The 47449-nt window shown below is 38.2% G+C and carries 79 protein-coding genes; 11 read left to right on the top strand and 68 right to left on the bottom strand.

The genetic code is table 11. From position 1 onward, the window contains the following. Nucleotides 1-410 precede the first annotated feature (410 nt). Both ACO6HM_RS10270 and ACO6HM_RS10265 read left to right on the top strand, forming a co-directional pair. On the top strand, nucleotides 411-533 hold the full coding sequence (locus ACO6HM_RS10270; RefSeq protein WP_485390955.1) for a hypothetical protein: 123 nt from the start codon (nucleotides 411-413) through the stop codon (nucleotides 531-533). Between the two features lie 72 nt (nucleotides 534-605). Then, entirely contained in the window at nucleotides 606-800 is a 195-nt protein-coding gene (locus tag ACO6HM_RS10265) for a hypothetical protein (protein ID WP_485390954.1), read from the top strand. 102 nt (nucleotides 801-902) lie between these two features. On the opposite strand, the gene ACO6HM_RS10260 is transcribed toward ACO6HM_RS10265, so the two are convergent. From ACO6HM_RS10260 to ACO6HM_RS10250, 3 genes are read right to left on the bottom strand one after another with little or no spacing between them, the layout of a single operon-like run. Next, nucleotides 903-1097, bottom strand: coding sequence for a type II toxin-antitoxin system HicA family toxin (locus tag ACO6HM_RS10260; RefSeq protein WP_485390953.1), 195 nt, complete (start codon nucleotides 1095-1097; stop codon nucleotides 903-905). Further along, nucleotides 1097-1315, bottom strand: coding sequence for a DUF1902 domain-containing protein (locus ACO6HM_RS10255; RefSeq protein WP_485390952.1), 219 nt, complete (start codon nucleotides 1313-1315; stop codon nucleotides 1097-1099). The genes ACO6HM_RS10260 and ACO6HM_RS10255 overlap by 1 nt, the downstream gene beginning before the upstream one ends. A 1-nt stretch (nucleotide 1316) precedes the next feature. Further along, a complete protein-coding gene (locus ACO6HM_RS10250; protein ID WP_485390951.1) occupies nucleotides 1317-1505 on the bottom strand; it encodes an antitoxin in 189 nt (62 codons plus the stop codon). 199 nt (nucleotides 1506-1704) lie between these two features. Here ACO6HM_RS10250 and ACO6HM_RS10245 point away from each other — a divergent pair, with 199 nt between their 5' ends. Continuing rightward, nucleotides 1705-2091 (top strand): hypothetical protein, encoded by a 387-nt coding sequence (locus ACO6HM_RS10245; protein ID WP_485390949.1) that lies wholly within the window; start codon nucleotides 1705-1707, stop codon nucleotides 2089-2091. A gap of 70 nt (nucleotides 2092-2161) precedes the next feature. On the opposite strand, the gene ACO6HM_RS10240 is transcribed toward ACO6HM_RS10245, so the two are convergent. Continuing rightward, entirely contained in the window at nucleotides 2162-2368 is a 207-nt protein-coding gene (locus ACO6HM_RS10240) for a helix-turn-helix domain-containing protein (protein WP_485390950.1), read from the bottom strand. 192 nt (nucleotides 2369-2560) lie between these two features. Between ACO6HM_RS10240 and ACO6HM_RS10235 the strand changes: the two genes are divergently transcribed. Next, complete coding sequence (locus ACO6HM_RS10235) at nucleotides 2561-2947, top strand: hypothetical protein (protein ID WP_485390949.1); 387 nt, start codon at nucleotides 2561-2563, stop codon at nucleotides 2945-2947. A gap of 146 nt (nucleotides 2948-3093) precedes the next feature. After that, nucleotides 3094-3498 (top strand): hypothetical protein, encoded by a 405-nt coding sequence (locus tag ACO6HM_RS10230; RefSeq protein WP_485390948.1) that lies wholly within the window; start codon nucleotides 3094-3096, stop codon nucleotides 3496-3498. Between the two features lie 11 nt (nucleotides 3499-3509). On the opposite strand, the gene ACO6HM_RS10225 is transcribed toward ACO6HM_RS10230, so the two are convergent. From ACO6HM_RS10225 to ACO6HM_RS10115, 23 genes are all read right to left on the bottom strand, one after another. After that, on the bottom strand, nucleotides 3510-4001 hold the full coding sequence (locus ACO6HM_RS10225) for a hypothetical protein (protein WP_485390947.1): 492 nt from the start codon (nucleotides 3999-4001) through the stop codon (nucleotides 3510-3512). A 247-nt stretch (nucleotides 4002-4248) separates the two neighbouring features. Continuing rightward, a complete protein-coding gene (locus ACO6HM_RS10220; protein WP_485390946.1) occupies nucleotides 4249-4665 on the bottom strand; it encodes a single-stranded DNA-binding protein in 417 nt (138 codons plus the stop codon). A gap of 35 nt (nucleotides 4666-4700) precedes the next feature. Beyond that, nucleotides 4701-5081: a hypothetical protein gene (locus ACO6HM_RS10215; protein ID WP_485390945.1), complete on the bottom strand. Its 381-nt coding sequence runs from the start codon at nucleotides 5079-5081 to the stop codon at nucleotides 4701-4703. Further along, nucleotides 5065-5226, bottom strand: a complete 162-nt coding sequence (locus tag ACO6HM_RS10210; RefSeq protein ID WP_485390944.1) for a hypothetical protein — start codon at nucleotides 5224-5226, stop codon at nucleotides 5065-5067. The genes ACO6HM_RS10215 and ACO6HM_RS10210 overlap by 17 nt, the downstream gene beginning before the upstream one ends. Next, nucleotides 5223-5594 carry a beta barrel domain-containing protein gene (locus ACO6HM_RS10205; RefSeq protein ID WP_485390943.1) on the bottom strand — a complete coding sequence of 124 codons (372 nt, stop codon included), beginning with the start codon at nucleotides 5592-5594 and terminating at the stop codon, nucleotides 5223-5225. Before ACO6HM_RS10205 ends, ACO6HM_RS10210 begins: the two co-directional genes overlap by 4 nt. Next, nucleotides 5584-6591: a DNA-methyltransferase gene (locus tag ACO6HM_RS10200; protein WP_485390942.1), complete on the bottom strand. Its 1008-nt coding sequence runs from the start codon at nucleotides 6589-6591 to the stop codon at nucleotides 5584-5586. The genes ACO6HM_RS10205 and ACO6HM_RS10200 overlap by 11 nt, the downstream gene beginning before the upstream one ends. Further along, entirely contained in the window at nucleotides 6584-6805 is a 222-nt protein-coding gene (locus ACO6HM_RS10195; RefSeq protein WP_485390941.1) for a hypothetical protein, read from the bottom strand. The genes ACO6HM_RS10200 and ACO6HM_RS10195 overlap by 8 nt, the downstream gene beginning before the upstream one ends. A 61-nt stretch (nucleotides 6806-6866) precedes the next feature. Beyond that, nucleotides 6867-7673 (bottom strand): hypothetical protein, encoded by an 807-nt coding sequence (locus ACO6HM_RS10190; protein WP_485390940.1) that lies wholly within the window; start codon nucleotides 7671-7673, stop codon nucleotides 6867-6869. A 1-nt stretch (nucleotide 7674) separates the two neighbouring features. Then, a complete protein-coding gene (locus ACO6HM_RS10185) occupies nucleotides 7675-8136 on the bottom strand; it encodes a hypothetical protein (RefSeq protein WP_485390939.1) in 462 nt (153 codons plus the stop codon). Then, a complete protein-coding gene (locus tag ACO6HM_RS10180) occupies nucleotides 8129-9316 on the bottom strand; it encodes a DNA cytosine methyltransferase (RefSeq protein WP_485390938.1) in 1188 nt (395 codons plus the stop codon). The genes ACO6HM_RS10185 and ACO6HM_RS10180 overlap by 8 nt, the downstream gene beginning before the upstream one ends. Before the next feature lie 46 nt (nucleotides 9317-9362). Further along, complete coding sequence (locus tag ACO6HM_RS10175) at nucleotides 9363-10706, bottom strand: ParB/RepB/Spo0J family partition protein (protein WP_485390937.1); 1344 nt, start codon at nucleotides 10704-10706, stop codon at nucleotides 9363-9365. A 27-nt stretch (nucleotides 10707-10733) separates the two neighbouring features. Next, complete coding sequence (locus tag ACO6HM_RS10170; RefSeq protein ID WP_485390936.1) at nucleotides 10734-11093, bottom strand: hypothetical protein; 360 nt, start codon at nucleotides 11091-11093, stop codon at nucleotides 10734-10736. A 15-nt stretch (nucleotides 11094-11108) separates the two neighbouring features. Continuing rightward, entirely contained in the window at nucleotides 11109-11363 is a 255-nt protein-coding gene (locus tag ACO6HM_RS10165) for a hypothetical protein (protein WP_485390935.1), read from the bottom strand. A gap of 14 nt (nucleotides 11364-11377) precedes the next feature. Then, the gene (locus tag ACO6HM_RS10160) at nucleotides 11378-11587 is read right to left on the bottom strand and encodes a hypothetical protein (RefSeq protein WP_485390934.1); all 210 of its coding nucleotides are present in this window, start codon (nucleotides 11585-11587) and stop codon (nucleotides 11378-11380) included. A 2-nt stretch (nucleotides 11588-11589) separates the two neighbouring features. Continuing rightward, complete coding sequence (locus tag ACO6HM_RS10155; protein ID WP_485390933.1) at nucleotides 11590-11793, bottom strand: hypothetical protein; 204 nt, start codon at nucleotides 11791-11793, stop codon at nucleotides 11590-11592. A 14-nt stretch (nucleotides 11794-11807) separates the two neighbouring features. Continuing rightward, entirely contained in the window at nucleotides 11808-12125 is a 318-nt protein-coding gene (locus tag ACO6HM_RS10150; RefSeq protein WP_485390932.1) for a DUF7768 domain-containing protein, read from the bottom strand. A gap of 9 nt (nucleotides 12126-12134) precedes the next feature. Further along, entirely contained in the window at nucleotides 12135-12491 is a 357-nt protein-coding gene (locus tag ACO6HM_RS10145) for a hypothetical protein (RefSeq protein WP_485390931.1), read from the bottom strand. Then, nucleotides 12478-12873, bottom strand: coding sequence for an RNase H family protein (locus tag ACO6HM_RS10140; protein ID WP_485390930.1), 396 nt, complete (start codon nucleotides 12871-12873; stop codon nucleotides 12478-12480). Before ACO6HM_RS10140 ends, ACO6HM_RS10145 begins: the two co-directional genes overlap by 14 nt. Beyond that, nucleotides 12870-13463 carry a transglycosylase SLT domain-containing protein gene (locus ACO6HM_RS10135; protein WP_485390929.1) on the bottom strand — a complete coding sequence of 198 codons (594 nt, stop codon included), beginning with the start codon at nucleotides 13461-13463 and terminating at the stop codon, nucleotides 12870-12872. Before ACO6HM_RS10135 ends, ACO6HM_RS10140 begins: the two co-directional genes overlap by 4 nt. A 457-nt stretch (nucleotides 13464-13920) precedes the next feature. Next, complete coding sequence (locus ACO6HM_RS10130) at nucleotides 13921-14664, bottom strand: rolling circle replication-associated protein (RefSeq protein ID WP_485390928.1); 744 nt, start codon at nucleotides 14662-14664, stop codon at nucleotides 13921-13923. Nucleotides 14665-14871: 207 nt separating this feature from the next. Further along, on the bottom strand, nucleotides 14872-15054 hold the full coding sequence (locus ACO6HM_RS10125) for a hypothetical protein (RefSeq protein WP_485390927.1): 183 nt from the start codon (nucleotides 15052-15054) through the stop codon (nucleotides 14872-14874). Nucleotides 15055-15073: 19 nt separating this feature from the next. After that, the gene (locus tag ACO6HM_RS10120) at nucleotides 15074-15484 is read right to left on the bottom strand and encodes a hypothetical protein (RefSeq protein ID WP_485390926.1); all 411 of its coding nucleotides are present in this window, start codon (nucleotides 15482-15484) and stop codon (nucleotides 15074-15076) included. A 150-nt stretch (nucleotides 15485-15634) separates the two neighbouring features. After that, nucleotides 15635-15796 (bottom strand): hypothetical protein, encoded by a 162-nt coding sequence (locus ACO6HM_RS10115; protein WP_485390925.1) that lies wholly within the window; start codon nucleotides 15794-15796, stop codon nucleotides 15635-15637. Between the two features lie 73 nt (nucleotides 15797-15869). Here ACO6HM_RS10115 and ACO6HM_RS10110 point away from each other — a divergent pair, with 73 nt between their 5' ends. Beyond that, nucleotides 15870-16103: a hypothetical protein gene (locus tag ACO6HM_RS10110; RefSeq protein ID WP_485390924.1), complete on the top strand. Its 234-nt coding sequence runs from the start codon at nucleotides 15870-15872 to the stop codon at nucleotides 16101-16103. Here the strand turns inward: ACO6HM_RS10110 and ACO6HM_RS10105 are convergent. The 4 genes from ACO6HM_RS10105 to ACO6HM_RS10090 all read right to left on the bottom strand — a co-directional run bounded on the left by ACO6HM_RS10105 (nucleotide 16100) and on the right by ACO6HM_RS10090 (nucleotide 17523). After that, nucleotides 16100-16300 (bottom strand): hypothetical protein, encoded by a 201-nt coding sequence (locus tag ACO6HM_RS10105; protein WP_485390923.1) that lies wholly within the window; start codon nucleotides 16298-16300, stop codon nucleotides 16100-16102. The genes ACO6HM_RS10110 and ACO6HM_RS10105 overlap by 4 nt on opposite strands. 284 nt (nucleotides 16301-16584) lie before the next feature. Next, complete coding sequence (locus ACO6HM_RS10100; RefSeq protein ID WP_485390922.1) at nucleotides 16585-16770, bottom strand: hypothetical protein; 186 nt, start codon at nucleotides 16768-16770, stop codon at nucleotides 16585-16587. A 230-nt stretch (nucleotides 16771-17000) separates the two neighbouring features. Then, nucleotides 17001-17297 (bottom strand): hypothetical protein, encoded by a 297-nt coding sequence (locus ACO6HM_RS10095; protein WP_485390921.1) that lies wholly within the window; start codon nucleotides 17295-17297, stop codon nucleotides 17001-17003. Between the two features lie 61 nt (nucleotides 17298-17358). Beyond that, a complete protein-coding gene (locus ACO6HM_RS10090) occupies nucleotides 17359-17523 on the bottom strand; it encodes a coiled-coil domain-containing protein (protein ID WP_485390920.1) in 165 nt (54 codons plus the stop codon). Nucleotides 17524-17596: 73 nt separating this feature from the next. On the opposite strand from ACO6HM_RS10090, the gene ACO6HM_RS10085 reads away from it, so the two are divergent. Then, on the top strand, nucleotides 17597-17962 hold the full coding sequence (locus tag ACO6HM_RS10085; RefSeq protein ID WP_485390919.1) for a DUF2513 domain-containing protein: 366 nt from the start codon (nucleotides 17597-17599) through the stop codon (nucleotides 17960-17962). Here ACO6HM_RS10085 and ACO6HM_RS10080 read toward each other — a convergent pair. Both ACO6HM_RS10080 and ACO6HM_RS10075 read right to left on the bottom strand, forming a co-directional pair. Further along, nucleotides 17937-18173, bottom strand: a complete 237-nt coding sequence (locus tag ACO6HM_RS10080) for a hypothetical protein (RefSeq protein ID WP_485390918.1) — start codon at nucleotides 18171-18173, stop codon at nucleotides 17937-17939. The two genes, ACO6HM_RS10085 and ACO6HM_RS10080, sit on opposite strands and share 26 nt — an antisense overlap. Nucleotides 18174-18198: 25 nt before the next feature. Continuing rightward, on the bottom strand, nucleotides 18199-18381 hold the full coding sequence (locus ACO6HM_RS10075; protein ID WP_485390917.1) for a helix-turn-helix transcriptional regulator: 183 nt from the start codon (nucleotides 18379-18381) through the stop codon (nucleotides 18199-18201). A gap of 101 nt (nucleotides 18382-18482) precedes the next feature. Here ACO6HM_RS10075 and ACO6HM_RS10070 point away from each other — a divergent pair, with 101 nt between their 5' ends. Then, complete coding sequence (locus ACO6HM_RS10070; RefSeq protein ID WP_485390916.1) at nucleotides 18483-18797, top strand: hypothetical protein; 315 nt, start codon at nucleotides 18483-18485, stop codon at nucleotides 18795-18797. Here ACO6HM_RS10070 and ACO6HM_RS10065 read toward each other — a convergent pair. Both ACO6HM_RS10065 and ACO6HM_RS10060 read right to left on the bottom strand, forming a co-directional pair. Further along, on the bottom strand, nucleotides 18787-19098 hold the full coding sequence (locus tag ACO6HM_RS10065) for a hypothetical protein (protein ID WP_485390915.1): 312 nt from the start codon (nucleotides 19096-19098) through the stop codon (nucleotides 18787-18789). The two genes, ACO6HM_RS10070 and ACO6HM_RS10065, sit on opposite strands and share 11 nt — an antisense overlap. 13 nt (nucleotides 19099-19111) lie before the next feature. Further along, nucleotides 19112-19282 (bottom strand): hypothetical protein, encoded by a 171-nt coding sequence (locus tag ACO6HM_RS10060; protein ID WP_485390914.1) that lies wholly within the window; start codon nucleotides 19280-19282, stop codon nucleotides 19112-19114. Between the two features lie 154 nt (nucleotides 19283-19436). On the opposite strand from ACO6HM_RS10060, the gene ACO6HM_RS10055 reads away from it, so the two are divergent. The 3 genes from ACO6HM_RS10055 to ACO6HM_RS10045 all read left to right on the top strand — a co-directional run bounded on the left by ACO6HM_RS10055 (nucleotide 19437) and on the right by ACO6HM_RS10045 (nucleotide 22566). Beyond that, the gene (locus ACO6HM_RS10055; RefSeq protein WP_485390913.1) at nucleotides 19437-19823 is read left to right on the top strand and encodes a helix-turn-helix domain-containing protein; all 387 of its coding nucleotides are present in this window, start codon (nucleotides 19437-19439) and stop codon (nucleotides 19821-19823) included. Between the two features lie 210 nt (nucleotides 19824-20033). Then, nucleotides 20034-20759: a hypothetical protein gene (locus ACO6HM_RS10050; protein WP_485390912.1), complete on the top strand. Its 726-nt coding sequence runs from the start codon at nucleotides 20034-20036 to the stop codon at nucleotides 20757-20759. 724 nt (nucleotides 20760-21483) lie between these two features. Further along, nucleotides 21484-22566 carry a tyrosine-type recombinase/integrase gene (locus tag ACO6HM_RS10045; RefSeq protein WP_485390911.1) on the top strand — a complete coding sequence of 361 codons (1083 nt, stop codon included), beginning with the start codon at nucleotides 21484-21486 and terminating at the stop codon, nucleotides 22564-22566. 370 nt (nucleotides 22567-22936) lie between these two features. Here ACO6HM_RS10045 and ACO6HM_RS10040 read toward each other — a convergent pair whose 3' ends face one another. The 33 genes from ACO6HM_RS10040 to ACO6HM_RS09880 form a co-directional block, all read right to left on the bottom strand. Next, nucleotides 22937-23626 carry an endolysin-like domain-containing protein gene (locus ACO6HM_RS10040; protein ID WP_485390910.1) on the bottom strand — a complete coding sequence of 230 codons (690 nt, stop codon included), beginning with the start codon at nucleotides 23624-23626 and terminating at the stop codon, nucleotides 22937-22939. Beyond that, nucleotides 23627-23839 carry a hypothetical protein gene (locus ACO6HM_RS10035; protein WP_485390909.1) on the bottom strand — a complete coding sequence of 71 codons (213 nt, stop codon included), beginning with the start codon at nucleotides 23837-23839 and terminating at the stop codon, nucleotides 23627-23629. Further along, the gene (locus tag ACO6HM_RS10030; protein WP_485390908.1) at nucleotides 23832-24065 is read right to left on the bottom strand and encodes a hypothetical protein; all 234 of its coding nucleotides are present in this window, start codon (nucleotides 24063-24065) and stop codon (nucleotides 23832-23834) included. Before ACO6HM_RS10030 ends, ACO6HM_RS10035 begins: the two co-directional genes overlap by 8 nt. Continuing rightward, nucleotides 24062-24388: a hypothetical protein gene (locus ACO6HM_RS10025; protein WP_485390907.1), complete on the bottom strand. Its 327-nt coding sequence runs from the start codon at nucleotides 24386-24388 to the stop codon at nucleotides 24062-24064. The genes ACO6HM_RS10030 and ACO6HM_RS10025 overlap by 4 nt, the downstream gene beginning before the upstream one ends. 2 nt (nucleotides 24389-24390) lie before the next feature. Then, a complete protein-coding gene (locus tag ACO6HM_RS10020; protein ID WP_485390906.1) occupies nucleotides 24391-24543 on the bottom strand; it encodes a hypothetical protein in 153 nt (50 codons plus the stop codon). 1 nt (nucleotide 24544) lies between these two features. Further along, entirely contained in the window at nucleotides 24545-24874 is a 330-nt protein-coding gene (locus ACO6HM_RS10015) for a hypothetical protein (protein ID WP_485390905.1), read from the bottom strand. Then, nucleotides 24871-25935: a hypothetical protein gene (locus ACO6HM_RS10010; protein ID WP_485390904.1), complete on the bottom strand. Its 1065-nt coding sequence runs from the start codon at nucleotides 25933-25935 to the stop codon at nucleotides 24871-24873. The genes ACO6HM_RS10015 and ACO6HM_RS10010 overlap by 4 nt, the downstream gene beginning before the upstream one ends. Nucleotide 25936: 1 nt before the next feature. Continuing rightward, entirely contained in the window at nucleotides 25937-26737 is an 801-nt protein-coding gene (locus ACO6HM_RS10005; protein WP_485390903.1) for a hypothetical protein, read from the bottom strand. A gap of 14 nt (nucleotides 26738-26751) precedes the next feature. Beyond that, complete coding sequence (locus tag ACO6HM_RS10000; RefSeq protein ID WP_485390902.1) at nucleotides 26752-27306, bottom strand: phage tail protein; 555 nt, start codon at nucleotides 27304-27306, stop codon at nucleotides 26752-26754. Beyond that, on the bottom strand, nucleotides 27299-28441 hold the full coding sequence (locus ACO6HM_RS09995) for a baseplate assembly protein (RefSeq protein ID WP_485390901.1): 1143 nt from the start codon (nucleotides 28439-28441) through the stop codon (nucleotides 27299-27301). The genes ACO6HM_RS10000 and ACO6HM_RS09995 overlap by 8 nt, the downstream gene beginning before the upstream one ends. Next, a complete protein-coding gene (locus tag ACO6HM_RS09990; RefSeq protein ID WP_485390900.1) occupies nucleotides 28428-28748 on the bottom strand; it encodes a GPW/gp25 family protein in 321 nt (106 codons plus the stop codon). The genes ACO6HM_RS09995 and ACO6HM_RS09990 overlap by 14 nt, the downstream gene beginning before the upstream one ends. An 8-nt stretch (nucleotides 28749-28756) precedes the next feature. Next, nucleotides 28757-29155, bottom strand: a complete 399-nt coding sequence (locus tag ACO6HM_RS09985) for a phage tail protein (protein ID WP_485390899.1) — start codon at nucleotides 29153-29155, stop codon at nucleotides 28757-28759. 10 nt (nucleotides 29156-29165) lie between these two features. Further along, the gene (locus ACO6HM_RS09980) at nucleotides 29166-29591 is read right to left on the bottom strand and encodes a hypothetical protein (RefSeq protein WP_485390898.1); all 426 of its coding nucleotides are present in this window, start codon (nucleotides 29589-29591) and stop codon (nucleotides 29166-29168) included. A gap of 121 nt (nucleotides 29592-29712) precedes the next feature. Next, a complete protein-coding gene (locus ACO6HM_RS09975; protein ID WP_485390897.1) occupies nucleotides 29713-31071 on the bottom strand; it encodes a LysM peptidoglycan-binding domain-containing protein in 1359 nt (452 codons plus the stop codon). Next, nucleotides 31071-31280 (bottom strand): tail protein X, encoded by a 210-nt coding sequence (locus tag ACO6HM_RS09970; protein WP_485390896.1) that lies wholly within the window; start codon nucleotides 31278-31280, stop codon nucleotides 31071-31073. Before ACO6HM_RS09970 ends, ACO6HM_RS09975 begins: the two co-directional genes overlap by 1 nt. A gap of 2 nt (nucleotides 31281-31282) precedes the next feature. Next, the gene (locus tag ACO6HM_RS09965) at nucleotides 31283-34702 is read right to left on the bottom strand and encodes a phage tail tape measure protein (RefSeq protein ID WP_485390895.1); all 3420 of its coding nucleotides are present in this window, start codon (nucleotides 34700-34702) and stop codon (nucleotides 31283-31285) included. A gap of 138 nt (nucleotides 34703-34840) precedes the next feature. Next, entirely contained in the window at nucleotides 34841-35188 is a 348-nt protein-coding gene (locus ACO6HM_RS09960; protein ID WP_485390894.1) for a phage tail assembly protein, read from the bottom strand. Next, a complete protein-coding gene (locus ACO6HM_RS09955; protein ID WP_485390893.1) occupies nucleotides 35188-35715 on the bottom strand; it encodes a phage major tail tube protein in 528 nt (175 codons plus the stop codon). Before ACO6HM_RS09955 ends, ACO6HM_RS09960 begins: the two co-directional genes overlap by 1 nt. Beyond that, the gene (locus ACO6HM_RS09950; RefSeq protein ID WP_485390892.1) at nucleotides 35715-37139 is read right to left on the bottom strand and encodes a phage tail sheath family protein; all 1425 of its coding nucleotides are present in this window, start codon (nucleotides 37137-37139) and stop codon (nucleotides 35715-35717) included. The genes ACO6HM_RS09955 and ACO6HM_RS09950 overlap by 1 nt, the downstream gene beginning before the upstream one ends. Nucleotide 37140: 1 nt before the next feature. Continuing rightward, entirely contained in the window at nucleotides 37141-37464 is a 324-nt protein-coding gene (locus ACO6HM_RS09945; RefSeq protein WP_485390891.1) for a hypothetical protein, read from the bottom strand. Then, nucleotides 37461-37925 (bottom strand): hypothetical protein, encoded by a 465-nt coding sequence (locus ACO6HM_RS09940; RefSeq protein ID WP_485390890.1) that lies wholly within the window; start codon nucleotides 37923-37925, stop codon nucleotides 37461-37463. The genes ACO6HM_RS09945 and ACO6HM_RS09940 overlap by 4 nt, the downstream gene beginning before the upstream one ends. Then, a complete protein-coding gene (locus ACO6HM_RS09935) occupies nucleotides 37922-38545 on the bottom strand; it encodes a hypothetical protein (protein ID WP_485390889.1) in 624 nt (207 codons plus the stop codon). The genes ACO6HM_RS09940 and ACO6HM_RS09935 overlap by 4 nt, the downstream gene beginning before the upstream one ends. Then, nucleotides 38542-38877 (bottom strand): hypothetical protein, encoded by a 336-nt coding sequence (locus ACO6HM_RS09930; RefSeq protein ID WP_485390888.1) that lies wholly within the window; start codon nucleotides 38875-38877, stop codon nucleotides 38542-38544. Before ACO6HM_RS09930 ends, ACO6HM_RS09935 begins: the two co-directional genes overlap by 4 nt. 10 nt (nucleotides 38878-38887) lie before the next feature. Further along, entirely contained in the window at nucleotides 38888-39214 is a 327-nt protein-coding gene (locus ACO6HM_RS09925; protein WP_485390887.1) for a hypothetical protein, read from the bottom strand. A gap of 9 nt (nucleotides 39215-39223) precedes the next feature. Further along, nucleotides 39224-39550, bottom strand: a complete 327-nt coding sequence (locus ACO6HM_RS09920) for a capsid cement protein (protein ID WP_485390886.1) — start codon at nucleotides 39548-39550, stop codon at nucleotides 39224-39226. A gap of 12 nt (nucleotides 39551-39562) precedes the next feature. After that, the gene (locus ACO6HM_RS09915) at nucleotides 39563-41059 is read right to left on the bottom strand and encodes a phage major capsid protein (protein ID WP_485390885.1); all 1497 of its coding nucleotides are present in this window, start codon (nucleotides 41057-41059) and stop codon (nucleotides 39563-39565) included. Further along, nucleotides 41059-41667, bottom strand: a complete 609-nt coding sequence (locus ACO6HM_RS09910; RefSeq protein WP_485390884.1) for an HK97 family phage prohead protease — start codon at nucleotides 41665-41667, stop codon at nucleotides 41059-41061. Before ACO6HM_RS09910 ends, ACO6HM_RS09915 begins: the two co-directional genes overlap by 1 nt. Further along, nucleotides 41657-43135, bottom strand: coding sequence for a phage portal protein (locus tag ACO6HM_RS09905; RefSeq protein WP_485390883.1), 1479 nt, complete (start codon nucleotides 43133-43135; stop codon nucleotides 41657-41659). The genes ACO6HM_RS09910 and ACO6HM_RS09905 overlap by 11 nt, the downstream gene beginning before the upstream one ends. 3 nt (nucleotides 43136-43138) lie before the next feature. After that, nucleotides 43139-43411, bottom strand: coding sequence for a peptidylprolyl isomerase (locus ACO6HM_RS09900; RefSeq protein ID WP_485390882.1), 273 nt, complete (start codon nucleotides 43409-43411; stop codon nucleotides 43139-43141). A gap of 187 nt (nucleotides 43412-43598) precedes the next feature. Continuing rightward, complete coding sequence (locus tag ACO6HM_RS09895) at nucleotides 43599-45542, bottom strand: phage terminase large subunit family protein (protein ID WP_485390881.1); 1944 nt, start codon at nucleotides 45540-45542, stop codon at nucleotides 43599-43601. After that, on the bottom strand, nucleotides 45502-46047 hold the full coding sequence (locus ACO6HM_RS09890) for a hypothetical protein (RefSeq protein ID WP_485390880.1): 546 nt from the start codon (nucleotides 46045-46047) through the stop codon (nucleotides 45502-45504). The genes ACO6HM_RS09895 and ACO6HM_RS09890 overlap by 41 nt, the downstream gene beginning before the upstream one ends. 54 nt (nucleotides 46048-46101) lie before the next feature. Next, the gene (locus ACO6HM_RS09885) at nucleotides 46102-46851 is read right to left on the bottom strand and encodes a phage antirepressor KilAC domain-containing protein (protein WP_485390879.1); all 750 of its coding nucleotides are present in this window, start codon (nucleotides 46849-46851) and stop codon (nucleotides 46102-46104) included. Between the two features lie 16 nt (nucleotides 46852-46867). Then, nucleotides 46868-47161 carry a Rha family transcriptional regulator gene (locus tag ACO6HM_RS09880; protein WP_485390878.1) on the bottom strand — a complete coding sequence of 98 codons (294 nt, stop codon included), beginning with the start codon at nucleotides 47159-47161 and terminating at the stop codon, nucleotides 46868-46870. Nucleotides 47162-47449 lie beyond the last annotated feature (288 nt).

The raw sequence follows: 47449 nt of genomic DNA, 5'->3' as shown, positions 1-47449 counted from the left end.
TGCCGCGCATTCCGCGGCCCGCAACCCCGCACAGGTGTTCGGAGTACCTAGAACATATGTTTGACTAACCTTGTTGATTTGGTTACAGAATATCATTTTATGTTCATTTAGCTGTGGTATCTGTCGATATATCCTTTATTTAATTTACTCTTGCTAAACCTATTAGCACTCAATGTTGTTAACTGCTGATAACAAACTTGTTTAGATTATTTTTTTGATGCCAACTAATTTAATAACTATGCTGAATTTCTTAAGATTACAATATCAGATATCACTGTAGATCATACATGGGCCGCACTGCAGAGCAAAGTAAGATAAAATTTATTTTGCCAATTGACATATTGCGTAATATGTGGTATTATATAATTGTAAGCAGATAGCAGGCAGCCCAAAAGAAAGGAATAAAAAATATGGGGCTTGTGATTATCGAAATAGTAATAGTTGTAACAATAGTCTATGATATAATTAAAGGCATAAAAAACAGGGTTGACAGCGAGCAAACCGACAACCCTGATAGTAAAGATATTAGCTAATTAACCAACCGCCTTCTATCTGCTTATATTATATCATAGAAAAATCAAAAATCAATAGTGGAGGTTTAGAAGATGGCTGAGAATAAAAAAGAATTTAATCAGATTGAATATCAGAATAAATATATTAAAGAAAAATATGACAGGGTGGGGCTGACTATGCCCAAAGGAAAGAAGGAAATAATAAAAGCAAGAGCCCTTGAGGAAGGCATGAGTATAAATGAGTATATAAACGCTCTTATTGATAAAGACATACAATCGAGACAGTAAGACAATCCCCCATTATTATAATGGGGGATTTGCTTTTTCAGCCTATTACATATTAGATATTAGATATTAATTGGCTGTAAGTTTATATTTCACGCTCCTATATCAAAAACGGTAGTTTATACCGCTCTGTTTAAGTATTGCGTTAGCAGTATGCCTTGATTTGATTCTACCATCTACTACAACATTTTGGCTATTAATGGGGCTGTGCCATATATCGTGGTCGCCTTTCCCATGCCTTATAAAATAACAGCCATAACTTTTTAATATTTCTCTTACCTTCTTTTCATATTCAGCCATTACGCATATACCTCTTCAAGTCGTTCAGATTTGAACAGGATTTTAGCGTGTTCAATAGGCTGGTGGTTTAACTCTAAAAGTTCGGGGGCAATTCTGCGCACACGCTCAATTAATGCGTCCAGTGAACCGCTTTCAAGTACAAGCCCTATTATATCATCGCTGGTAGCAACCCATACATCAGATTCACTATCCCATAACAGATTAACCGTATAATTCATTTTATACCTCTCTTTCTATTCTTTCCTCTATCGCCTTGTTTATGAATGTATTAAGGCTTTCGCCTAGGCTCTCAGCTATTGATTTTAACTCTTCTCTTTTCCCTTTTTTAACCATCAACGCAACTCTATCATAAGCTTTTGCATTGTATTTATTATTTGCTCTTGTTCTTGCCGTACCCTTTGTTTCCATAATACTATTGCACCTCCTGTCTTATTATCTTCCATTATACAATAAATATTTACATTGCACAATTGTATAAACTGCACAATTCTTTCTGTACTTGTGCAATGATATTTTGTGAAACATTCCATCTTGATTATGTACTTGCACAATGGTATGATATAACCATAACAAAACAAAAAAACAAACCACAAAGGAGATAAACATTATGAAAGAGTATTACGCAAAGTACAGAGTGATTACAGAGAATGGAAAAGAACTTGTCAGATACGATACATATTACGCTTGTAAGAGCTTCTGGAACGACCTACACGGAGTGTGGGAAGACGAAGACGGCAATGAAGTTAGTATCTATATTGATGAATTCGACAACTACATTTCTGGCGCAATAGAAGCAGAGAAGCTTTACTCGGATAACTATTATTATATAGACAGCCCTTATAAACTTAAAGGCAGAGGAATAAAGGAACTCGGAGCCTACTGGGCTAAAGGTAGTTATAAAGATGTTGAAAATTATTTGCCATATAGAGTGACAGAGCAAGCCTTCATAAAGCTAAAAGCACAATACGATGTTATTTATAAAAAGGTAGCCTAATATAAAACATCCCCTCTCTCATAAAGAGGGAGGGGAGAAATAAATAATCAGGAGAATACAGGCATGGCAATCAATACACTTTACCGCCTGCCCTGTCAACGAATTTAACATCACATTCTAGGGCATTGGCAATATCAATAATACTTTTACCGCTCAAATTATCCCTTGACAGCTTGACCGATAACACTTTAGCGTCAATATTAAGGCGGTTAGCTAGTTCGGATATTTTGATGTTCTTGTCCAACATAACCATTTTTATATTTTTAGATAATCCCATTTTGGAAACCTCCCATAGTTTTTAATAAGATTATATAGAAAAAATGTGTTATTGTCAATTTCTATAAAAATATTATCAAAAAATATAAGAAAAATATTGACAAAGATAATATCATAATATATAATAGAATTATCAAAAACGATAACAAATGACTTAAAACGCAAATCTAAAACAAATAGGAGGTACAAATTTATGAAAGAGTATTACGCAAAGTACAGAGTGATTACAGAGAATGGAAAAGAACTTGTCAGATACGATACATATTACGCTTGTAAGAGCTTCTGGAACGACCTACACGGAGTGTGGGAAGACGAAGACGGCAATGAAGTTAGTATCTATATTGATGAATTCGACAACTACATTTCTGGCGCAATAGAAGCAGAGAAGCTTTACTCGGATAACTATTATTATATAGACAGCCCTTATAAACTTAAAGGCAGAGGAATAAAGGAACTCGGAGCCTACTGGGCTAAAGGTAGTTATAAAGATGTTGAAAATTATTTGCCATATAGAGTGACAGAGCAAGCCTTCATAAAGCTAAAAGCACAATACGATGTTATTTATAAAAAGGTAGCCTAATATAAAACATCCCCTCTCTCATAAAGAGGGAGGGGAGAAATAAATAATCAGGAGAATACAGGCATGGCAATCAATACACTTTACCGCCTGCCCTGTCAATGTATAAATAAATTATTAAATAAAATCGAATTCAGGAGGACAAAGACATGACAAATTACAATTACAAGGAAGCTGTTAAAAAGTATATTATTGATTATATTGATAATAATATTAACTTCGGAGATTACGAAGATCTTTATGAATTAGAATGTTTCTTAAATGATACATTATGTTGTGACGGCATTGTTCCCGCCAACGGTTTAGAGGCTTGTACACTGCTGGCTGAATGCATTGATGAAATCCTTGATGAAATAGATGTAATGCCTATGCACTTTTCTTTTACAAACGGCCATAATCCTTATTTATATTACGGTACGCCTGCCGGATGTAAAAAAGAACTGAAACGGTTGGGCAGATTATGGGATATCGTGCACCTGCATGATGATTATTATGAATTAAAAGAGAAACATATAATAATAAGCCTTTTTAACAAACTAAAAGCCCTCGTATAGGGGGCTTTAATTTAGTATTTATTCCTGTTTCCACTTATAATTTGGCGGATTTTTGGAAATTCCAGAAGGCTGTATAAGGCTTTCCGCCAAATATATACAAGGGTTGTTTTGCTCCTATGCTCCATTTTTTCTATCTCCCACCATTTCAAAGAATCAATATACCTGTATTCTAATATGATCCGTCCTTCTTCATTCAATTCTAAAAACTCTAAAACTTCATTTAATTTGATATATTCCTTTTTTGCGTCCTCGATCTTTTCCTTTATGCGCATGTCAATCTCATCTAACTGTAAAGGCAGGACCGCGCTCCCTTCTCCTGTTATTCCCTTACTTCTCGGCATTCCATCAAATTTTATGTTTTTTAACGGCGACTGAAAATCAAGAAGTATCTGCCGCCTCCTGTCTTCTAACACCTTTTTTCTGCGTTTACATCTGTTGTAGCTTTGCAAATATGCATCAAGTTTTTTTGCATCGCTTGACAGCCTTATTTTATGCCTTTCCACTGGTACCACCTTCTTCCTTAGTCCTTGCAATTACCTTAAACAGTCTTTTAACTATTTCACTTTCCATTTCCCCCCTTTTCCTTCCTCTTTCCCTTTTAGGGCTTTGATTATATCCACGCCATTGTCCTCTTGGTCGGTGTCGCTACAGAACATATTCAACATTGAGCACCACAATTCTTTATGATCTACTTCTCTCATTTCCCCGTTCCTCTTTTCGACTTATCAAATTTGATGAGTCGAACCTTTTTTAATTAAAAGGCAACTCACTCTCTATACCATCAGGGATATTCATAAAGCCATCACCCGGAATAGAATCATTGTTTTGCACCCCTTGTCCTGCTGCCTTGCTTTCTGCGAACTCTATCTCTTCCACCATAATCTGTACACTGTAGACCTTCTGACCTTCTTTATTGGTGTAGTTGTCATTCTGAATGCGACCGGTAACTACTACCTTTGTACCCTTCTTAAGATACTTCTCGACAAATTCGCCCTGTTTGCCAAAGGCTGTACAGTTAAAGAAGTCGGCAGTGGTTTCATCTCCCTGCTTTTTATGCCTTCTGTCAACTGCAAGCGAAAATCTTGCTATAGCCATATTACTGTCAGTCTGTGAATATCTAACATCAGGATCTCTTGTAAGTCTGCCAATTAAAATTGCTTTATTCATGTTTATTCCTCCTCAAATTCTATTATCAGTTTAAGTTACTCCGATTCGGGGATGTCAATGTATACCATAATCGCTTCTATCCACGGCAGGTTATCAACCTTTTCTTTCATTATTCTGTCTGCTTCCTCGTCTGACATATCATCGTCTATGCCACATTCATCAAAGTCAAATACTCTTTCGAATATATCTGTTGTGTCGGGGTATTTACCGCCGTATTCTAAATATTCACCATCGTGAATATAGTACTTATCAATATGAGCACTTCCCCATCCACCTAGCCAGTATCTGCCCTCGTCACATACCAAGTCGCCATTTACTATTGGTACTATTGGCAAATCTGGGTTGGCTTTTATAAGGTCAAGCAACTCATTCACCTGCTCTTTTTGCTCCTGTACTAATTTACTTATTGGTCTCATTATCTTTCCTCCCTTCTACCAATTTCCTGCCCTTATTAAAGCCTTCACTATATGCCTTTTTAGCTCGGTTCTCGACATAGGCTACTAGTTCATTGTCGCTCATAGCCCGAATTTTGTTTGCTTTTTCTTTGATTTTATTTGTCATTCTTCCTCCAGTATCTTTTTTACTTCTCTTAACTGCTCCAAAGAATATTTATCATCTCTAAGATAGTGTGTTAAATTTCTCAGCCAAAATAGTAATGCTTCTTTCTCAATATAACCCTCAGCCGCTTCCTTTGTCAGAAAAAGCATTTCTCTATATCCCCAATCCCTATTTTCGTAAAGATATTCATCAGTGATGTTGTCTAGGTAAAATTCTTTTGGATAATTCTGTGAGTTTTTTGGTGCAGCTTTTACATATTTTCGTCCTATTGAAACAACTACATACTCATCAATATGATATTCAGGCTTTGTATTGTGATTCTTTTCTAAAGAGTATACAGCTTGTCCTTGCTTAAAATCCTTAATTGTCATGGCTTCCCTCCAATCTTCTTTTTGCCATCTCGGCATATTTTGGATTAAGCTCAATTCCTATAAAACCTCTATTATGTTTTTTGGCCACCGCCGCAGTTGTGCCACTTCCAAGAAAAGGATCTAAAATAATTCCCCCTTCCTTGCTTCCTGCCAGAACACAAGGCTCTATAAGTTTTTCTGGAAAAGTGGCAAAGTGAGCTTCTTTATATCCTTGTGTGGCCACAGTCCAAACACTTCTTTTATTCCTTAGACCTGTCATATTTTCGTTGTTTCCGTGGCTTTCCCTCGTTACTTCTGCAGAATTATTAAAACTCTGTCCTTTGGTATAAGCTCCTCCACCTCTAAAAGTGCGGCTATTTCCTTTTCTTAATCTGCTATTTGGTCTTAAGGTTCCTTTGCTGCCTGCAGGCATTATATTGTTGAATCCTACAGCTGGCTCCCTAATAGCTTCGTAGTCAAAATAGTATTTAGGTTGCTTTGAGAAAAGAAAAATGTACTCGTGGCTTTTTGTACACCTATCTTTTACGCTTTCCGGCATTGCGTTTGGTTTTTCCCAGATAATATCCTGCCTTAAATACCAGCCGTCATTTCTAAGAGTAAATGCTAACAACCATGGGATACCCATCAAATCTTTGTTCTTATATCCGGGGATTTTTTTATACTGCAGTCTGTCATTAAATGTGCTGTAATAATCCCCCGACTTTGAAGCTTCATTGCTATGTTGCCCATCTTTCTTTCTTCCTTTAGTGCTGCCTGCATAACTGTCACCCATATTCAGCCATAAGGTAGCGTCATCCTTTAATACCCGCCTTACTTCTCTAAATATATCCGTAAGCCTGTTTATGTAAGCTTCTACAGATTTTTCAAGCCCTATTTGACCATTAACTCCATAATCTCTTAGCCCTAAGTAAGGCGGTGACGTTATGCAGCAATCTGCAGTACAATCAGGAATCTCTTTCAACACTTCAATTGCGTTTCCTGTTATGATTTTATTCATTACAAGGCTTCTCCTTTGTGTTTTCGTCCAAAAATTCAATAAACTTTTGTTGGCAATCTTTGCACAAATCAAATGTTTTTACGACTTTATTTTCATACTTTGCAAATTTTAATAAGCCTATAGCATCAAATTTCTTTTTCTTTTTTGTCCAAATAAAATCATTAGTTGGGATATAACTTTTTTTACATAAATCACATTCCCTTACTATCATCATTACACCTCCAAATCTTCCTCTTTCACAAATAGCCCATTTATCATCTTACCTTTTCTATCCTTTACCATATATTGTGCCCTGCCTCTATTTCATCAATCAAAAAGCTTGTGTAGTCCTCATTACCTGTGCCACTTAATTTTTTAGCAAGTATAACCAAAGCCGCATATATGTATCCTAAATCTTGCTTAGCTTCGTTATAGTCGTTCTCTTCAATATGTTTTGTCAGGCCTCCAATTTTCCGTATCAGCCTATAAATGTGTTGGTCATATGTTCTATGTGTCAGATTATTTTCCTCCCCCCACTTCTTTATAAGCTCGGTAACATCTTTTGTCACCTCTGTGGGCTTATCTTCATCTAACACTTCAACCAGAGTATCGTCTGATAATTTACAAAGCGGTCGAACGCCGCGCATGTCCTCTGCATATTCATCCCATATTATTCCGTCTGAATCCACAAACAATACGGTATCTATGTAGTCAGAGATGTAAGACTTTGGAGTTGCTAACCACCAACTACCACTAATGGGCTCTATTAAATGCCTGTTTTTACGGTACAAATCAGCAGTTAGTAGCCCTAGTTGCACATTGCGGGGCTCATATTTTTTCATACCATCATCAGCTGTTAAGTTTAATGGAAAATAATCGAACTCTGAATATATTCCCCCATTGTCCCAAATCTCTTTTGCGAATGTTTCCGTAAGATAAGACATAATATCACTTGTCATAAAATCGTTGTTGCAACTTGCATTAAATTCTTTATCTGTAACCGTATCTTTTGTTATAGCAAATCCATCTTCCAGCTTTATCCACTCATAGCCACCAAATTTAAATATCTCGCCCGGCTTAATCTCTTTTAGTTTCTTCTGCATATTATTCTCCCTTCATTCTGTCTCGATTTGCTGACCTAAACATCATTAGCAGCATTTCAGATACTGACCTTTGTCTATTCATTCTTCTGGCTTTTTTAACAGATTCAAGATTACTGCCTGTCGGACAGTAAACACCAACTCCGAATGGGATTTCAGCGGATACCTTCTGATAAACCTCGCTAGGCATTACATAATAGTTGTAATCTCCTATGAAGTTATGGCCATTCTTTGAATGGAAATCCTCCACCGATGACTTAATCTCATAGCAGTAAAAATCGCCCTTTTCAATACCGCTAATAGTTGTATTCAGTGGCTCAAATCTCATATAGTCTACCCTTATGCGGTTAGAGGTTATGTAGTCAAAGGTTACCTCTCTAGCCCAATATATACGGCTGTCATTATTTGGATTGATTAGCTTTTCTGTAAGCTCTGAAAGCCGTTTAGTTATACCAGGTCTATTCATTTTTCACTCCTTTGATAAAGCCTAAAATATGAGCTATTACATCCACCGTCCAACCATTACCAAGCATTTTATATCTTTTATTATCGCTTAGAGGTTTACCATTCAGCTCTGCCAAGGTGTAATTATCAGGTAATGTCTGCAATCTTTCACATTCAACAGGGGTTAATCTTCTTATGTACCCTTCTACTAATACCCCATGCTTATCCTGTGCAGTTAGCGTATAAAATTTATTGCCGTCATTAAACCTTTGCCCGTTCTGCCTCTTCTCAATCCTTTCAGGGGTTATGCAGCCAAAGAGGTAGCAACCTGTCTTAGCACCACGCCCACCTGCCTCGCCACAAAGGGTTACTGCCTTATTGTGGATGTAATAAACCCTGTTGCCCTGGCTGTCTTTGTTGAAATATCCAACCTTCCCCCTTTCAACTTCTTTTTCAAGAATCTTCAAGGTTTTATCAAAGGGCACTATGTACTTTTCTAGGCATTCAAGTATAAAATTACCATTCCAGCTTATAAATTGCCTTGCTGTCATCGTGGCAGCCTTTTCCGGACTAACTGTTACATATTGCTTTTCGATACGATATTCGGCTTTTCGGGTAAACCATTTACACCACGATTCTGACATAGCAACATCTAAGTCTGCATTTTCGTGCACTATATCCTTAAGCATTATGCCCTTATCCTTTGGCTGAGTAACACCCTCTATGTTAGTCCAATAAAGCCTCTTCCTTCTTTGTGCCGAAAGCAGAGCGGAATCAATTTTTATGGGCTCAGAGCCTAAGCAGTTTGATATTGCTTCTTCAACCTCTATTTCCATTTTTACATTTTCAAGTAAGAATAAAATACTAGGATTCTTCGCCCTTATAGCGTTTAACACTCCTAGATACTCAAATAAAAGCTTACTTCTTTTGTCAGCAAGATTTAACCGCTTCCCAGCAATGCTAAACCCTTGGCAGGGACTACCGCCTATCAGTAAATCTATACTACCTAGGTCTATATCCCAATTTCGCCAATTCTTAACATCCCCCAATTGGATAATATCGCTATGCCTTGCCTTACTCACCGCCAACGCAGGAGCATCAATCTCACTTGCATAGTATTTATCAACGGATATGCCAGCTCTTTCAAGTGCAACCTTACCACAGCTTATACCATCGAACAGGCTTAATACCTTTAATCCCATTTCCTAAGTCATTCTCCCTTCATTTTGTCCCTATTTGCTAACCTGCTCAATTCCCCTCCCTCTCATAAAGCTCATGCTCTCCATTCATAAGTTTATAGCTTTCCTCATCTGCAAAGGAAAATCCAAAGTTGCTAAGAATGTCATGCATTGCCTTAAGTTTCTCTCCTGCTGCCTCGTTGTACATTACACCGTAATATCCCGCAAGCGATAAATATTCCAGACTGCTGAATGCTACCGCTGTCATTTGATATAGAATAGGCAATGCCGTTGCTCTCTCTGTGGCTTTCTTTTTCTCTTCTTCATCTGCATTTTTATATGCCTGCGCACCTAATAGAACATTTGTCAATGCATACTCTGAAACTGCTACCCTGTATTTAAGGATAAATTCCCATGTCAGCTTGCCTATATACTCAGCATTATCAGGAGCGTCCACTTTACCCTCTAGGATATTTCTAACAAAGTCCTCCATATCCTTATGCATTTCTTCGTACTTTGCCTTTATTTTTGCCCTTTTTCCCTCGGTTTCCTTTTGCTTAAGGTCAACCTCACTAACCTCTTTCTTTTCTTTCTGTTGTCTTTTCTCCTTCTTTATAAAGTAAAAGCCATTATACTGAATTACATAATAAACCCCCTCAGCCTCTTTAATTTCTATTTTAGAGTCTTCCTCATCAAGGTAGATCCTTTCTACTTCCTCCCACCCGGAAGAGTAATAATACACTCCTTCCGGGGCTTTATTTATTCCCAGCTTTTCACATTCTTCTATCAGCTTTGCTTTATTTCTTTCCTGTAGCTCCTGCCTTGCCGCCTGTCTTGCTCTATTGGCAAGGTCTCTTGAATCGGAAGCCTCTTTAAGTATCTTATTCCTTGTATTTATATCTTTTACTTTTTCAAGTGTATAAAGGTCTGTAATAGATAGCTGGAACTCCTTATCTTCTGCCTTTTCTACAAGTGTCTCCTTATCAAGCTTAGCCATGTTCAATCTATGATTAATGGTTGTCTTTGAAAGTCCGGTCTTTTCTTCTATTTCTTCCACCTTAAGGCCGAAATCCTCAAAACACATCTGCATGGCTTCAGCTTCTTCGTAGACTGTAAGGTCTTTGCGGTTCATATTCTCCATAAGCATGGTGATAATCTGCTTTTTTTCAGCCATATCTTCTACTACCACGCAAGGAGCAGTTTCAAGCCCTGCCTCTCTTGCAGCCGTTAGCCTTCGGTTGCCAATTACAACCAAATATTTACCTTCTTCCTCTTTATCTGGAACTACAGTTAAATTCTGCATGATACCGTTTTCTTTTATGCTCTGTGCAAGCTCCTCTATACCCTCGTATTTGCGCCTTACATTCTTAGGGTGTATCTTTAAGTCTTCAATTTTTATCTCAACTACTGCCATCACTACCTCCTTAGTTATTATTCTTCGTTATTCTTCGTTACCATCAAATATTGTCCTTTGTGCTGTGCCGGTTATAGGCATCAATATATATTGCTCTGTGCCATCATCCCATACCATTTCACAGCCTCCACAATTTTTCTTGCCTTTGATTTCACTTTTTAAGTGCATTGCGGAACTTATTTTGTAAGTAAACTCCGGTGTTATGCTTACTGTCCCTGCAGATGCATCATCTACAAGGTCAACATCTACCTTAATTGTCATACATCCTGCCTTGCTTCCTTTTTTCATCATAGATTCAAGTAAATCACGAAGGATAACATTTGCGCCTTCTCTTAATTCTGAAAAAACTTCACCTTCAAAGCTTATCTCCTGAGAATATTTGTTCATTCTTTTTTCCCTCCTTTACTTATATAAGGTGCCTATCTGCTCCATTATTGCCTTAAGTTTAACCTCGCCTATGCCCTTTATGTCTTTTATCACTTCTCGTATATCCTCCGGGGTAACTGCTGCCTCCCTATTGTCGTTACCTGCCTTTACTCCGTTGTCAAAGCCTTCCTGCCATACTTTCGTGTAGAATTCACTCATGCTTGTATGGTCCATTCTCTTTATCTCTTTGTACTTATCTCTGCTTATCAGATTTTTAGACTTTTTTGACATGCTCTCTCCTTCCCTTACTCAATACACACAGTATTACTCTCAGATAAGCCCTCAGCTTTTAACTCTTTGATAAGTTCTGATATATCTGCGTAGGTTTTCCCAATCTTTACTGCTCGTTCACAGCCTCTTGCAGACTCTCCCGCATAACTAATTATCATTTCATCAGACAGCTCTAAAAATGAGTTTATCCGCCTAAGCCTTTTCAAAATCTCTTCAAGCGTCATATCTAATCCCTCCTTGAATTGCCCCACTCTTCTTTTTCAATTCTTATCTCTTCACTGCAATAAGACAATGCCATAGCCGTAAATATAAGGACTGCTCCGCTTCCTGCTATCTTAAGCCCTACTAAGCCACACCATATCGCTGTTAATGCTCCAATCGTGAGCAATAGCACTCCTGCATAAGTTATAATATTGACCGTTTTATCCATCTTCATAACCTCCATTATTCCAATATATATAAAATGTGAATTCCCATCTTCTCAGCCAGCTTTATCTCTGCTGCCATCCCATCGCTGATTCCGTATTTAGTACCTACAAGCACTACATCACACATCTTTAAGAGCTCAAGGCTTAACCCTGTTCCTTTTTTTCTCTCTTCCGGATTGCTGTCCTTAAGCACCTCTGTCAGATATAAATGTGGTGTGATTGGAATGGTGCCAAAATCAGCCATTAGCTTAGTTAGATGCCTTGCATATCCCTTATTCCTGATTCGCTTAAATATATTCCCTCTATAAGGGCTGCATACATAGCCGTATAACATAACTCCTCCTTAATATGATCTATCTCCCATTAGCGCCCTTACTATATCTTCTCGTTTATAGAGGCCTGCAGTGTTTGGAACTTTGCGGAATTTCTTTTCAAGTTTCTTTTTATCCTCGCCTATCAGCTCAATTATCTGAGGAAGGGTATAGGTATCTTCAAAGAATAATACTAACAACTCCCTCTGCATTTCCCTTTTGTACCTTAGGTCAATCTCTTTCTTCTTGTGTGGGCTTTCATTCCCTGTATGGTGTTCGGGACATAGGTATTTATAATTTAACTTGAAATCTAAGCCACCCTGAGACCTAAACACGATATGATGCCTTTGCCCCGGCTGGTTACAGCCCTTTACTTCACAGATTTCCATCACTGCCTCCTACAAATTTGACATCGTGCAACTTTAAGGACATATCCAACAACTTCCACAGTTCAACATTGGCAGGAGGCTTGCCGTCTGACTTCTTCCACCCTGACTGCTGCCAACTTGTTAACCATCCATTGTTGATACAGTTCTTGATATATTTACAGTCAATGCTTAGCTCCACTTCACAGGGTTTGATAAGAGCCTTTAGCACCTCTACACTTAGCTTTAGTGCAAGAGCATTCCTTGTATCGTTTTCTATCTCTGTTTTGACTTCCTTTTCGTGCCGTTCTCCCTGTTCGTCTACATAGATAATCAAGGCTTTAGCCTTTCCGCTCCCTTTGGGATTGCCCCTGTGGTCAAGGCTGGTGATTACTTTAACTTTCATTCTGCCACCTCGTACAATCTACTTAATTCAATCGCCCGCTCGGAAACTTTAACAGCGTAATCACTAGGTGTATTGATATTCCTTTTTGCGTAAGCCACACCTCCGTTATATGCCATCAGCACAAAGTAAAGGTCGCTGTCTTTTTCTTTGTATTCCAGTAATATATCTATTGCCACCTTTACGCAACCCTTTGGCTCTCTAAGATCAGCCACACCAAGCCTCTTCATTCTTTCCCTGCTCCACCTTGGCTGTATCTGCATTAAGCCTATACTTGCTCCATTGTCTCCTACTGCATTAGGATTCAATCCGCTTTCTCTTTCCGCTATTGCAAATATTAGAAAAGGATCTATGTCTTTGCTGCCTGAGTATTCTATTATCCACTCCCCTAAGGAAGAGTTCATAAAATCCACAGCCTTTTTATCTGCTGCCTTTAGCTTGGCTTTCTTAGGCTTAGCCCTCTTTACTGTAGCTTTCTTTGGTTTGTCAGGAATTACAGGGCTTGCCTTCACTGCCTGTATAGTTTCTTCTACAGGCTTACCCCTGATAGTAAGTGATAAGATAATCAGTAATGCGATAACTCTTAAATTCATGTTTTTTCCTCCTAAATCTTTCTTTCGTCTAGCGTTTATCACATTTATTAAGGTTTTGAACTAATGTGTTCATTGTGGATAAGTCTGCAAACCCTATTAAATGCTAATCGAAACGGCTTTTTTGATAAATTGTAGAATGTGTCGCAAATCTTTGGTTCGATTAGCGTTTATGCACCTTTCAGAAGTTTTTTAGTGCTTTTTCGATATGCCTGATATCCGCAAACCCTATTAAACACTAATCGGGACAGGATTTTTGTATTTTTCTTTATTTCTTAAAATCTTTCTCCCGATTAAGGTTTATGCACCTTTCCGAGTTTTTGAACATTTTTGAACTGCCTGAAAATGCCCTCAAACCCTATTAAACTTTAATCGGGACAGACTTTTATATAAAATGTAGAATGATTTGCATATCTTTGGTTCGTTTAGCCTTTGTGCGCCTTTCAGACTTTGAACAGTTTTATCCACTTTTGCCCTTTATCTCCGGGAGCTTAACCATCGTATACTTTTGGATAGGTGCCCCAGTAAAAGGATTGATTCCGTTATGTACTGTATCCTTGTCTATGTAATACCCCTTTTTAGGCTTAGGGGTATCCAGCCAGTTGATTGACTTGATGATAGTAGTCTTCTTTACCGGCTTGACTAAATTCCTGCTGCAGGTATAATGCTGCTTGGCTCCTCCGTCATTTGCCTTGTATGTTTTTGAGGTTTCTTTTATAAAATATGCCGCAAGCTCTCGATATTGTCCTGTATCATCTAAAGGTGTAAAGTGAGGGCTGCCCCATTCCCAACAATCTCTAACTATCTTATTTATATTAGCCTCTATACCATTTATGATTAGGTGATGATGGATAGCTGTGTTTAAATACTCTGTCACGCAGATATATTTAAGTTCTTGCTTGTATTTTTTATACTCTCTTCTTAGAACTCTTAAAAACTTAGCCAATCTTTTTTTGGCTTCTTCCGGAGTAGGTCTTATATTTTTTTTATAGGTTAGCACGAGATGGTAGTCACCATATCCAAAGTTAGCGTTTATTAGTCTTGCTAGTCTCGCCTCGGTATTTATCCTGTTTATCTTTTTCATTTCTTCAGGAGTAATCTGTGCCCTGCCCTCTCTAGGTCTGTGATCATTTAGACACCTGGTATGACTTTTTATAACTTCTATTGTTTTTCCTGCTTCTATTTCTGTTTTATAATATGGCATGACTTTATACCCCGTTATTTAAAGTTTTGGTCGTAAAGTTAATAGTTTGAACAAGTGCTAAAAGCGTATAATTACGCGGTTTTTCAAACTTTTTTCTTTACTTTTTTGCCGAAACGTAGTATAATAATCATGTCAAGTTATTATATTACGTTTCAAGATTGTGGCGGTTTTTACCGCCACTTTTTAATGTCCTTGCATATAGTTTGTTTAGCTTTTTATTATATGCTTTGGGGAAAATGCTTTTAGGTTAAGTTCTGTCTGCTGTCCTATCCCCACTTTCAGAAAGTTATCCATATTTCGACTGCTTCTTTCTGCTTTCCTATGGCAGTCGCAAGCCTCTCCCGGATCTAGGTTACTGCCACATAGAGGGCAGGTCTTATAATATGACATCAGTTTTCCTTTCTGATATTTAATCAACAAGTTCTTTTGATTCCAGTTCTTTTATAAGTTCTGATATATCTGTTTGGGTTTTGCCTGCTTTAACAGCATACTCTGCCCCTTTGTCAACCTCTCCTGCATACTCTCTTACCCCTTCATTAGACAGGCTAAGAAAGTCGATTATTGACCTTAAGCATTTTATAAGTTCCTTTTTAGTAAAATAATGGGAATCACCCCTCAGTATTTTAAGTTCTTTTTCTATGTCTTTTCCGCTATATCCTGCCAGAAGCGGAGGTGATATGTTAAAAGCCCAGTTTTTATTACCTTCTTTAAGTTTTACGCATGAACCTATATTAATTTCTTTTTTTCTCATTGCTTCCCTTACATACGCAGGACTTGCTCCTATAATAGCCGCTGCTTCGGCTGTTGTTATACTTTTCATGGCCTCCTCCTATTCAGCCTTTATCCCTGTTTGCCAACAAACCAAGGCTCATTATCAACCTCAATTACTCTTATGTTCCCAAATTCTGAATTACTAAATGTTTTTAGCTCAGTCATCCGCTCTCCTTCCTAAGTGTATTTACTTGTATAACTACCAATCCAACTTGATAGGCTTGGTATTCATTTCCGAGGAAGGTATAATGTACACTCCTCCTTTTTCAATCTCTGATATTCTTATCATTGCGCTATAACTCATCATAGGTTTATCCGAATAGAAATACTCTACCTGTATTTTTTTGTCCTTATCTTCCATCTCTCCTCCTTACTGTGTTATACTCCCCTTATCAGCTTTGCAGAGCTGAAATATTATAGAAGGGAGATACACAATGGATAAAATTTATGCTTGCCTTTTAGGTGAATGGGTATGCCTCAATGATGATCCTGATTGTAAAATAGGCGGCGAACATCTTTATACTCTGGATGAATGGCTGGATGGAAATTCCGAAATCTATGCACCATTCAAAAGAAAAAATGAAAATCTATTTTTAATCAGGACTATGTATCAATCGTATACAAGGGCAAATCTTACAGCATATCACCTGTCTTTATTCAGACTTTAGAATCTGAATAGCCTGTTTGTACTTGTCTTTGTGACATCTTCAATTGATACTGTAATATCTTTTGAAGATGTCGCTATCTTTCTTTTAAATACACCATCCATAATTTCGCTTATCAGTTCCCATTCTGCGTATGTCATGCCTTCAAAAGTTTTTATCCGTTCAAGAGCTTTTTCTTTAAAGTTTTTCTTCTCTTCCATCTCTCCTCCTTGCTGTGATATACTCCCCTTATCAGCTTTGCAGAGCTGAAATATATAGAAAGGGGATTATAATTTATGTGGTTGTATAAAAGTTCTGTTGGATTAATGCGCATTTTCCTTAACAGCAATAACCGCTATACCTTAGAAATCTCAGGTGAACGGTACGGCTTTTATCACTCCCCTGTTGCGGCGGCAGATGATGTTTATACTTTTTCTACCGGCTGCAGTGAATGGGATTGTCTGTCCGGTAGAATATCTCCGCCCGAAAGTATAAGAGAATGGCTTTATAAAGGCTGATTATCTGCTACTCTTTTGAAAGTCACAACAAGCGTATTTGCCGTTCTTGCCATTGATTCAATATCTATGTCCGCAAGTTGTGACTTTCCATCTAATGCTTCATCAAGCTTTATATTTACAAATGTACAATATTTTTTAACCATTTCTCTGTATTCAATAGTAATCTCTTCCATCTCTCCTCCTTACTGTGCTATACTCCCCTTATCAGCACTGCAATGCTGAAATATTATGAAAGGGGATGCATCTATGTCTTTACACAAATACTTCATTGACTTTTCTTCACTCTCTCTTGATGAAAAAGTGTCTCTGACCGACCAATTAGAGAAAAGAACTTGGAACGGTTTACAATGGATTCCACCGGCATTTAATTCTGCATATTTTATGATTGATGAAAACTCAGATATTAAACGCTTGGAGATTCCTGATTATTGTCCATTTCATCGTGTTTAGGTGTATATACATACATCTCTGCTTTTTCAGCTTCTGCATTGTAAATAATTTCAATGCGGAGGCTTCTATGTTTAAACATAGCCTCATTGATTATCCCAAGCCATTTACTGAAAAGTACTACACTTTTTTCAAATCCCTCTGTATTTACCCTATTGAAGTTCATCCACCTCAGTTCTTCATTTGGATTTGCTCTTTTTCTCGGTTCATCTAATATATTTTTGTACAAGTTTTCTAGTTCTCTCTCTTCCATATCTCCTCCTTGCTGTACTATACTGTCCTTATCTTTACGAAAGAAGCATTGAGATAATACCCTAAGCCTTAAAGCAGAGAGTACAGTTAACGCTGTGCTCTTTCTCTAATTCCTCAGCCTTTTCAATCCATTCTTTCATCTGTTTTTTTGCAGTTTCAACTGAATTTCGTCCAGCATTGTGTGGTAACGATATTTCAATCTTTACATCTGTTTTCTTCTCTTCCATCTCTCCTCCTTCCTGTGCTATACTTACCTTATCAGCTTTGTCGAGCTGAATTATTATAAAAGGTGGCATAGCCATGAAAAGAAACCTTGACTTAATTCGCCATATATTATTAGTTACTGAAAATTCTAATGTCAGCAGACTTGATATTGGCAAGTATGCAGCCAATGAATACTCTTTAAGCGAAGTCCGCTATCATGTCTTACTGCTTGAAGATTCCGGCTATTTGCAAGTCAAAGAAATATCGCCATGTAAAGGCGTCCACCCTGAATATGTGGTTGAAAGACTTACCAGCAAAGGGCATGATTTCCTTGATACTATCAGAAACGATGACATCTTTGATAAGACCAAGAATAAGCTTGCCTCAACCATAGGTGTAACTACACTTGAAATAGTTAAAGATGTTGCCATATCATTTATAAAAACTCACTTTGGTATTTAGCCTCAGCCTTAAATACTTCATCAAAGGCTTTTCCCAGTTCGTCATATTTTTTACATAAGCAGTCTTCTGTATTCTCATCAGGGTAAAAGCCTTTCACTTCTTTTGACATTTCCTTAAAATGTTTCATCAGGATAAATACTCTTTCCCGGCTGTATACTTCAGGTATTTTCTTTTCTAATTCTTTCATATATTCATTTTTCTTCTCTTCCATATCTCCTCCTTGCTTTCTTTATTTTTTAGTCATAAAATACTCGCCAGTCACATCTTAATAATTCAGCGATTTTCTTGGCATGTCTTACTGGGATTTCTCTCTTTCCTAGTTCCCACATTGAAACCTGCTGTTGGCATATCCTGCACACTTTTGCTATCTCCGATTGTTTAACTTTAGCTGCTTTCCTTGTTTCTTTAAGTTTGTTCATTTTCAACCTCTTTTCTGTTGCAATACACAACATATATTTGTATAATTCTCTTGTAACCATGCGTTTGTCTGTATCGGCAGACTTTTAAAGTGAGGTGTAAAATGCTAATAATCAAAAACTGGCACACATTCTTAGACTTTGTTGAAAATCTTGAGTCAAGCAATATCAATTACCAGTTGTTTGCAACCAAAGAACTATCTGATAATTCTGATGCCCCATATGCAGGATTCCCTACAGCTATAGACTTTGCCTTCCTGTTAATTACAGGGAATTTAACTGTTCTTTATTCAGAGACAAGAACATTTGAATTTCCCTATAACTACGGTGATATGCTTGCCGAAAGCAAAGAACTTAAAATTTCAATGTTTGTAAAAAAGATTGAAATTGACGAGCTCGGGAATCCTGTTATTTCTTAGCTTCCCATAAGAGGCTTGACATTTTATAAAAGTCGGCCTCTTTTTTTAACGCTTCCAATGCCTTAAGGGCAGCTTCAAAATCGCCTTTATTTTTGGAGCATTCAAGAATTTCAAGCAGTTCTGAAACAATAAGAGTTTTAGGATTATTAGCAAAATAATTAAGCTTTTCTTCTAATTCCGCATCTACAGGTAAAGCAACTGTCACAGCCCTAAGTTTTTTCAGTTCGTTGTTAAGATAAAAAATTTCATTTTTCAATTTACTGTTTTCTTCTTTTAACTTTTCAATATCAGTTTCTTCCATCTCGCCTCCTCCCTTACGCAATTTCCAGCGTTGTATCTTTTTCTTCCTTAGCTTTCTTCTGCATCTCTTCCTTTAAGTCAACTATCGCTTCTCCATATCCTAAGAGTTTAGCTTTCTGTACATCTGACATCTTCGGAAGAGCTTCAAGCATTACCGTTATTATCTTTACTTCACTTTCTTTCATATAAATCACCTCTTTTCTCTGCAACTTGGTTGTCTATGAATATAGCATAGTACACATTGAATATTTTGTCAACAGTTTTTTGTATTCTTTGAAAACTTTTTTCTTGACATTTATTTTTAAGTGTTGTAATATGTTGATGAAGGGAGGTGTTGTTTTGAACGAGCGACTTAAACTTTTAAGAAAAGAATTGCATATAACATTAGACCAATTTGGAGAACGCGTTGGTGTTACAAAATCAGCTATATCAAATATCGAAAATGGAAATCGTAGTTTAACCGAGCAGATGATTAAGTCAATATGCAGGGAATTCGATGTAGATGAAGAGTGGTTGAGAAACGGAACAGGCTCAATGTTTATTGAGCGTACCCGTGACGAGGAAATTGCTAAATTTATCGGAACTATTCAAAGTGTTGACGATGATTCTTTTATGAAAAAGTTCATATCAATGCTTGCGAAACTTGACGAATCAGAATGGAAGCTTTTAGAAAAAATGGCAATAAGACTTACTAAAGAAAATGAAGAGGACCAAGTTAGTCCTTAGCCCTCTTCTCCATGATTGCTTTCACGTATGCGTAGATGATTTTTAATCTTCTAACATCTGCCTTCTGAAGCATTTCAATGATACATTTTTTGTAGTCCATTTTGTAAACCTCCGTACTTGTGTTCTGGGAATAATTATATTATACCAAACATTTGTTCGGTGGTCAATGATGTATTCTATTAAATTAATTAATAAAGAGAGGGATTTATTATGATTAAAAAAACAGTTATCGGTTTAGTGCTTGCAGCAACTTTAGTTTCAATGGCTCTCTATTCCTGTTCTACTGCCAAAAATGATACCAGTAAGTCAACTGTATCTAATGGGAATATTTCCAGTGAACAAGAAGATTTTAAAGCAAAATATTCTGAACTTGAAAGTCACTATTCTAAACTTGAAGACGATTATAATAAGTTAAAGGCGGATTATTCCGAACTAGAAGAAAAAGCCGGAATTTTTCTCAAGCTGACAGAAGAAGAACAAAAAACTGAGCTTGCAAAGGCAGAGGCAAAACGTATAGAAGAGGAAGAAAAGGAAAAAGAGCTTAAAGCAGAAAAGAAAAGAAAAGAAAAGGAAAAGAAGAAAAAAGAAGAAGCAGAACGTAAAGCAAAAGAAGCAAAGGGTTACGAAACCGGAATAACCTATAATCAGCTGGCACGTTCTCCAAAAAAATATATGGGTGAAAAAGTAAAGTTTAGTGGCAGGATTGTACAAGTCATAGAAAGCGATGCTGTTAATCAGGCTCGGATGTCTACTAACGGCAGATACGATGATATTATACTTTTTACATATGATCCTAATATATTAGATGTCAGATTGCTAGAAGATGATAATGTTACCATATACGGCATTTTTATTGATGTAGAATCATATACAACTGTTATGGGTGCAGAAGTAACAATTCCTTCTGTTCTAGTTGAACGCATAGATTTGAAATGATAATGAACTTATATCGTATAATAAGAACTATTCAAATGTAGTCGAAGAGTATGGCGAAGGTTTGGGGAAGGTTCTCGTGAAAATATGATTGATGAAGGGAACAGAATATGGATAATAATTTGAAACAACAGGCAATAGCCAAAATTACTGATTTTATCAATAAAATAGATGAGGCATTGATTAAATTATATACAAAAAAATAGGTGTTGACATTTTCTCCCTTTAAAGTTATTATTATAAAACATTGTCCTTAGCGGACAGTATAAAAGACATTGGCTTTTACAGCCAAGGGAGAAGTGAGTCTTAAGCTTACTTCTCCCTTTTTTATCTTCGAAAAAAAACATCTTTATTGATGGAAATTCCATATCTATAAAGTATTAAAAGGCTTAAAAAGTGGGCTGTCACCTACCTTAGTAAGGACAGCCCGAACCAACGAACCAACAAAGCATGTGTACTCTAGCACATTGATAGTTAGATTCAAGACTAAACGTGTGTTCCAATTTTGTTGATGTCAACAAAATTGCTGAAAGTGGTTGTCAACCGATAGTTTACAACCAATAATTTATCACACAATAATAAATATCTTATGCAAACAAAGAGCCGCCAGTGCGGGAACACTGAGCGACTCAAAGGCTTATCGTAAAACGCAACTATATTATACCATAAGCCTTTGCATTTGTGTAGGCTTATTTTTTATGCTCTTTTTTAGAAAGCTGGTGTAATTATGGAAACTAAAAGAAAGAAAAAACGCACAACAAGGCTTCCAAACGGTTATGGATCCGTTAAAAAACTAAGCGGAAATCGCAGAAGGCCTTGGATAGTTAGCAAGACAGAGGGTTGGGAAACGGATGCCGCCACTAAGACTATTAAACAAAAAAAAATAATAATAGGCTACTATGCCACTAGACAGGAAGGACTACAGGCATTGGCTGATTATAACAAAAACCCTTATGATGTGGATGCATCTAAAATTACATTTGATGAAGTATATGATAAATGGTCCGAAAGAAAATATGCTGAAATATCTGAAAGTAATATAAGGGGATATAAAAATGCCTTTAAAATCTGCCGCCCTTTGCATAAAATTCGTATGACCGATATAAAACTCCTGCATCTTCAAACAGTTGTAGATGAATCAGGCAAAAATACTCCCACTCTTAAGATGGTAAAATGCCTTTTTAGCCAGATGTTTGAATATGCAGTAAGGAATGAAATTATTACAAAAGATAAAAACATATCTGAATATGTAGATATAAAATCCCCTGGAAATCCCAATAAAGCTGACCATATTCCTTTTAATAGTGATGAAATAGCTCTGCTTTGGAAAAACTCCAATAATGAATATGTAACCATTATACTTATGCTCATATATTCAGGAGTTCGCATTTCTGAACTTCTCGACCTAAAAAAAGATGATATGTCGCTTGATGATAGATGTTTTTATATAAGACAATCAAAAACAAATGCAGGAATTAGGACTGTTCCAATTGCAGATAAAACATTTGCTTTCTTTAAGCATTGGCATTGCAAAAATGACTGTGAATATCTTCTGAGTTCTCCAAAAGGAATACATCTTAATTATGTGAATTATCTTACTGTATACTGGAAACCTGTTTTAGAGGAATTGGGACTTAACCACCGTCCTCATGACACCCGTCACACCTGCATCAGTCTTTTGGCTGCTGCCAAAGTATACCCTACTACCATTAAAAAAATAGTAGGGCATTCAGGTGCACAGACTCTTACAGAAAAAGTATATACCCATTTGGATATTAAGGAACTGTTAGATGCAATTAATCTTATTTAATATTTATCGTGTTACCTATATGTTACCTATAACCATAATTTCACATAATTTTATATAGTTTATCTCTCTAAATTGCATATGGCAGAACCCACATTTATAGCCTATTTGCGTGAGTTCTGCCAGCTTTTAAAGATTATTTACAGCAATCATAAAAACCTCATAATTTCAACATGTTTTCTGCAAGTGTTACCTATAAGTTTCTTATAAATATATTTTTATATAACTTTTTGTTGACTTATTTTATCATTTTAAATAAATTTTTTCAATAAAAGGCAGCCAGTTTCTCGGTTTCCTTTTACTATTTATAAAAAGTTTTTAAAATTAAAAAAAGGTCAGATACAAGCGTTATTGCCTGTATCTGACCTATGTCTTATTTAAGGAGCTTGTTCACTACTGCCTGCACTTCCGCAGGTACATAGCCAGCGTTTATTAACTTAGCCTTTCGCTCAGGGTTATTTCCCCACTTTCCAGCTATAACCTCTCTAGCCACTTCTTCAAGGCTCTTCTTAGCCTTACTGCCTGCCTTATCAGGCTTTGGCTTTACCGCAGGCTTTTCATCTTCCCTTGGATAGCCTTCTGTAACTATAACCGTATGCCCCTTGCTCCTGGTCACTAGGATGTCGCCCTGGCAAAGCTTAGTATCATTGGTTACGATTACAGCCTTTTGGAATGCCCCTGTCCTTTCAAGTACAGCCACCTCGCTAGAGGTATTGAAGTCGCCCACCTGTATACCTGCCTGAATACAGCAAGCTCTAACTAAGCTAGAGCAATCAGCCTCAGTAGGTTTATTTATCTTAGCTAGCCTGCCATAGACTTTAAGGCATTCTATAACTCCGTACCTTCCAGACTGGTCATAGCCAATGTTATCATTCAAGCAAGCTTCTATCATAGCAAGCCCTATCTTTCTTGCTACATTCTCATCTTTAGCCCTAAGCATGTGCCATCCTAACCTATGACTATAATATGGTTCTATTGCAACCTCTTTTCCATTCTGGTCTCCTGCTTTGCCCCAGTTAGCGTTACCATTCTCGTCTATCCTTGCTGAACCCACTTTAATCATCTATTTACCCTCCTTAACATGTGCAGCATCGGTCATACCTTCGCCTATGATGTAGGCAACCAGTGTACCCATAGCGGATATAATGGCTGCAACCTGTTCAACAGTCATCTTGTCGATATTTAATGCGATCATGACCGTAGTTACGAAACCGATGATTGCCACCCAAAACTTTCTTGAAGTAAGCTTCCTCTTCCAATCAATCTTCTCATTCATTTTCGCTATCTCCCTTCTTTACCTTTTCTTTCTTAATTGAACTAAGCATCCAGAGTTCCCCTGTTGTAAACGCAAACCAAGCACCCACAAGTGCAACAGGCTCACTCGAAGTCTTTAAGAATACATATAGTACTGCAACGGTAAATATAATATTCATAACCACTACAAGCGAGATTATAAGCTTTGAGAACCCGCCTTTCTTATCTCTCTTATTTTTCTTTTTCATGCCTCTTCCTCCACTTCCTGTTCAGAACCGATAGGAAGGTTCATAAAGCGATGGTGCATATCGTCCATTACTCCGTTCTCTCCTAAAGAATGGTACTGCTGGTACATATTTTCTACGTTTAATCTATCATTGTAGTCCACAAACCCCAACTTAAAGAATTTGCGGTAAGAATGTATCAGCCTTTCCCTAAGCAGGGCCTGAACACCTCTTTGAAGTGCCCTCGTCTGCACCTCGCTGTGCTTTATCTTAACTGCAAGATACTTCCACCCAGCCGTTACAAGCGTGGGAAATCCCAATAAGACAAGCCAATTAAACATAGTCATTTTTATTCCACCTCCCTGTCAAAATCAATATCTGTAATCTCTTTGTACTGCTCCTTTGTAATATCCCCGGACGGATTATCGGAAGTAATTACTACCCATCTCAATTCCTCTTCGGTTACCCAGTGATTAGCAAATGACATTTTCCACCAAGCCATACTATTCACCTCCCTTCTTATCAAGTGCCTGCTTGATTGCATTTACTTCATTTTTCACACGCATAAGCTCCATACTTAGCTTTGATTCGTGTTTACCTAGCTCCAATATGGTTTTATCCTTCTTAATACCCTCTATCTTTTCCTTAGACAGCTGTTTGCCTAGTGAAGCAAGCATATCCTCATGTTCAGCGAGTGTCTTGTCTTTAAGAGCTAAATCATCTTTCAAATCCTCTATGGTCTTATCTTTATCTTTTATCCGAGATTCTAACTCAGTTATTTGAGCCTTAAGGATATCTGAACTCTCGGTAAATTCGTTTATAAATCCTTTCATATTATTACCTCCTGTCTTGCTGTAAACACAGTTGCAAAAGTCCTAACAAACTGATTCCCATAAAAATATAAACCTCGAAATGATACGATATTGTCAATATTATTAATTGAACCAGATGTGCTCAGCCCTTTATAACAGGCAATTTCTGATTGGTCTGCTCCGTAGTAAAGACAACCTTTTTCAAAATTCGAATAATAAGCAGCTATTCCTGTAGGAATGACTATAGTGTCATCATTATCAACAACCCTTACAACTCTTGCTGTTCCAACATCATAACAATACCATGCTGTCTCATTTTTTGAAAAAAGCTTAGGTGCATTATTTAAAGTGTTCAAAATAAGATTTCTAATAGTCACATTTTGAAGGCTGTTTTTAATAATTTGGCTGGCTGTATTAGATTTACAAAGTACATATAAAATTTTTGCATCTTTTGCTATACTTTGCATTGCAACAGTACTATTTGCAAGCACCTCCATAGCGGTTGTATTATTAACTATTACCTGAAAAGATTTAGGGCTGTTTAATATACTTTGCATTGCAGCGGTACTATTTGCAAATGCCTCCATAGCGGTTGTATTATTAACTATTACCTGAAAAGATTTAGGGCTGTTTAATATACTTTGCATTGCAGCGGTACTATTTGCAAACATTTGTTTTGAATATGAATTTGTTAACATTATCGAAATTGCTGTAGGACTATTTATTATAGCCGTTAATGCGATTGGGTTATTAAGCAAGGTTTGTACAGCCACTGAATTATTAGCAATATCTTGAAAATTGCTTAGTTTCTCAATAACTTCTTTGTTTTCTAGCCCAACTATACTTGCAATAACCTTTCCTGCACTCTTATTCTTAATAAGATATTCAAGAGCCTCTCCGTTAATTCGCCTGTCATTCATAGATAAGTACATACATTCGTATAATCCATATAATAGTTCTTTTTGCTGAAAAACATAGCTATCTTCGCCGTACATCTTGTAATCTGCCAAATGCATCTTTACATCCAGTGGTGCGTTCAAAAAATCGCCATTAATCAGCATAGGAATCGCTTCAACCTGCATATCAATTTACCTCCGTAGTTATTATTTTTTTACCTTCAAAAACTGTTTTTAAGGTCTTTGATGTTCCGTTCTTATAAGCGTGTTGCTCCGTTATTGACTTATCAACCTTATTGAAGGTTGTAGTTATAGTCTCCAAACTGTTAACGGTTGTTATTGAGCCGTCAGCATTGAAAGTTGTTGTAGACGCTCCCTTGCTGTCGGCTATATCCTTGATGGCCTTGGCAAGAGCCTTATTGAGTTCGGTCTGCTCTTTGGATACTTGCTTTTTAAAGTCTGCAAGCTGTTTATCAACATCACTTTTGAATGCTACTGCTGCATCCGAATATTTAAGGCTTATTTCAAGGTCATTACTAATTGATACAATATAGTTCTGTATTATCTGGGCGGTTTCTTTCCCAGTAAAGGCAGGCAAGAAATCGCCATGTTCTCCACCGGTTACTGCTATGCTCAATAGAATGTTTTCTGAATCGCCTTCTATTTTGGCAAAAAGCCCTATTTCATTGATGTTATAGCCTTCAGTAACCACAGCTTCTTTAGTTACTGGGTCCTGATTGCCTATAACAGCTGTAACCTTAATACTATTAGAGTTCTCTTTTCTAACTTCTGATATCTTGTAGAAGTTTTTGCTTGCTTTAAGGTTTGTAGATTTCCTAAGATTTTCCGATCTCTTTTCTAATTCGCTATACACACCGTTTCCAGTTGCAATAGCAACGAAGGTGATAACTCCCTCGCCTGCCTGAGAGCGGTTAAGCAGTTCTACCCCCTTTTCTGTAGTGACTGCTTTTTGAAATGGCATTGGCATATTGTTTTTACCTCCTATTCAATATCAGGGGCTTCATAATACCCATAGGTGTATGAGCCGTATTTGTACGATGTTTCTATATTCCTAATGCTCTCAACTGCTTCAAGAATACTTCTTGCATTTTTGACATTCCGTATCATTTCGTTAAACTTCTCAATATTAGTATTATCTATAGTTGCGTTTGTGATGACTTTAAACCTAAACGGCTTTCCTCCATATTCATACCATTCAATTATTTTCCCCTGCCCAAAGACAACCGTTACCATCTCTTCAATGGCATTAGGTGTTCCTACTTTCATATACCATTTGAGCGCATTCTTTATGAGGTCTCTTTTAATTTCGATAGGGAATTCAGTATTGTAGAACTGTGTTTTAAGTTCTGCTGCCAGTATATCCAAAATCTCTCCGTCCAATTCTTCTATTTTGGAATACAGGCTAATCCGATTACATAAGCTCAGCACCTTTTTAGCCTGTACATTTAATGCGGCTCCAATAGCCTGTATTTCAGGCTTTTGTTTTAAGTGCGATGGCAGCATATATATTATGCTGCTGTTTTCAATATCAATCATCTTCAAGCCCTCCATATATGGCATTAATGCTCTTTACTACAGGAATAGACTCTACAGGCGTGATGGTATAGACAGGCGTAACTATATCTACTCTTTTTATACCGGTTTCCATAAGCTTACTTGTAAGATATGATGGGTTAATATCTCTGCCTATTTTCTCTGTCTGCCATAAGTTAAAAGTTTGTACGGCTGTATCCACATCTGACTTGATTTTATCCACCAATGCCTTTTTATCTGAACTAATGTAATATGTCAGCCTTACATTATATTCTAGTTTTTCAGGAGCTTTTACCTGTATTCTGTCCGTAAGTGGTTTCCTGTTCCCGTCTTCCAGATATTCTTTTACTCTGGTAAGCAATCCCTCGTCAGGTAGCCCGCCACCCTTTTTTGATATTATTAGTTCAACCGTTGCATCTTCTTTAGATTTTACGATCACATCCTCAACATCTTTATCAGCCTGCTTGGCAAAGTATTTATAAGCTCCCTCACTGCCTGTAGTTGAATAGATTTCAGATACATCAAGATAACGCTCAGAAAGCTCCTCATCGCTTTCATCTTCACGACCTCCTGAGGTTGCCTTCATATTTCTTACCGCTGCCACATAAGGTATTGGATTGATTATGATATTTAACTCTCCTTCACCTATTCCATTACCCTTTATGCCTTTTTCCGTGCATAGTGCATCAACATCTTCAAATGTTTCCCCTAGTTTAATTTCTGCGTACTGCTCCGTCTCAAAGAAAATATTGTTACCATTTGTGACTCTTGTCCCCTTAGGAATTGACAGGGCAAAGTCAAGAGGTGTACTAATTTCAAATCTTATTACTGTTTTGGCGTTTTCTGCTTCTTTTCGGATAAGCCCCTTAAATGCGACAAGATTATCTAAATATTTCCCTCTGGAATACTTGGTAAGATTCATCTTCCCTGCATTATCTGTGTATTGCATGAGCTGATATATCTGCAATGCTACGGCATTTATAATCATCATATAAGGGCTTGCCTCGGACAAATACGCTTCTTTCCCTGTTATCCTTTTATATTCAGATTTAAAGTCATTAATCAAATCAGCTTTTACATCTTCAATGGTTGCGCCGTCAATGAAATCTATATCAGGCAGTTCATCAATCTTCCTCATCGCTCGCCTCCCTTTTCTTAAAGTATATTTTAGGCATCATCCTGCCTTCGCCATTATATTCAAACTCGATATCGTCAACTTCCACACGAGGCTCATATTTATCAATTTTTTCTATTATTTCCAGAGTAATTAGGTTTTCAGCCTCTTCTGTTGGTACATCCATTATTTCCCTTGTCTCTATGCCAAAATTTCTATCCAGCCCCTGTTCTCCTGCTATAGTGGACAACAAATTGGAAACGCATTCGTTTATATCGTTGAGCTCGTCTTCACTAAAACTTTCCGAGTCAAGTTCATTTATAAAATCCATACTGCCTCCTATCTATACTCTTGTAAGTTCAACTCAACCTTTGCCTGGACTAATTCTCCCTTTGATAGAATTACATCCCAAGTCTCACTTACCTCGGTTATTATCCACTTACTTTTGCTTACAGGCTTACCGCCTAATACAAAAGTGAAATGTTCCCCTTTTTCAACAGCCTTTACAATGCGCTCCAAGGTTTTTCTAGGCTTTATCCCAAGTGTTGAAGACAGTAATATGGATAAGGACACCTCTTGAAGGCCTGCGCCTAAAAATTCAGATTTAGGCTTTCCCTTTATAACTTCATGCTGTGCCCATCTTCCGCTTGCCTTTCTTGACATATCATTGAATGTAAAGACTTTTTTAGAGCTTACTTCAAATGTGATTAATTTCCCAAGGTTGCCTATTTTTGCCATTCTTTACCTCCTATGCCTTATCTTCAAGAACTTTAATCCGTTTATCATAGTCGGATAGCTTTTTCAGAATCTCAGACAGTGTTATAGTACCTTTTGCACACTTGAGGATAATCTCTTTAGATTCAAAAGTTATTCCCTCACACTTTAGTAAGTACTCACCTTCTGTACATTCTACATAAGCCTTGTCGTCAAATTCCTTTATGTATTTTTCTCCACCGGAGTAATCATCATCAAAGTAAGTACCTAAGCAAAATCCTTTACTACTGCCATTTGCTAAATGCAATGTAACTACTGTATCGCCCACTTCAGGCATTGAATGTTCTTTATTCATCGACATCATTGGAAGCGGGAGCGATGAGCTTTCTGAATCTTCGTAATATACTTTTACCTTCCCTTTCTCAGGGTATACATTGGTTACTGTTCCTATTCTTATCATCTCGTGGACTCCATGCAAAAAGGCAGCCATCTACATGACTGCCTTAGCCTTATATTTTGTATCCTGCAACTTCTCATAATATCATTATAACAGATAGCACCGTGCACCGGTGTACACATTTTCAAAAAGGTTTCTGAACCTTGTGCAGACTTAGCTCCATTTCATAACCACCATTCCCTAAGTTATGTCTAACTTCGTCTATAAAATACTTGCCATCAAGCCCCTTTAATCCCTTTATCTTTATGCACTGTGTTGATACAAGCTTCTTACCACCCATTATTGTGATATTCATAGTCTCTGCTTGTCTGTTTGCTGTGTTGAGTGCTGCCTTAGCTTGAAGTTCAGCATCATACTTACCAGAGGTTTGATTGTTTATATATAACAGCCTGCCTTTTTTTCCAATCATAACCTTGGTTACTTCCTTCTTTTTGTTGCCTGCTTTACTTTTCTTTGTACCCTTTACATTCTTAACAGGGTTAGCATAACTAAACTTTACTCCTGTATAAGTCCCCTCAATGGTAGTGTTAGCATTCCACGAGAGCATATCCTTTTCAGAGATTGTAGTCGTTGCCTTTTTCTTTTCATACCTGACTATGTCAAATATTACAATCTTTTGCTTGTAAACCTTCATAGCAAGCCCATACTTTGAGCAAATCTCATATAAGAATGTACTGTCCTCCTGATTATTTTGCTCTATCTCGTCTATATTCACTGTGTCTGCATCATATACAAGGCTTACACCAGCACTCTTAGATATGGACAAAGCTATATTTTTAATATTTGTTTTCTGCCAGACTTTGGTCTTTTGCAAAGTTTTAAAATCATTTGATACCGGTATGTTAACCCCATTCATATTACAGGTTAGCGGTCTGCCTGAAAATGAAATATCATCAATAGTAAAGTTCCCACAATCAAAGGTTTTCTTTTTAGCTTTTTCTTCAAAATTATTCAATACAAGCTTAGCAATAAACCTGCTGCCTTTTTTCGGTCTTTTTTTGCCTAACCATTCTTTTTTTATATCGCATAATGTAAGTGACATGCTGTCTGACTTTCCGTCTGCTACATCTGTATAGCTGAAATCAGTTATATAATTTACTATATCATCGGTACTTTCTGTTTTGCCTGCAGGCTTAACTTTCTTTTTCCCGGTACTTTTAACAGCTTGTGAAGAACTCTCTATAGGTATAACAAGCTTCATTCCGGGAGTTATCCAATATCCTTTGTAATGAACACTATATCCCTTCATCTTCCTTGGCTGCTCTATAGCGGTCTTGTTGGCATCATAGATAGCTTTGAACTTATTCCCTGTGCCTAAATACTTCTTGGCCAGATTCCATAGATTATCCCCATATACAACCGTATGTATTACCTGTTCATTACTTTTTGATGTGGTAGCAGCTTTATTTTTGCTTCCAGTGGATTCTTTACTCTTTTTACCCTCTTTCACAAATATCAAACGTATGTTTCTTGATAATGCCATCAATCCCTCCAATCCGGAATATCTTCGTCTTCCTCGTCTGTTTCTTCTGGCAGATCATAAACTTTTACAGCTATTCCCGATGGAAATATAAAATAATTTAACAAATCCCCATTATTTTTCATTAAGAAAGAGAGGTGCATTTCATCACCATACACCTCTTTAGCTATAATGTCCCAAGCATCTCCCGACTTAGTTATGTATTCTCGCATGATTAAAATGCAACCCTCCTTCTCAGCTTATTGTAATTATCAGCCAATTTATTAAACTCACTCTGTGATATACTAAGAGCCTCAGTAAGGTCTTTCTTGCTTGGTGCATCACCATAGAACTGTAGTGTAGGCTTGTACTCTATCCTTGTAGTGTCGCTTGCCCCACTTAAATCTATACCATCAACCCTATGATTCATTCCAAGATATGCACCTGCCTGTTCCCATAAAGATATTGCACGTTTACTTCTGTCAAGCGGTATAGCCGCCTCAGGTCCTTTCTCAGCAAAAGTTGTAAGGATTGGTCTATTCCATATACCGCCTTCTGCATTCTGATATACTTTTATGCTGGAACCACCCGGCATATTAAGCGTTGGCTTTTCGCTCCATGTTGGCATTTCAGGAGTAAGCCTCATTGCTACATTGGCATCAATCTTAAAATTATGCGTACTATACCAGTTTCTTAAGTATGTTTCAGTAAATGCTGAAAACCCTTGGTTGGCTCTTTTTAATGCCTCTTCACCTGATGTCTTATACTTCTGTTCAGCATCGTCAAAAAACCTTTTAGGCACAAGGTTATAGTCTTTAGGCAGCTTGCTCTCAACATTTTTAAGTATGTCTTTGTATGTATCAGCATACGTACTATTCGCTATACGTTTTCCTATTTCCATTTCAAACGAATTATAGCTTATAGGGAATTCCCCGTTTTCTATAGTCCCCGCACTTGATATTCTATCCATCATTTCAGTTATAGCCGTAGGGATTTCCTTGCCAAGTTCCTTATATTTGCCTTTGATTTCCTCAAGCTTATCCGTGGTGCCCTTCATATTATCAACAAGCTCGCTAATACCTGGCAGACTAGCACTATACTTAGCAGAGACTTCTCCCCACATATTTTCAAGTACTGAATCAGGCGTTAATGTCCAACTATCTGGATTTGCCCTGCTTTCTATTGCAGAATTATAGGCATTGTCAAGCCCCGCTTTTTTCGCTTTTTCAATAGCTTCTATCTGAAACTTTGCAATCTTTTCATATATTTCAGTTACATTTTTAAGGTAAGCCTCATCCTCTTTTTGTATACCCTTCTCATAGAGTCCTTTAGACATCCCTCCCTTATCAAATGCAGCCTTAATTCCTGCTCTATTCTTACTATACGCTTCAAGATATTTATTTTCAGCATCTTCTGCCTGTGTGGCAAGTTCAGCCTGTAAGTTCTTAAATGTCTCAGAGTCAAGCTTGGTTCCATCAAACTTCTTGCCTAATTTAATCAGCCCTGCATCAAAGTTACTTGTAGCAAGTTCAGCTTGTAATCTCGCAAATTTCTGTTCAAGCCTTGCAATTTTCTTTATTTCTTTTTCATCAAGAATATTATCTGAAAAGGCTTTATTTACAGTATCAGATAATTCTTTCCCCAGCTTTTCCATCTCAAGATAAGTGCTGTTATAAAAATTATCCACTTTTCTGGTAACGCTGCTGTTTTCGCCCTGCGTGAGTTTAAGGCTTAATGATAATGAATACCTTTCTTGAAGCACATAATCCTGCGCCTTCTTAACATAGTCAGCTATAGCGTTCTTATAGTCTTCTCCTTCTTCCTCGCTGAACTTAACTCCAACCTTAGCAAGCCAATTTCTCCGATCTAAATCCTCTAATGAATTGCGCAAGCCTCTCGCCATATCTTCGGCTTTTTTAAATGCTTCTGCTCCCTTTGTAAGTTTTTCAAAATGCTTCTTACCTACAATATTTTTTGCAGCCTTTTCTATATCTTCCATAGATAGTGCTATTTTACCAAAAGACTTTGCTATTGCCTCATTTGTTTGCCTTCTCTCAAATGCTCTGACTCTTTCTAAAAGTGTAACAATACCTCCTATGGAAGTAGCTATTCCTGTTATCGCAAGTGCCGCAGGGCTTAGCGAGCCTAAACTCATAAGAGCATTTATAAAATGCACTGAACTTGAAGCCACTTTGTACGAAAGCATTGCAGCTCCAATGCCTTCAAATACAGATAGCACATAATCACCATTATTTACTACCCATTTGCCTGTATCAAGGAGCTTTTCGCCAAGTCCAATACCCAGCCTTGCAATAAGTGGTCCTTTTTCTCCCAGACTCTCAATCTGCCTCTTAAATGTAGGCAGTTTATAATTAATCTTATCAAGCCATTCATAAAGTCCATTATCAGTAAAATCGTTTATTGCAAGCCTTAGTTTTGTGATTACTCCAAGGGCTGGTGTCCTCGTAAGGTTATCATATATTGCAATGCCCATTTCATCAAATGCATTTTTGGTAAGCCCAATCTGGCTTTCAAAAGTTTCATACCTCTTATTAGCCTCTGTTGTAAGGGCTGTATCTTCCTCCCATGCTTTGTTCGCGGTTTGTATCGCTTTCTCCATATTACCGCTTGAATTGGCAAGCCTTGTTATTGTATCGAATAATCTTGAATCAGACAGCTTCATTTCGGTAAGCAGTGCAGTTGCTGATTTGCCGTTTCTTTTAGTGTCATTAAGCCCTGATATGAATTTAGATGTCGCCAATAATGCATCACTTTTAAAAGCATCTCTAAACTCATCTGTACTCATGCCTGATATACTGGCATATCCTTCAAGATATTTATCTTTTAGTTCAACAGAAGTCTGCATCTTCCTAAATAACTTAGTCATTGCAGTACCGCCTTTTTCAGCCTGTATGCCTACAGAACTAAGCGCAGTACCAAGAGCCATTATTTCAGGTGCTGAAAGTTCTATTTGCTTTCCTGCTGCTGAAATATTGGCTCCCATCTCCACTATTTCCTGTTCACTTGTTGCAAATTTATTACCCAAATCTACAACAACAGATCCTAACTTCTCATAATTACTTATGCCTTTTTCATCATAATCAGTCATATTTGTTATATTGGCAAATCTTGCGAATGAAGTAGCTGCTTCTTCTGCGGTCATGTTGGTAGATACATCAAGGTTTGCCATTGTTTTAGTGAAATCAGGAAGGGCACTCTTTTTTATGCTAAGCTGTCCTGCTATTTCCATAATTCCTGACAGCTCATCCCCGCTTGAAGGGATAATGCGGGTAAGGGATAATATTTCCTTTTTAAGCCCCTGATACTCTTTCTTCGTGCCGTCTACTGTCTTTTTTACCCCGGCAAATGCGCTCTCAAACTTAGATCCTGCCATGGTGCTTGCAACTCCAATGCCCTGCACTGCCCCTGCTGCCGCAAGCGCCCCTCGTTCTGCAAGCCTGAATGCCTTACCGCTTAAGCCCGCTATCTTATTAAATCCTTTGTCCAGTGTGTTAAAGTCATAGTCAAGCCTTCTTACCTGCTTTCTGAACGCTTTTAATTTATCCCCGGAGGCCTGCATCGCCCTGTCAAGCGATTTGTCAACTTTACCGCCTATTGCTATGTCAAATCTTTGTTCTTTTCCTTTCGCTGACAACTTCTGCCACCTCCTCCATCAAATCAAATAATTCAAAAATAGACAGGGAATAGAAATAATCTATCCCTGTCTTGAGTGTCATAGCTAACTGTATAACTACCTTCTTTAATTTGGATAAGTCACTAGGGCTTATCCCAACTAAAATAAAAAACCCGTTACAATCCCCTTTAGTGTCATACTATCCACTATCGGAAGTCCTAAGAAAAACTCAACAGGAAGATTTGCAGCCGTAGCCGCAAGATGGCAGGCATAGATAAGCGTCATCTCGATTAAAAGATTAGAACCACCACTTAAGGATGTGCCTCTTACCTTTCTTTCCACAGATACCATGTCTGTAATAGTTAGCTCATTTAGTCTTGAAAGATCCACGCTTTCATAACTCTTGCCTTCAAATGTATATGGTTTGGAAAGCCTGAGTAAAAGGCTGTTATCCGCTTCAAGCATTGCTTCCTTTGTTTCCTCAATTCCTTTTTCCTTATTTTCCATTAGCTAAATTTCCTCACTTTCTCAAGCATGTCTTTGCCATTAACAATGAACATATCATTCAACTTATCAAGCTGGACAAGTATCTTTCCATTAAGCTCTACCATAAAACTAAGAATCTCAAGCTTAAGCGTTCCCTCCATTGCCTTTCCTGCTTCAAGCTTTCCTGCTGAAAAGCTCTTGAATCTTCCAGTTTCAACTATTCTCATACCTTTGTAGTCAATAGCTCCCGTTTCCTTGTCAGTGTACTGGGCAGAAGCCCTAAATGTAAGGTCAACACCCTGCGTTGGATCCATAAGGGAGAATATATCCTCTTCAAGCATTCTAAAGGGCACTTCCTGTTCTATAGAGCCATAATGTCCTATAATACCTGTTTCATAACTTCCAAGCACGCCTGCTCCTGTTATTGATTCAGTAATTGCATCAAGATTTGGCAATGTTACCGAACCGGTAACACCGATAAGCTTATTTCCCTTGTTATACGCATTCCAATTGTTTATAACCTCTGGTATTAAATTTGAATTTGCCATTATTTTTTACCTCCTATTGCGGCGAGAAGCATATTTACATCATATTCCAGTACATTCTCGATATATTCTGCTGGTGTATATGGAGCGAGGTAATGCCTGAAAGTTATCTTGCCGTCAAGCAGTTTTTCACTTGAATTATCTCCCTCTTTATACTCTACCCTTATGCCGGCGCATTTTTCCTGGGCAACAAGTGAATTCCCTTTGATATTGGCTGTATCAACGATATACTCAATCAGTTTTATATTCATAAGGCTGTCAACTTTATCAAAGTAATCAACGACAAAAGTGTTGCTCCACCAAGAGAAAAACCTTCTTGTTCCTATCCAGCGTTCTTTAGGGTCTTTAGTATCAGGATAAGCCGCCGTGTTGTTGCCCCAGAACCTGAATCCTTTAAAGTTAAGGGCTGTAACTACACCTATAGCATTAAGTGAGTTAGCTTCTGTCATATCAAAATACACTTCTGTTCCATCCGAAAGAACTAAGGCTTCAATCTCAGCAGGCTTATTAGATGGTGTGACATTAGGAATAAATCCATTCTCACTATCAGTTTTACAAGCCATTGCTGCATAATATGCAGATGCATACATCTTTTTACCTCTTACCTTAACCATCGGATACAGGCATATTGTACGGCTTCCGCTGAACCCGCTGTCATTCTTTACCTTCTTAACATCAGCAGTTTTTACAGCCTTCTTTGTATCAATGTCTACAACACATTCACAGCTGAACGCACCACTAATGTTTTTACACTTTTCATTAAGGGCAACACCTACTTCCGGAATCTGTGAGTAACCCGGCGCAAGCAACAGCCCCGGAATAACTCCAAATCTTGTAAATACCTCTTTTATAAGTTCAAATCCTGTATCTTTACCTGTAGCCACATTATGACTGCCTATTACATCTTTAGCGGTAACCTTGCTTGCATCTATCACTTTACCGGTCATTGCAAGAGTGGTGTCACTCACATCTCCCGTAATAGTTACTACAAGATACCCTTCATCATTAAATGAAAGAAGATACTTGTCGCTTGTAAGATTGCCAACTCTTAGACCTTCAAGAAGTATTCCCTTCTTGGTAGATACAGCCTGCTTATCCTTTATGGTAAGAGTTTCACTATAAGCAGATGTATGGGTTTCCGGATTGAGAACGTTAACCAATACCACAGGTGCGGTTCTTGCAACCTTGAAAAAGGCATCCATAGCCTGACAAAGACTATAGTTTTCGTAATCATCTGAATACCCCAATGCATCTTTTGCTTCATCAAACGTCCTGCACAAAAAAGGCTTGTTTACAGCTTCTTTAGGTGCATTAGTCAAGTTGACCGGAGCAGTTCCAAATACAATTGCCACTCCTCCAAGGTTTTCAACCGGAAGGGGCAGCTTTGTGCTTACTTCTCTCGTGCCAACGCCATGTTTGTACTCCATATTAATCCTCCTTTTTTATTTCAGCTTTCACTCTTGCATATATTGTATTAGCAGAGCTTCCGGCTTTATTTAATTCTTTTACCTTTTCAACCATTCCGCTCACAGGCACAAAAAGACTTGAAAGAATATGCAGTGCCTCAATCTTTTCAATTACTGCTTCCGGCAGGACTCCACCTTCAAATACTGTAGAACCTGCTGCTACATTGGGAATGTCCGGACCTAAATAGATCACATTTTCTTTTGCGGCATCCTTTTTTGCTTCCTGCTTTTCTGTATTCTCATTCGCAGGAACACTAGGAATTGTACTTTCATCTTTTTTACTCAACTTAATTCATCCTCCCTTCTTATTGATGGAATATAAAAGTCCATCTCACAGGTTCCCCAATAATATGGATATGTTTCAGTGTCCATCAGCCCCCACTTAAAATCTCCTGCAAAAGAAGTCTTTTTAAGTGCAGGCTTCTTTGAGAACCTGTCCTGTATTTCATAAATAATATTCATTACTTCTTTGTGCCCCTGATTTGCATTGTCTGAATTGAACAAGCCTATTATCAGTGTTACACCCACTATGTTAAAGCTGTCCCCCCTTACCTTTTGTTCGCCGTCATTTAAGTGGACTATAATATATGGTATAGGTTCAGTCTCTTCATCACTTTGAGGCAACGGGGTATTTTGCGCAAAAATATTTATTCCTACGCTTTTACCTATTGGATTATTAAATCTTAAGCCAGCAAACATACTCTTAAGTTCTTCTATAAGCTCTTCCTGTAATATCAATGGGTTCATAATTTCAAGTACCTCGCTATTTCCTTGGCAACCTCATATGCTAATAATTCCTCGGTTTTTGGCGATACCTTAGCCATCACTCCTTTTTCATACCCTACCATTGCAGGAGTTGAAATAGAATAAAGATTTTTTATCGCCTCTTTCTTTTTATTCTTTTTCATCATCTTGCCGGGTATTCTCTGCGCAATTGCGATATGGGTGCTTTTATACTTCACTACGAATGCTTTGTACTTGTCTCTGGGTGCATTCGGTTTAAGCATAAGCGCCACAGGGGGATTAGCCCTAAGTACATTTGCTTTATGACCATCAGGCGGTCTATTGCTTGGGTTGTATCTTCTTGATGTCACATTAAAGTCATATAAGTCATTGGCATGTCCGCTTGATATTATATGTGCTACGGGCTTGCTTACTTTTGCTCCTTTCATAGTAAGCCCTTTTTTTACATGCCCCATCCTTTTAATGTGGTATCTGTTTCCCACTTCTTCCGGTAGCCAGCTTTTTACCTGCCTTGCCGTACTGTTAACAGCGGTTTTTAATATGCTGTTCAGCTTACCTTTTGGGATATCCAATCCCCTTAATGCATGTTTTAATTCCTCTGTATCAACTTCTATATAAATCATGCCTTGTTCATCTCCAAATTAATACTGTATATTCCGCATTCATTCACAGCATCACATATTACATACGGTTTCCCATCAAACATCAGTGTGCGCCCAATGGCAGGCAAAACTCCAAAGTCTTCAGCCCTGACATATATCAGGATGTCTTTTATCCCTACCTTATCTACATAAAACTTTGACCTGTATTTATACTTTACCCTGCGAGCCATAAGTTCGTTATTATCCACTATGCACAGCATTTCTTTCCCATCTATAATATGTTCTTCCGAAAATTCAAGCTCATTCATGAATACATTTTTGGTGTCTGCTGCTATTTGTTCCTTAAATGTCATGTCCGTTTCCTTAATCCCAGACTGCTGTCCCTGCATCTGTCCAAGCTTCTATCATTTCAGCATCGTCAACAGGCAGTTCTTCTTGCGGCCCATACATTCTGCCGTTGTAAAGGATATATGTTATAGCCCTAAGAACTTTAATTTTTTTCTTTTCTCCATCCTCTTTTGGCTTCACTTCTTCAACAGTTTCTTTTTCTTCTGTTTCAACAGTTTCTTTTTCTTCTGTTTCAACAGTTTCTTTTTCTCCTGTTTCAACAGTTTCTTTTATATCATCTGCTTCTACAGGAACAGGCCCTACTGCCTGTTCCTTAAGGTTCTTTCTTCCAACTGTTGCCATATGCCCTCCTTATCCTAAAAGCTTTATAAGGATGTCCGCCGCTTTTACAGGAGATGTTTCAGCGGCATAGCCAGCCGGTGTGCTGCTTCCTGCGGTAGCAGTAATCCCGTCTTCTGCCAAGTATACAGGTGTTCCCATTTTAATTTCTGTCTGGTCTTTCTTTTTGATGCTATAAACACCAACCATGTGAACCGTTCCCTTTTCCTTTGGATTAATTGAATATGCCGCAATTCCTATTCTGGTTTTGAAATCTATAATCTCTCCTGCTTCAATGATCTTTGTGCCTTCATTTACATAATCAAGGGTTTCTCCCCTCTGCCAATATTCTGCTTTCATTCCCTGCCTCCTTTATGCTTCAAGCGGATTGTTGATAACCACGCCCGGATTCTTAATCGCACCTCTAAAGTCCATAACACTGATACCCCAGTCAAGATAAATATCCCAAATGAAGCCAAGTGTACCCGGAACCTCTGACCTTCTGATGGTTGGGACTTCCTGTCCGTTAAGATAATCAACCTGAATAAAGTCAGTATCATCATTTGCGCCAAACAGAAACCAAGGCATGGCCTTGCCGAATCCACCTGCAATCATATTGATAGCAGGGTCTTCTATAATCTCAATCTGGTTAGCATATCTATACAGCGGGTTTGCAGCCTGAGTATTTCCTGTAGTGTTGATAGTCGGGCTGTTAAATAATGTATAAATTTCAAATGACATACCTACAGGTACAACAATCTTTGCAGGCCTTATTATAATTGCCTCGCCAAATTCATTTTTCTGTGCCTGTAATGCAAGTATCATCGCCTGCATTGATTCCTTGGTTATGCCTGTTCCCGTAGTAACGAGGTTGCCATGTGCCTTGCTGAACAGCACTGTACCATCATAAATGGCTGGGTTATTCACAAGGATTTCATAAACCTGTGTATTGATTGTCTTTCTTGCGGATGCCGCATACCTTGCTGGCATCTTTGTAATGAGGTCTATATCATCATTGATAAAAGCCTGTCTGGTAAGCGTGAACTGTCTGCCGTAAGTTTCAAGCTTTCTTGTAGGAAGTTTAACATCCTTATAAGAATCATGCTTAAGTTCTCCATTTTCAGGTACTCTCTTAAATTCCCCTACAGGGCCTGCAAGATAATTGTTGTTGGCAATCTTAAAATCCTTAAGTGTTCCCTTCTTTGTGATTCTGTCAAATGTAACCGCAACCTTCTTATGTCCCTCTACATATGCCTTATTGATTGCATTATCAAGCATTGATGGGAATGCCGAAGCAGGATTAAAAAACTGTCTCTGCGCGATATTAAAAAGTTCATCAGAAGACATTCTTGAAAGATTGCCGCTTTCTGAATCTTTCATACATTCAATAGCTAAATCCCTAAGAGACATATGCCTTAACTCGCTTGCTCCATCTGCAGGCTTTTCTAGTTCAATACCTGCTCTCATTAAGAGCGCATCTGCCGCGGCATCTCTGAACTTATCTCCTTCATCCTTGGTAACTGCTGCTCTTGTAGAAATTGGATTCCCATTCTTTTTAACTTCATCAAGAATAAAAGCCCTCACCTCATCAATGCTTTTTCCTTTTTCAATAAAGTTTTTTTCATTTTCCGCAGAAACACGGAACTCCCTGCAAAGTGTAGAAATATCTGTACATCTCTGTCTTTCTTCCTGCCTCTCCGCCTGCTTTTCGGCTTCGCTAATATGTGGCTGAGGCTTTGCCTTGAGTTCGTCAATCTGTCTCTGCAAATCGTCAAACTCTTTCTGCTCTTCCGCCGTAAGCTCTCTTGAAGCTGCCTTTGCACCGTCAATAAGAGCCTGCTGCCTTGCAATTAGTTCTGCTAATTTCATTACTTGTTACCTCCTGTTATAAAGTTGTTATTTATCTGAAGCTGTTTCTCATTGAAATAAGAAATGCCCACTTCCTTTTTACCTTTGGCCTCTGACATATCCCTGCCCACGCCTACGGTTGAATCAGCCGGAATGCTGACTATAGATATCTCATAAGGCATCCACCTTGTCGCTATATCGCAAGGTCCTGTAAATCTTCCATCCTCAGATTTCTTATTTGCCTTCACTTCCTCCCACTGCTTAACCTGATATCCTACAGATACGCCCTTGAGGCTTCCCCCAGATACCTTGTCTAATATAGTCTGTGATTCTTCATCGGTATCAAATTCAACCTCTGCCATGCCTCTATTGTTCTCAACCCAAGCCTTTGTGACCTTGCCTATTACCTTATCCCTGTTGTGGTTGTAAAGAAGCACTCCAATTGAATTAAGCCTTGTGAGGTCTACTGCCTCATCATCGTGAGACAAAACCTCCATCCCAAACCATCTTTCATAAGGCTCTTCTGACGAGAAGGAAAGCATGAATTTCCTCTCGTTCCCTTCTCCTTCCATCTGCCTTATTTCAGCTCCTAAGCATCCTCTTGTTAAATTCCCTGTTTTACTTTCCACTTTCTTCCTCCGTTTCCTCAGTTACTACAACATCACCATATAATACTGCTGACATATCCACGCCTTTTTCTTTTCCATATGCAATAACCTCAGCCATATCGTCTATCTGGTCTTGCCAGTCCCGTCCATTTTCTGCCGATATCTGCTTAAATGTTTTCTGCCCTGTCTTAATTGCTATCATATTAGCCTCAGACTCTTTTTTAGGGTCTATCCAAGGTTTTGGCTCCTGAATCCATTCGTGTGCAAGATACAAGTCTTTGTTGTCCCAAAAATCCTTTATATCTAGTTTTCCGCATAGAACTGCGGATATGACAAAGGTTTCATAAATCTCATCAAGAAGTTCACACAGAAGTTCTTTTTCCTCGCTATATGTAAGTTCATCCTCTATGATTCCCTGTCTTGCAGATGAATATGTCGCTTCTGCCATATCCCTGCTTATGGATTCATAGCTGATTCCCTGTCCTGACCCTATAAGCCTCTGCTGTAATTTGGTATAACTGGTTGCATCCGAACCCTGTCCCGCAGGATTAACTACCTGAATTTCATCCCCTGCATTTAGTTCTTTGATCATTCCAGGAGAAATTGTTTTTCCTTCATACTCGTTGGCAGCCTGTTTTACCATCCCCCGTCCAAACCCATCCCTTGGTGTGGCTTTTTTAATAAAAACCGAAAGGCAGGCCGCTATCCTTTCTTTCACCGATACCGCATGCATAAACTCGTTCACATCCCTTATTCTTGGAATGGTAAAGGTCATATCGCTCATTTCCCTAATCTGTGACGGCCTTTTTTTGCTGAAATAGAAAATCACGTCATCAGCCTTTATGTATATTGGCTTTTCTTCACCTAATCCGCTGATATCGTATTGTTTAATGTGGTATCCCACAGGGCGGTTGAATGCGTTATACTCTATGCCGCCTACAATCCGGTTGCCTTTTACATTTGGAGTTAACGCATCGTTACACAATTCATCAACTTCAATCATCTGCAGCTGGAATGGAATTGTGCCTTGGTCAGTATACCTCTTAACAAAAAGAATCCCCCCGTCAACTTTTTTCCTTGCAACGGCCATTCTTATCATCTGATTCAGGCTTTGTGTTCCTGTCACATCACAGTTTCTCTTTTTGCCCCATTTATTCCAAAGTTTTTCAATCTCTTTATTCAACTCGCTGTCTCTTGTTTTTGCCTGCATTGAATACCCTGCACCTACAACATTCCTCTTATACGCACTTATAACAGCATTCATTAAATCACTGTTTCTTTCGAGGTCTCTAGCCCTTGCCCTTATAATGTCCCTGTCATAAGTATCAGTCTGTTCAGCTGATCTGTTAGATGCCCGCCAATTATTATTGTTATAACCATAACCCCCGGCATCATAGTTCCTTAATTCATGAAGGCTCTGCCTCCAAACTTCACGCTTTACCGCCCAGCCAGGAGAGATAAATCCTATAAAGTTATCTATTATCCCCATTTGTTACCTCCCTGAGAATACTGCCACACTGCAGTTATCAAGCAAGTGCGGACTATTACCGCTGTTTAGCTGTGCAGCTAAGTCATTTTTTATATTGTAGAGGTCTTTAAGATTAGCCCTTGTAAGTTCCCTTGAACCAATTTTGTATGACTGGCCGCCTGATGCCACAGCAATAATGGCACTATCAACATTCTTTAGCATTTCCTCCGCGCTAAGCCTTGGATTGGTTTCTCCTGCACTGGAATTTACATTATTTTCTATATTGTTTATTTCCATCATCCCTCCATTTGGGTATAAAAACAGCGCCCCAGCCAAACACTGAACCGCTTCATCTCCCAACTATTCAATTTCTATGGTACTATTTTAGCATATATGACCGTACACCTGCGTACACACTTTTAAAATTTCACAATACTATTTTAGCATATATCACCGTACACCTGCGTACACACTTTTAAAATAATCATATCCAGTTATCATTCTGCTTTATCCATTGTTCTTCCTCCGGTTCTGCTGACCTTCTTACTGCTTCAGCTTCTTTAGGTTCTTCCTCTTCTTCGTTCTGAAGGTTTAGAGTCCTTACCCCCAGCATGTCTGCTGCCGCTAATGCGTATACTTCGCAGTCTAAATAATGGTTGTCTGCATGTGTGTGCTTAGGCTGCCATACCAATTTATCCTTAACATTAACCTTATGTTCGCTTGTTACCTGAGCGGCATATTCCATATCACACCCATTATACACCATCCAGCTCCCTTTACCGTTTGGCCTCCTCATTCTGCCGGCTATCATATCCTTGTATTTATTGCCGTCAACAAGAATTAACTGCATTCCATCCACACGGCTCCCTGCCCTGTTTATCCGGCTTATCTTATACTGCCCCAGCTGGGCATGGCTTGAACCTTTTACAGGCAGAGTATAGTCCGGGTGGTTCACACAGAAATCATATACGTCATCCGTCTGGTCACCCGAATCCACAAGACAGAGGTTGACTAAAAAACCCTCTCCCTTTTCATTCCTGTATACATTATTCATAATCTTATCCACTTCACCAAATGACAGAGCCTGTCCATGTGCTATGTTCTGGCTTGTTATGAAATCCCCCCAAGCCCTTATAGTCCAGTAAAGCGAACTTTCCTGGACGTCAACACCGGCAGTTATAAGCTTAGCCCATTCAGGCACAATAAACTCTTCAAGTTCGGTTTGCCTTTCCATCACAAGTTCAGCACTGGTCTTAAGCTTTGTATCTTCCCAAGGTTCTGCAAGCCACGAATTTACAAAATTTTGGAATTTTTCAGGGTCATCTTTAGACATCAAAAACTTTTTTGCAATAGCTGACCATCTTACAAACGGGCTGTATAATGTATTCATCCAAAAAGCTACACTCCTAACATACTTGGTGTTATGCCTTACAGTCCGCCATTCACCCTTTTTTATCATATAGTGCTTATCTTTATCACTAATGATACAGCCACACTCCTGGCATACATAGTGGGCAAGCTCTGCCCTGTCTGCATAACTCATTCCTTCATTATCAGGAAACTTTATATTCTGAAATTTAAACTCAATATATTCACCGCAATAAGGACAAGGCACAAAAAAGTGTTTTTCAATATCTGCTTTTTCTTTTTCCTGCCATATATGCCCCGTCTTAAGTGTAGGAGTGCTTGTTATAAATATCTTGCAGTTATGGAATGTTTTTGTTCGTTCTATTGCAAGTTCAATAGGGTCTGCTTCTTTACTTGATGCTCCGGGGTACTTATCCACCTCATCTAGCATCAGATATTTTATCGGCTTAGATGAAACTCCCGAAGGCGAGTTTGAACCTGTCAAAGTAAGGTACATTCCATCAAATTGAAGTTCTAGGAGCTGTGAGTTTTCATCAAACCTCTTTTTTAGCTCAGGAGAAGTCTTAAACATAACCTGTAGTCTGTTCTCCGATACCGACTTAGCTAACACCTCGGTTGGATATACTACCATTGTTGGTGAAGGCTCCTGCATCACAATATATCCAACCATATTTTGTAATGCTTCAGTGCCACCGACCTGTGTTGGCTTAACGAATACAATCTTTTCAGTTTCACAATTGTTAAACTCATTCATTATTCCTACAAGGTATGGTGTAACTTCATTGTTCCACCGTCCCGGCATTGCCGATGACTTAGAATCCAATATTCTGTATTTTTCTGCCCATTCAGACACTGTAAGTGTTTCAGGTGGAATCAGCAGCCTCAATGCTTCCAACTGATAATCAGCTGTCCATATTTGAGGCGCTTTATCTTTATTTGTTTTTTTTATTGCAGTAGTCCGTTTCCTGCTTTTCTGTTTATTGTTGGAAGTTGCTTTTTTGCTCGGCTTTATCTGTTTGTCATCTGTCACCTTTTCCTTTACTGCTTTCTTTTTCTGCATTTATCACTATCTCCCTAAGTATTTCAGCCATCTCTTCTAATAGCTTTTTCTCTATCCTCCTGGCCTCTGCCGGTTCTACCGTACCGCTTATCTCGACTGTAACTTTAGCCGGTATCCCCATTACAAAATTCTTAAAAGTAATAAAAAACCTTTCATAATCCGACTTCACCGTCTCAACAGGTATGTACTTACCTGTTACTATATCCGTCTTTAACGCATGCAGTTCCCCTTGTGACTCTTTCAGCCTTATCTCAGCTTTAAGCTTTTGGGCTTTCAGCTCTTCTTCATTTTTAGACCCTGCTTTCCCATGTGCCTTATTTGAGAGATGGCTGACATATCTTTTAACCGTGTCTTCAAGATTGTACCTCTTCCCGCCTTTTGCCTTTTCAGTTTCTATGATGCCGTCTTCATTAAGCTGCTGTATTCTTCTTAGCGTAAGCCCAAATAGTCTGGATACCTGTGCGCCGGTACAGTGTATAACTTCCTTTAATACCCTGCCTTCCAAAGCCTGTTCCTCCTATATCACGCAAAAAGACACCATGCATTCTTGCAAAGCGCCTTAGTTTATTCTTGCTGTTTTCTGCTCTCTTTCAATCATTGGCAATATTCCATTATCCTTTAACAAGTCATAAAGGAAGAGTCTACCCTTCTGACTCCAGTATGTATGTGTTGTTACTCCCTGTGTGCCATCAGCCTTGATATAATACTGTGTCTTGGTCTGTGTGTATCCCTTATCCTGATACTTGGCATATAAGAACCATATACCGCTTTGCTTGTACTGCACACCCAGTTCATGAAGCTTTGAGTTCATACTCTTTGCACTCATTCCGTAGTCCTTGGCTATTTCCGTCATACTTAAAAGGTCTTTACATTGGAGAACCAAATCATAGTAGCTTACCTTTGGCTTTAGCTCTGCAATCTGCTGTGACTGGACTTTACATTCAAGTCTTAAGGTTGAAAGTTCTTTTTCAGCAATCTGTAATGCTCTCGCCATTATCTTTTCAGGGCTGTTATAATCCTTTTCAATCTGTATAAAATACTGTCTAGCCTGTTTACCCTTTTCGGTACGCTGTATCATTGCAAGTTCTTTTGCCATATCAAGTTTTATAGCGTGGTCTGTTGCAGGTCTGCCTCCTGTACTTTCGCTCAAAATTGAGCAAAAGTCTGTACCTTCGGTAAAGCCATACTCAACCATTCTCGGAAACCAGTCTTTGTAAGAAGTTTTTACCTCTAAAAATTCATGCAATGCCCTGCCACTGATAACTGGTTCTTGATTTTCGTTTACTTCAATTTTAATTAATTCATCCATCTTCAAATCCTCCCTTTTAGGCTACATTCAATTCAAAAGCTTTAGGAACTGCCGCACTGTAGCCACCTATAAGCTGGGATATTCCTTTTTCAGTTATAAGATAATTCCTATATGCTCTATTTCTTGTATCCTTGTACTCGCTAGGGATATAGAAACCTGCCGAAACTTCGGCAGATTGAAATTTACTTAAATAATCATCAATCTTATCAAGTAAATGTCTATGTTCTACCCCTAATTCTTTTGCCACTCTATTACTTGTAGTTACTAATACCTCGTTCACCTTTTCTACTACTACGCTTAATTTATTCATGCAACTCTCTCCTTTCTCATTTCAGCCTTTACCGCTTTACTGCCTTGTAAGCAGCCAAACTTAAATGTACAGCAAAAAAGCACTCCAGCCAAAAGCTGAAATGCTTCTTCTATTCTTTTTTTAATTTCTATTGTACTATTTTAGCAGATGCCACCGTGCACCTGCGTACACACTTTTAATTTAACTATAATTTTTAGTTATGTTCCTATAACTTATAGTTATGACTGGTAACGAAACTGTGATTTTATTTTAGCTTTTATCGGGAAAAATGCCGCGCATTCCGCGGCC

The sequence above is a fragment of the Catonella sp. genome (assembly GCF_057250765.1).
The sequence above is the reverse complement of the archived record's forward strand: the minus strand, read 5'-3'. Positions and strand labels throughout refer to the sequence as shown.

What these genes read in the sequence shown, in the direction of transcription:
- ACO6HM_RS09950 (WP_485390892.1), bottom strand. Translation starts at nt 37,139, where the DNA reads ATGGAGTACAAACATGGCGTTGGCACGAGAGAAGTAAGCACAAAGCTG.
- ACO6HM_RS10200 (WP_485390942.1), bottom strand. Translation starts at nt 6,591, where the DNA reads ATGAATAAAATCATAACAGGAAACGCAATTGAAGTGTTGAAAGAGATT.
- ACO6HM_RS10025 (WP_485390907.1), bottom strand. Translation starts at nt 24,388, where the DNA reads ATGACTATGTTTAATTGGCTTGTCTTATTGGGATTTCCCACGCTTGTA.
- ACO6HM_RS09930 (WP_485390888.1), bottom strand. Translation starts at nt 38,877, where the DNA reads ATGACATTTAAGGAACAAATAGCAGCAGACACCAAAAATGTATTCATG.
- ACO6HM_RS10000 (WP_485390902.1), bottom strand. Translation starts at nt 27,306, where the DNA reads ATGATTGATATTGAAAACAGCAGCATAATATATATGCTGCCATCGCAC.
- ACO6HM_RS10015 (WP_485390905.1), bottom strand. Translation starts at nt 24,874, where the DNA reads ATGAAAGGATTTATAAACGAATTTACCGAGAGTTCAGATATCCTTAAG.
- ACO6HM_RS10205 (WP_485390943.1), bottom strand. Translation starts at nt 5,594, where the DNA reads ATGACAATTAAGGATTTTAAGCAAGGACAAGCTGTATACTCTTTAGAA.
- ACO6HM_RS10090 (WP_485390920.1), bottom strand. Translation starts at nt 17,523, where the DNA reads ATGGAAGAGAAGAAAACAGATGTAAAGATTGAAATATCGTTACCACAC.
- ACO6HM_RS10010 (WP_485390904.1), bottom strand. Translation starts at nt 25,935, where the DNA reads ATGCAGGTTGAAGCGATTCCTATGCTGATTAATGGCGATTTTTTGAAC.
- ACO6HM_RS10130 (WP_485390928.1), bottom strand. Translation starts at nt 14,664, where the DNA reads ATGCCATATTATAAAACAGAAATAGAAGCAGGAAAAACAATAGAAGTT.
- ACO6HM_RS10135 (WP_485390929.1), bottom strand. Translation starts at nt 13,463, where the DNA reads ATGAATTTAAGAGTTATCGCATTACTGATTATCTTATCACTTACTATC.
- ACO6HM_RS10215 (WP_485390945.1), bottom strand. Translation starts at nt 5,081, where the DNA reads ATGAGACCAATAAGTAAATTAGTACAGGAGCAAAAAGAGCAGGTGAAT.
- ACO6HM_RS09925 (WP_485390887.1), bottom strand. Translation starts at nt 39,214, where the DNA reads ATGGCAACAGTTGGAAGAAAGAACCTTAAGGAACAGGCAGTAGGGCCT.
- ACO6HM_RS09895 (WP_485390881.1), bottom strand. Translation starts at nt 45,542, where the DNA reads ATGCAGAAAAAGAAAGCAGTAAAGGAAAAGGTGACAGATGACAAACAG.
- ACO6HM_RS10260 (WP_485390953.1), bottom strand. Translation starts at nt 1,097, where the DNA reads ATGGCTGAATATGAAAAGAAGGTAAGAGAAATATTAAAAAGTTATGGC.
- ACO6HM_RS10140 (WP_485390930.1), bottom strand. Translation starts at nt 12,873, where the DNA reads ATGAAAGTTAAAGTAATCACCAGCCTTGACCACAGGGGCAATCCCAAA.
- ACO6HM_RS10110 (WP_485390924.1), top strand. Translation starts at nt 15,870, where the DNA reads ATGGATAAAATTTATGCTTGCCTTTTAGGTGAATGGGTATGCCTCAAT.
- ACO6HM_RS10165 (WP_485390935.1), bottom strand. Translation starts at nt 11,363, where the DNA reads ATGTCAAAAAAGTCTAAAAATCTGATAAGCAGAGATAAGTACAAAGAG.
- ACO6HM_RS09905 (WP_485390883.1), bottom strand. Translation starts at nt 43,135, where the DNA reads ATGGGGATAATAGATAACTTTATAGGATTTATCTCTCCTGGCTGGGCG.
- ACO6HM_RS10235 (WP_485390949.1), top strand. Translation starts at nt 2,561, where the DNA reads ATGAAAGAGTATTACGCAAAGTACAGAGTGATTACAGAGAATGGAAAA.
- ACO6HM_RS09975 (WP_485390897.1), bottom strand. Translation starts at nt 31,071, where the DNA reads ATGGCATTATCAAGAAACATACGTTTGATATTTGTGAAAGAGGGTAAA.
- ACO6HM_RS09885 (WP_485390879.1), bottom strand. Translation starts at nt 46,851, where the DNA reads ATGGATGAATTAATTAAAATTGAAGTAAACGAAAATCAAGAACCAGTT.
- ACO6HM_RS10115 (WP_485390925.1), bottom strand. Translation starts at nt 15,796, where the DNA reads ATGGAAGATAAGGACAAAAAAATACAGGTAGAGTATTTCTATTCGGAT.
- ACO6HM_RS10230 (WP_485390948.1), top strand. Translation starts at nt 3,094, where the DNA reads ATGACAAATTACAATTACAAGGAAGCTGTTAAAAAGTATATTATTGAT.
- ACO6HM_RS10020 (WP_485390906.1), bottom strand. Translation starts at nt 24,543, where the DNA reads ATGGCTTGGTGGAAAATGTCATTTGCTAATCACTGGGTAACCGAAGAG.
- ACO6HM_RS09955 (WP_485390893.1), bottom strand. Translation starts at nt 35,715, where the DNA reads ATGGCAAATTCAAATTTAATACCAGAGGTTATAAACAATTGGAATGCG.
- ACO6HM_RS10185 (WP_485390939.1), bottom strand. Translation starts at nt 8,136, where the DNA reads ATGAATAGACCTGGTATAACTAAACGGCTTTCAGAGCTTACAGAAAAG.
- ACO6HM_RS10255 (WP_485390952.1), bottom strand. Translation starts at nt 1,315, where the DNA reads ATGAATTATACGGTTAATCTGTTATGGGATAGTGAATCTGATGTATGG.
- ACO6HM_RS10270 (WP_485390955.1), top strand. Translation starts at nt 411, where the DNA reads ATGGGGCTTGTGATTATCGAAATAGTAATAGTTGTAACAATAGTCTAT.
- ACO6HM_RS10035 (WP_485390909.1), bottom strand. Translation starts at nt 23,839, where the DNA reads ATGAATGAGAAGATTGATTGGAAGAGGAAGCTTACTTCAAGAAAGTTT.
- ACO6HM_RS10250 (WP_485390951.1), bottom strand. Translation starts at nt 1,505, where the DNA reads ATGGAAACAAAGGGTACGGCAAGAACAAGAGCAAATAATAAATACAAT.
- ACO6HM_RS10050 (WP_485390912.1), top strand. Translation starts at nt 20,034, where the DNA reads ATGATTAAAAAAACAGTTATCGGTTTAGTGCTTGCAGCAACTTTAGTT.
- ACO6HM_RS10065 (WP_485390915.1), bottom strand. Translation starts at nt 19,098, where the DNA reads ATGGAAGAAACTGATATTGAAAAGTTAAAAGAAGAAAACAGTAAATTG.
- ACO6HM_RS10170 (WP_485390936.1), bottom strand. Translation starts at nt 11,093, where the DNA reads ATGAACAAATATTCTCAGGAGATAAGCTTTGAAGGTGAAGTTTTTTCA.
- ACO6HM_RS10145 (WP_485390931.1), bottom strand. Translation starts at nt 12,491, where the DNA reads ATGGAAATCTGTGAAGTAAAGGGCTGTAACCAGCCGGGGCAAAGGCAT.
- ACO6HM_RS10160 (WP_485390934.1), bottom strand. Translation starts at nt 11,587, where the DNA reads ATGACGCTTGAAGAGATTTTGAAAAGGCTTAGGCGGATAAACTCATTT.
- ACO6HM_RS09880 (WP_485390878.1), bottom strand. Translation starts at nt 47,161, where the DNA reads ATGAATAAATTAAGCGTAGTAGTAGAAAAGGTGAACGAGGTATTAGTA.
- ACO6HM_RS09960 (WP_485390894.1), bottom strand. Translation starts at nt 35,188, where the DNA reads ATGGAAAATAAGGAAAAAGGAATTGAGGAAACAAAGGAAGCAATGCTT.
- ACO6HM_RS10195 (WP_485390941.1), bottom strand. Translation starts at nt 6,805, where the DNA reads ATGATGATAGTAAGGGAATGTGATTTATGTAAAAAAAGTTATATCCCA.
- ACO6HM_RS10190 (WP_485390940.1), bottom strand. Translation starts at nt 7,673, where the DNA reads ATGCAGAAGAAACTAAAAGAGATTAAGCCGGGCGAGATATTTAAATTT.
- ACO6HM_RS10150 (WP_485390932.1), bottom strand. Translation starts at nt 12,125, where the DNA reads ATGTTATACGGCTATGTATGCAGCCCTTATAGAGGGAATATATTTAAG.
- ACO6HM_RS10210 (WP_485390944.1), bottom strand. Translation starts at nt 5,226, where the DNA reads ATGACAAATAAAATCAAAGAAAAAGCAAACAAAATTCGGGCTATGAGC.
- ACO6HM_RS09940 (WP_485390890.1), bottom strand. Translation starts at nt 37,925, where the DNA reads ATGAACCCATTGATATTACAGGAAGAGCTTATAGAAGAACTTAAGAGT.
- ACO6HM_RS10060 (WP_485390914.1), bottom strand. Translation starts at nt 19,282, where the DNA reads ATGAAAGAAAGTGAAGTAAAGATAATAACGGTAATGCTTGAAGCTCTT.
- ACO6HM_RS10005 (WP_485390903.1), bottom strand. Translation starts at nt 26,737, where the DNA reads ATGCCAATGCCATTTCAAAAAGCAGTCACTACAGAAAAGGGGGTAGAA.
- ACO6HM_RS10095 (WP_485390921.1), bottom strand. Translation starts at nt 17,297, where the DNA reads ATGGAAGAGAGAGAACTAGAAAACTTGTACAAAAATATATTAGATGAA.
- ACO6HM_RS10105 (WP_485390923.1), bottom strand. Translation starts at nt 16,300, where the DNA reads ATGGAAGAGAAGAAAAACTTTAAAGAAAAAGCTCTTGAACGGATAAAA.
- ACO6HM_RS10040 (WP_485390910.1), bottom strand. Translation starts at nt 23,626, where the DNA reads ATGATTAAAGTGGGTTCAGCAAGGATAGACGAGAATGGTAACGCTAAC.
- ACO6HM_RS09935 (WP_485390889.1), bottom strand. Translation starts at nt 38,545, where the DNA reads ATGATTTATATAGAAGTTGATACAGAGGAATTAAAACATGCATTAAGG.
- ACO6HM_RS09920 (WP_485390886.1), bottom strand. Translation starts at nt 39,550, where the DNA reads ATGAAAGCAGAATATTGGCAGAGGGGAGAAACCCTTGATTATGTAAAT.
- ACO6HM_RS10220 (WP_485390946.1), bottom strand. Translation starts at nt 4,665, where the DNA reads ATGAATAAAGCAATTTTAATTGGCAGACTTACAAGAGATCCTGATGTT.
- ACO6HM_RS10045 (WP_485390911.1), top strand. Translation starts at nt 21,484, where the DNA reads ATGGAAACTAAAAGAAAGAAAAAACGCACAACAAGGCTTCCAAACGGT.
- ACO6HM_RS09995 (WP_485390901.1), bottom strand. Translation starts at nt 28,441, where the DNA reads ATGAGGAAGATTGATGAACTGCCTGATATAGATTTCATTGACGGCGCA.
- ACO6HM_RS10075 (WP_485390917.1), bottom strand. Translation starts at nt 18,381, where the DNA reads ATGAACAAACTTAAAGAAACAAGGAAAGCAGCTAAAGTTAAACAATCG.
- ACO6HM_RS09990 (WP_485390900.1), bottom strand. Translation starts at nt 28,748, where the DNA reads ATGGATTTTATAAATGAACTTGACTCGGAAAGTTTTAGTGAAGACGAG.
- ACO6HM_RS10155 (WP_485390933.1), bottom strand. Translation starts at nt 11,793, where the DNA reads ATGGATAAAACGGTCAATATTATAACTTATGCAGGAGTGCTATTGCTC.
- ACO6HM_RS09900 (WP_485390882.1), bottom strand. Translation starts at nt 43,411, where the DNA reads ATGGAAATAAACAATATAGAAAATAATGTAAATTCCAGTGCAGGAGAA.
- ACO6HM_RS10030 (WP_485390908.1), bottom strand. Translation starts at nt 24,065, where the DNA reads ATGAAAAAGAAAAATAAGAGAGATAAGAAAGGCGGGTTCTCAAAGCTT.
- ACO6HM_RS09970 (WP_485390896.1), bottom strand. Translation starts at nt 31,280, where the DNA reads ATGCGAGAATACATAACTAAGTCGGGAGATGCTTGGGACATTATAGCT.
- ACO6HM_RS10120 (WP_485390926.1), bottom strand. Translation starts at nt 15,484, where the DNA reads ATGAAAAGTATAACAACAGCCGAAGCAGCGGCTATTATAGGAGCAAGT.
- ACO6HM_RS10245 (WP_485390949.1), top strand. Translation starts at nt 1,705, where the DNA reads ATGAAAGAGTATTACGCAAAGTACAGAGTGATTACAGAGAATGGAAAA.
- ACO6HM_RS10080 (WP_485390918.1), bottom strand. Translation starts at nt 18,173, where the DNA reads ATGGAAGAGAAGAAAAATGAATATATGAAAGAATTAGAAAAGAAAATA.
- ACO6HM_RS10180 (WP_485390938.1), bottom strand. Translation starts at nt 9,316, where the DNA reads ATGGGATTAAAGGTATTAAGCCTGTTCGATGGTATAAGCTGTGGTAAG.
- ACO6HM_RS09985 (WP_485390899.1), bottom strand. Translation starts at nt 29,155, where the DNA reads ATGGCAAAAATAGGCAACCTTGGGAAATTAATCACATTTGAAGTAAGC.
- ACO6HM_RS10175 (WP_485390937.1), bottom strand. Translation starts at nt 10,706, where the DNA reads ATGGCAGTAGTTGAGATAAAAATTGAAGACTTAAAGATACACCCTAAG.
- ACO6HM_RS10240 (WP_485390950.1), bottom strand. Translation starts at nt 2,368, where the DNA reads ATGGGATTATCTAAAAATATAAAAATGGTTATGTTGGACAAGAACATC.
- ACO6HM_RS09915 (WP_485390885.1), bottom strand. Translation starts at nt 41,059, where the DNA reads ATGAAATTAGCAGAACTAATTGCAAGGCAGCAGGCTCTTATTGACGGT.
- ACO6HM_RS09980 (WP_485390898.1), bottom strand. Translation starts at nt 29,591, where the DNA reads ATGATAAGAATAGGAACAGTAACCAATGTATACCCTGAGAAAGGGAAG.
- ACO6HM_RS10085 (WP_485390919.1), top strand. Translation starts at nt 17,597, where the DNA reads ATGAAAAGAAACCTTGACTTAATTCGCCATATATTATTAGTTACTGAA.
- ACO6HM_RS10265 (WP_485390954.1), top strand. Translation starts at nt 606, where the DNA reads ATGGCTGAGAATAAAAAAGAATTTAATCAGATTGAATATCAGAATAAA.
- ACO6HM_RS10070 (WP_485390916.1), top strand. Translation starts at nt 18,483, where the DNA reads ATGCTAATAATCAAAAACTGGCACACATTCTTAGACTTTGTTGAAAAT.
- ACO6HM_RS10125 (WP_485390927.1), bottom strand. Translation starts at nt 15,054, where the DNA reads ATGTCATATTATAAGACCTGCCCTCTATGTGGCAGTAACCTAGATCCG.
- ACO6HM_RS10100 (WP_485390922.1), bottom strand. Translation starts at nt 16,770, where the DNA reads ATGGAAGAGATTACTATTGAATACAGAGAAATGGTTAAAAAATATTGT.